Below are 49,490 nucleotides of genomic sequence, written 5' to 3' on the forward strand. Positions count from 1 at the left end.
GCCACCTAGCCGCCTACCCCACCTTCAGACGGGTGAAGTTATCCTTCCGCATCTTCGTGCAGTCCCCCTCAACCACCAATCTGTTGGAAGTGGGCGATACGCTGGAAGGAAAGGAATAAATCCCTCTGAGTTTGCTAGAAGTGGGCGATACGCTGGGAGGAGAGGGATAAATGCCTCTGAGTTTGCTGGAAGTAGGCGATACGCTGGAAGGAGAGGGATAAATCCCTCTGAATAAGCTAGAAGTGGGCGATACGCTGGGAGGAGAGGGATAAATCCCTCTGAATTAGCTAGAAGTGGGTGATACGCTGGGAGGAGAGGGATAAATCCCTCTGAATTAGCTGGAAGTAGGCGATACGCTAGAAGGAGAGGGATAAATCCCTCTGAATTTGTTGGAAGTGGGCGATACGCTGGGAGGAGAGGGATAAATCCCTCTGAATTAGCTGGAAGTAGGCGATACGCTAGAAGGAGAGGGATAAATCCCTCTGAATTTGTTGGAAGTGGGCGATACGCTGGGAGGAGAGGGATAAATCCCTCTGAATAAGCTGGAAGTAGGCGATACGCTGGAAGGAGAGGGATAAATCCCTCTGAGTTTGCTGGAAGTGGGCGATACGCTGGGAGGAGAGGGATAAATCCCTCTGAGTTTGCTAGAAGTGGGCGATACGCTGGAAGGAGAGGGATAAATCCCTTTGAGTTTGCTAGAAGTGGGCGGGAGGCGCACCTGAGGAGCAAAAGTGCACCTCATTCCGCCAAAAGTCGGCGGGAGGCGTAACTGAGGAGCAGAAGTGCACCTCAATCCGCCAAAAGTCGGCGGGAGGCGTAGATGAGGAGCAAAAGTGCACCTCAATCCGCCCAAAGTCGGCGGGAGGTGGAAATGAGGAGCAAAAGTGCACCTCAATCTCCCGGAAGTCGGCGGTAGGCGTAGATGAGGAGCAAAAGTGCACCTCAATCTCCCCGAAGTCGGCGGGAGGCGTAACTGAGGAGCAGAAGTGCACCTCAATCTCCCGGAAGTCGGCGGGAGGTGGAAATGAAGAGCAGAAGTGCACCTCATTCCACCGAAAGTCGGAGGTAGACGGGAAGGAGTGGGTGAGAAATTACATTTTTAAGGGGAACGCCCTCCATCCCTTCCGTCACTCGCCGCCACATCCCGGTCCCCGCCGCAGATCCCTTTAGGCTATATAAATGTACATGTAAGTTTATGAATTTCGTGACTCCAGAGAATGTTAGGCCGCCGGCTGCTGCCCTAATAATCTATATAACTCCATCGTTTCTGCTGGTATTTGCCCACCGGATGTTTCCACATATATCCACACCAAGTGTGCTTAACCCAAGCAGGCGGGGCATATGAGGCTGGCGGGGAAGGAAGCTGTGGCGAGTTGACTTTATCTGGTTGGCTGGACCGGGAGTGCGTATGCTATAATGGCAGGAATTCGCACAGAGTTATACTCCTACCGCTGCATCAGAGTTACTATAATGCCAGCATCAGAACACCTATAATCGCTGCATCAGAGTTACTATAATGCCAGCATCAGAACACCTATGGCCGCTGCATCAGAGTTACTATAATGTCAGCATCAGAGTTACTATAATTCCTGCATCACAATATCTTTAATCACTACAGCAGAATGTGTATGCCCCTCAGCAGAATGTCTGCATTGGCAGCAGCTTCGTTCTGGGCGGTGTTTGTGTTAGAGCGGCCGGACTGCGGCCTGGTATATTGAATGGTTGTGGAGGAGGTTGTCTATTGTTTCGTACCTGGTATCGCCGATTGCTGCTGTCCTATTTTCCTATTTTTTTGCTGACGGTGACGATTCTGATCTTTGCCTCATTTGTGTTCATTAACGATATCTCCCGGATGGAGACGAAGAAGGCCGACCGCATCTCAGCCAGCTATCTCAGGGATAGTGTGGACCGGACGATCAAAGAAGCCGAGTTGTCGGTGCTGGAAGCGGTGGAGCGAACCGATATCTACAAGCTCTATTTCAATAATCAGGGCGAGCCGGACCAGGGAACGGTCTATGCGGTTGCCCAGAGTCTGCGCAATATGATGAAGGAATCCTCGTATATTCAATCGGTCTATTTGTATGACCGTGTCCATGGAAGCGTTTTAACGGAGTCAGGCTTGAAGGAGCTTGAAGGATTCTTCGACGAGGACTGGATCAAGGCCATGACCTCTACTCCAGTAGTGCCGGAAGGGTGGCAGCCGGTCAGGGAGTATAATTCCGACCAGTTTCAGCGTACTCCCATCCGTGTGCTGACTACCAACAAAGCGATGCCGCTTCCCTTCGGCTCCGGGGGGATGCTGGTCATCAATATCAAAATGAGCGCCGTAGAGCAGCTGATCGACAGCATGGTCAACCAGCAGCTTTCTTTCATGACCATTCTGGACAGCAGCGGGAAGACGGTATATCAGGCGCATTCCGATACTGAAGGTGCCGCCCATGGCAAGCTGCTGAATACGCTGAATCTGGATCGAAACGGCTGGACGTTCGCAAGCGGAATCAAGGCGGGGAACCTGTTCAACTGGGTTTCTGTAGTCTCCTATCTCTGGGTAGCGATTGCCGTCGGGACCGTAGTATGTGCGATATTGTATCTGATCTATGTGACCCGGCGCAATTATAAGCCGATCCAGGTGATTATGAACCGGATTGAAGGCCATCAGATCCGCATGATGGACCAGTCCACCGACAGGCCTGACGAGATGATGCTGATTGACGGGGTGCTGGAGGATCTGATCAACCACATGACCGATTATGATAAAAAAAGCAGGGAGAACCTGCTTCTGCAGCGCAGCAAGCTGTTCACCGATCTGCTGCACAGCGAGCGGCTGGAGCAGGTGACCCAGCGGCTGGAGGAGCTGTCGCCGCTTACCGGCGCCGAGGCCTCCTCACGCTTCATGGTTGTATTAGCTGAGATTAACCGGTATGAGCAGGTTTTCGAGGACCGCTATACCCGCGGCGACCAGAATACGCTCAAGTTTGCCCTGATGAATGTGTTCCAGGAATTGGCGCGGAATGCGGAGCTGCAGGGCTGGGCAGAGTGGGTAGGAACCGAACGTGCCGCGATTCTCTTCCTGGCAACCGGCAGCGATGAGGAGATGGCGGCCAGAATCCGCATCTTCACGGAGGACTGCCGCTCCTGGGTGGAGCAGAATCTGCGGATCTCGCTCAGCTTCGGGATTGGCTCTGCAGCCGCCGGGCCGGCCAAGATCCGGGAGTCTTATGCGGCAGCCGAATATGTCATGCAGCATAAGCTGCTGATCTATGGGGATATCGCTCTGGCCGAGAGCGGCGAAGCGCGCCAGCCGCTGCTGGAGACGTATAAATATCTGCAGATGATCGCAGAGTTCGTGAAGCACTTCCGCATGTCGAGCGGACAGTGGCGGGAGCAGCTGGAGCGGATTTTTGAGGCGTTTGAGCAGGACTTCCTGAAGGACGAAGAGATCCGTTCCTTAATCCAGGCTATGCTGCAGATGCTGGGCCGGGAAGTAGCCGTGATGTCCGAGCAATTGCAGGACGAGCTGTCGGCGGAGAATGCGCAGGTTCGGCTGAAGCAGCTGGAAGAGGCCGAGGCGATTCATGAAGTGAAGGCTATTTTATTCGAATATGTCACCGATTTATTCCGCACCTATGTCTCGGTCAGCGAGACCAAAAGCTACCGGGCCATGGTCAATGAGATGAAGGATTATATCGAAGAGAATTTCGCCAATCCCGATCTGTCGCTGAAGCATCTGAGTGACCGGTTCCAGGTCTCCGGCAAATATGCCAGCTATCTGTTCAAGACAGAATTCAAAATGAAGTTCGTGGACTTCCTCACGGAGCTGAGGATGAAGGAAGCGGAGCAGCTGCTGGCGGAGACGGATTATTCCCTGCAGGATATCGCGCTTCAAGTAGGGTATGCGAATGCTATTTCGTTCGGCAGGGTATTCAAACGGATTGCCGGCATCACGCCGGGCGATTACCGCTCCTCGAAACGCCGCGAAGCCTCCAGAACCTGAGCCGCAGGCTGGGACACAAGCTTCAGCATGGTTACATCAGCTACACTCCTGTACACCCAGGCCGCATCCCTCGTCCGCTAACCTCCGAAAGGGTGCGAACAGCGATGCGGCCTGTATTTTTGCCGATGTGAAAGCGGTTTATCGTACGAAAATCGTTGGTCGGATAAACCGGATGTCCGAATTAAGGTGCTATTGCCCATCCGAAACAGGTTTATTGTCAGACCCGCCAAAGGTATGGAATACTGTGGTCATCCCGAAGCAACAAGCAAGCAGCCTTGAACACCACAGGCCGGTATTGCTTGAGGGACACCGCTAAGAATCGGGCACTATAGAAGCTCGGGGGTATCATGAAGTCACCATTATAGCCTGCTAAGGCGAGGGAGATGGAACAATGACAGTGAACGTAAACCAAAGAGTTCTGAAGAAGGCAATCGGCATCGGATTGACCGCAGTAATGGGGGCTACGCTGCTTGCAGGCTGCTCCTCTGATGGCAAGAGTAATTCAGCAGCCGGAGGTACAGAAGCACCCGGTAAAGCCGAACGCGTAACTCTAAAGGTGGAGATCTTCGACCGCGGTAAAAGTCCCAAGCAATACACCATTACCAATAACTTTATGTCCCAGATGATTCAGAAAAATTTCGGTGATCCCAATAACATTGACGTTGAGTTTGTACCGGTCCAGCGTTCAGAGGAAGTTACGAAGCTGAATGTACTGATGGCGAGTAACTCCGATGTGCCGGATATTGTCTTTACTTATGATTCCAGCGTTTTCTACCGTTATGCCCAGCAGGGCGGTCTGACGGATGTCGGTCCCCTTCTTGAAGAGCATGGTCAGACGTTGAAGAAATTCATTGGTGACGAGACGATGGCTTTCGGCCAGCTCGACGGCAAGCAGTTCGCCATACCGGGCAAACGGGCCATCACGGGCCGCTACGCCTCCTACATCCGCCAGGATTGGCTGGACAAGGTGGGTCTTCCGGTACCGAAGAATACCGATGAGCTGTACACTACTTTGAAAGCGTTTAAGGAGAAGGACCCGGGCGGGCTTGGCACCAAAACCATCCCGATGGGGATGTCACTTGGCTCTGCTCAGTTAGAGACCCTGATCTACTCCTTCATTAAGCCGATCAGCGGCGATCTGACCTACAGCCAGCGCTACGAGCTGCCGCTGCATGAGGGCTTCAAGGATGCGGCACAGTTCCTCAACAAGCTCTACAATGAAGGGCTGGTCAGCAAGGACTTCAGTCTGGATGAAGACAAAGCCCAGGTGTCCAAGGACATTCAGAACGGCAACGTCGGCTTCTTCTCCGAGGATGTGGATACCTTGTTCTATGCTGACGGTACGCTGGATAATCTCTACAAGAATGTACCGGGCAGCAAGCTGCTGCCTGCGGATATCCTCACCAATGCCAAGGTGGACAATAAGTATATCAAATCCCGCTATGCCTCGAACGGCATGTACATCATGATCCCTAAGAGCAGCAAACGTGCAGTGGAAGCGGTGAAATACCTTGACTGGATGGCGACAGGCAACAATCTGATTGACATCTACAACGGTGTTGAGGGCGAGAACTACGATATGGTGGACGGCATCCCGGTCGTTAAGGCTGATGTATCCCAGGAATTCCAGGACCGTCTGTTCACTTCCGGGGACACCGCGATTATCTCCAACGGCAAGAACCTCGGCGACCAGGCTATGAATGAGAAGGCATGGATCAGCGGATTCCCTGTGAACAACCAGGAACCGTTGAAGCAGTCGATCGACATTGCCAACACGGATACCGTGGGTCCTATCGTCTTCGGGAAGCCGATTGAAGCAGAATCGAAATACGGCACTACGCTCAGCGACAAGCTCAACGTTATTATCGTGAAGACCGCGATGGCGAAGCCGGATCAATTCGATGCTATATTCGAGCAGGAAATGAAGGACTATATGTCTCTGGGCGGAGACAAGCTGAAGGCGGAGCTGGAGCAGGCGCTTACAGAGATTTCAGCCAAATAAACTAAAAAAAAGTGAAAACCGGGGGGAGCTGGCATGCTGCTCTGCCCGGTTTTTTCTCCATAGGAGGAGAGTAACTTGAGCAAAGCGTCCTACATCAGACGGTACTGGCAACTATACGCGCTGCTTTCACTGCCCATTATGTATTTCCTGATTTTCCGCTACGGCCCGATGTATGGGGTACAGATTGCCTTCAAGGATTTCAACCTGTTCCAGGGAATCAACGGCAGTGAGTGGATCGGCTTCGACGCCTTCCGCGAGGTCTTTGGCATGAAAGAGTTCTATAGCAGTCTGCGCAATACGTTTTTGTTGAACTTTCTGGATTTGATAGTATCTTTCCCGGCCCCGATTATTCTGGCCATTATGCTGTATGAAGTGAAGTCGGTATGGTTCAAAAAAATATCACAGACCCTTCTCTACATTCCCCACTTTATTTCCTGGGTGATTATCGGAGGAATCGTCTATCAATTGTTCGGCAACCAATCCGGTATGGTGAACGGTTTGCTGGAGAGCATGGGGCTGAACCCCATTCCTTTTTTGACCGAAAAAAATCCATGGCTGATTACCTATCTGTTCACTGGTGTCTGGCAAAGTGCCGGCTGGGGAACCATCCTGTATCTGGCAGCGCTTACCGGTGTCAACCGCGAGCTGTTTGAAGCGGCCGAGGTGGATGGGGCGACCAGAATGAAGAAGATCCGCTACATTACGCTGCCCAGCATCAAACCTACCATTATTACCCTGCTGATTCTCAACCTGGGGAAAATGGTCAGCATCGGCTTCGATCGTCCTTACATCATCGGGAATACGGCAGTGCGTGAATATTCTGATGTGCTCAGTACCTTCGTCTACCGGATTGGTCTGGAATCGGGCCAGTATACGCTGGCGACTGTAGTTGGATTGTTCCAGGCAGTGGTTGGACTGGTATTCATCCTTGGCTCCAATTATATATCGAAAAAAGTGACCGGCGACGGCATTCTATGATCATGAAGAAAGGAGGCGGAGTCCTATGAGTGAACGTACCTCAAACCGGATATTCGATATCGTTAATGTGACCTTTATAGCCCTGTTCGTACTGTTTTGTCTGGCTCCGTTTGTACACGTGATTGCGGTGTCCCTCAGCTCTACGCGGGCCATTACCTCGGGGGAAGTAACGATTTTCCCGATTGAACTGAACTGGAAGGCTTATGTGCAAGTCTTTACTGACAGTGCAATGATCCGCTCGCTGATCTTCACTATTATCCTGACCGTGGCCACTACGGTATTATGTATGCTCTTCACCATCGCAGCCGCCTATCCGCTGACCAAAAGCAAGCTGAAGGGCCGCACCATGTTCATGTATCTGATCATCATCACCATGTTCTTCAGCGGCGGGATTATTCCCGAATACCTGCTGATCCGTGATTTGCATATGATTGATACGGTCTGGTCGCTGATTCTGCCCGGTCTGGTCAGCCCGTTCAACCTGATTATCCTGATCTCGTTCTTCCGCAGCATCCCGCCGAGTCTGGAGGAATCAGCCGAGATCGACGGCAGCTCGCATTTCCGCACCCTGATGAAAATCGTCCTGCCGTTATCCATGCCGGTTATGGCTACACTTGCGCTCTTCTACGCGGTTGGCCGCTGGAACGGATTCCAGGATTCCCTGATGTATATCAATAATCCCGATCTGTATCCGCTTCAGCTGAAGCTTTTCCAGATGGTTCAGAACAATATGATCTCTGAGCTGACACAGCTGGAGGGGGCTGTCCGCGCCAAGCTGCCGCCGGAGAGCCTCAAGGCTGCTACTGTCGTCTTCGCTACCGTTCCGATTCTCGTAGTCTACCCATGGCTGCAGAAATATTTCGTCAGTGGTGTTATGCTTGGTGCGGTCAAGGGCTAACCTGCAACACTGCGGTATAGGGAAAGGAGAGAAGGATATGGAGGATAAAGGCGAATTCTCATTCTCCACCTGCTGGAACATCAGACGTCACACTACAGGTGACGGGATGCTGAATGAGATCCGGGGGCTGGGCTTCCGGCGGGTGGAGCTGAATTATAATGTGACGGAGGAAATGCTGGCTGCGATCGAACCGATGCTGGAGCGCGGGGAAATCGGCGTATCCAGTGTGCATAATACCTTCCCCCACGTGGCGGACCCTGATTATGGCACGGATTCCGTGCTGCTGGGCTTCGCAGACAGGGAGAAGCGGAAGCGGGCAGTAGACCTGCTGGTCCGTTCGGCGGAATACGCCCATCGCTACGGCGGGGAAGCCGTGGTGGTGCATCCCGGCGAAGTACCTTTTCCGGGGGATATCTCCGGGGAGCTGGAGCAGCTCTACGGCGGGCAAGGCAAGGAATCGGCGGCTTATCGCAGGAAGTGGGCAGAGCTGATGGAACGGCGTGAAGCCTATAGCGCAGGTTATGTGCAGACCATTATTGAAAGTCTGGACGAAGTGTGTAACCGCGCGGTGTCCAAGGGGCTGAATGTCCGCTTCGGCATCGAGACCCGCTCCAAGCCGCAGCAGATTCCCACGCTCGCGGAAGCTAAGACGATAATCAATGCTTTAAAAGGAGCGCCAGTCGGCATCTGGTATGATACCGGCCACGCCATTATGATGGACCGTCTGGGACTGTACGACAGCATCGGGGAGATGGAAGGGCTGATGGATGACATCGTCGGTGTCCACATCCATGAGACGATCGGTCTCTCCGACCACTGGTGTCCCTATGTGAACAGCGGGAATCCCGATTTCTATGACGCCTATCTGCCGATGATTGAACGGGCCCAGGTCAAGGTCTACGAGCTGAAGGCAGCCTGCCGCCCGGAAGAGATTCATGAGAGCCACCGTCTGCTTACGGCTAAGCTGGCGGGCAGGGGATAGGCTGAACAATAAGCAAAAGAAGAAATCTGGGGATGGGCAGCGGCCGGAAGTCCTATATAGCAAGATTTTCTGCAAGGAGGAAGCACAATGTATAAGCAACTGGTGGATAGCAATGACAGAGCGGTAGAACAAGGGATTCCCCGGCAGGTGCTGGATCAGGAAAGTCTGTATTATGGTGGGACCATTGAACCGCATACGGGGATTGCCTGGGTGAATCATACCACCGGCACTCCAACGGACATGTGTTATTGGGGGGCCGCTCTGGTGAACCCGGATTCCAGATACTACCGGGATGAGGAGCTGCTGGACCGGCTGAAGCTGGCCACAGAGTTTGTGCTGCGCTTCCAGCATAAGGACGGGTCCATTTCTCCGGGCTGGACGAACTATCATTCTCCGCCGGATACGGCTTTTGTCGTGGTTGGCTACGCCCAATTGTATCAACTGCTGCTGAAGCAGGAGTGGCCGCCGCTTCAGCCGGTTCTCGCCAATATGCGCCTGTTCCTGGAGCGGACTCTTCCCGTCATGCTTACAGGCGGGATTCATACTCCGAATCACCGCTGGGTCATGTGCGCGGCCCTTGGGTTTCTTCATGAGCTGTTCGGCGGGGAAGAGGTCCTGCAGCGGGCGGAGCAGTGGCTCGCGGAAGGCATGGACATTACACCGGACGGGGAATGGACAGAGCGGAGCAACGGCATCTACAGCGCAGTCAGCGACATCATGCTTATACATGCCGCCCGGCTGCTGAATAAGCCGCAGCTTCTGGACCCGGTCCGGCGGAACCTGCACATGATGGTCTATCTGGTCCATCCTTCGGGCGAGGTTGTGACCGATTATTCCGGCCGGCAGGATCTGGGGAGCCTGCATGATCTGTCTCCCTACTATTTGCCTTATGCCATTCTTGCCCGGTCCGACAAGGATGCCGTACTGGCCGGCATGGCCGAATGGGCCGGGCGTTCACTTCAAAATCCGGGCGTTTGCTCGGTGAATGCCCTGGTGCGGATGTTGCTGGAGCCGGAGCTGCAGCAGCCGCCGGAGACAACGGCGGAGCTTCCGGTACAGTATGAGAGAATACTGAACGGTGAGTTCCTGCGGAACGGTTATCTGGAGCGGATGGAGTCCGCCGGGCATCAGGGGCGGATCTACCACAGCCGTCTGCATACCGATTTCGGGGCGCCTGTGGCCCGGCTCAGAGACGGGAAGACCAGCGTGACACTGATCACGGAGACGCCCTCCTTCTTCGCGATGCGTCACGGTGCCGTAAGGCTGCTGGCGGTGCAGCTAACCTCCAGCTTCAATCCCGGCTTCGTGCCGATGCAGGAGATGACCAGACTGCCGGACGGCTACCTGCTGAAGGGCGTGCAGAAGAAAGGCTACTACGGACCGGTTGAAGGAGCGCTGCTTCCGCCGGAAGCTGCTACAGAAGTAAGTCCCTGGTATCTCCTCCCGCATCAGAGCCGTCCCCTGACCCATGAACAGACGCTCTCCGTGGAGACGGAGATACACCGTACAGCGACAGGCTGGAGCCTCCGGCTGCATTGCGAGGAGCCTGCACAGGTTATGGCTCAGCTATCCTTCAACTTCGGCTGGGAGGGCAACCTCACTTCGGGAGGGCTGGAGACGGCGGGTGAGGATAACATTACTTCGGGAGAGTTGCGGAAGGTGGACGAGGGTAACTCACTATGGAGCGGAGGACAGTTCCGTTATAGTTATGGCGGTGACTGGATTGATTTTACAGGTGGGGAAATGGCTCATCTGGGCGCTACGGCCCGTGAGCCCAGGCCGCCTAAAAACTACAAGTCGGTCCTGGTGAATCTGGTGACCCCGTTCGACAAGACATTTACCCTTACCCTCTCTCCTGCTAAGGAATGAGATATTATCGTGTAGACGAAACGGTCAGCATCAAGATGCTGGCCTCTTTGGGTGTGTGTAGATAGTGCTACCTCCGATCGCGCTTTAATCTGCTGAACTGGTCGATCCCATCGATTCCACCGCAACCCGCCGAACCCACTGAACTCGCTGGATTCGCTGATCGCACTGAGCCCGTCGCTCCCAATGATTCCGTCGAACCCGCTGAACCCATCGAGCCCGTCGAACCCACTAATTCCGTCAATCCTGCCGAACCCAACCAGAACTCTCTGATCCCGCTGTACCCGTCGAAAGTGGGCGGCAGGAGCGAATTGGGAGCAAAAGTGCACCTCAATCCGCTGGAAGTGGGCAGCAGGCGGGAAGGAGGAGCAAAAGTGCACCTCAATCCGTTGGAAGTGGGCAACAGGCGGGAAGGAGGAGCAAAAGTGCACCTCAATCCTCTGGAAGTGGACAACAGGCGGGAAGGAGGAGCAAAACTGCACCTCAATCCGCTGGAAGTGGGCTGTATGAGAAAATGAAAGGTATAAATCCCACTGATCCGGCCGGAAGTGGGCTGGATGAGAAAATAAAAGGTATAAATCCCACTGTTCCAGCTGGAAGGGAGCTGGATGAGAAAATGAAAGGGATAAATCCCACTGATCCGGTCGAAAGTGGGCTGGATGAGAAAATGAAAGGGATAAATCCCACTGTTCCAGCTGGAAGTGGGCAGTAGGCGAGATTGAGGAGCAGAATCGCCGCCCGACTCCGGGCCTCAGGAATAGCAGGTGGAAAAATGTATCTTAATTTAGCGGGTTCTGACGATTATAGGGTAGCAAGTGGAAAAACAGCATCTACTGATGCGGTTTCCTGCCTTTTTGGGTGAATTGTGATTATTTAAGTGCTGTTATTCCACCTGCTGTTGTAGAAGCGACCATTCGTTCATCAGCAAGTGGACAAAATCCAACTGCTATCGTTCACAGTAACACCCTATCATCGTTAACAGTAGTAACATCCCGGCTTATCCAATCGGTAGATAGATTTAGCAGAAGAAAAATCACCGCCGTTCAACAAAACGGGTTCCGGGTTCTATGAAGAGCGAGATCGAGGGGGTGAGGGAAGTTATGGGAGAACAATAATAGTTAGTTTTAAAAGCAGGCGCCCACTTCTGCCCGCTCACCACAAGAGCCTCCCGGCTGCCGTTCATGGCAACTGTGAGGCTCGGTTGTTCATTCTGTTAGTCTCCGCCACCGCCACCGCCGCCATCCCCGCCACCGGAATCGCCGCCGCCATGGCCGCCACTGTCCCAGCCGCCGTGGCTGCCGCTGCCCCAACTGCTGCTGCCATGGTTATGATCCTGTGTATGATGCCCATGGTGATGGCTGGCGCCGCTGTGCCCGTCATTGTGACGAAGATGATTGTCGCGGCTGTCTACGGAGGAACTGTTCAGATCAACTCCCGGTAAGAAAAAACTATCCGCAGAATTATTCCTGTTCCCGTAGCTCCTGTTATTCCTGTTCCCGTAATTCTTATGGCGGGCATTTCGGTTGCTGTGATTAATGCCTAATATAGCGATATACACAACTACTCCAACAAATACAAAGCTACCAATCAAATGGAACCCCTCCTATTATAGAAAGTAGTAATGCGTTCTTACCTGAATCATACCATAATTTCTCAGTTATTGAAGGTCATCCAGGTTACAGAATAGTCCAGCCTTTGCTACCAGCGACGGAGTCACAGTCACAGCCAGACTAACCAGACAGCTTGAAATTACTTATCTGAAGCGCGGAAACTGCTCTGGATGCTGTTTGTATTGTCCGGGTGTGAGACCCGTATATTTCTTGAACACTTTGGTAAAATAGCTCTGGTCGTTGAAATGCAGACGCGAAGCAATATCCGACAGGGTAATGCCGGGAAGTCCGATCAGCCGCTTGGCCTCTTCGATCCGTTCCTGCTGGATATAGTCACTGATGGCGGTTCCGGTCTCTTTTTTGAACAATTGGGACAGATAGCTGGCATTAAGACCGGTGAATTCGGCCAACCTGCTGAGCGGAAGCTCTTCATATAAATGATTATATATAAAATTCTGGCACAGGGCGGAGATACGCGTGAGCTTGGAGCTGCGGCTGCCCAGTACCTGATCGGCGAAGTCACAGAGTGCGGCAACCATGGCGCGGTCCACTGCCGGAATATCACGGAGTTCCTCTATATGCTGAATGTGGAAGTCGCTGAGGGTATAGGCGATCTCCCAGAACAGCCCGCCTTCAATCGCTGCGCGGGTTGCCAGAGTTATGGAGGAGACGGCCAGGTTTTTTTTGCTGCGCAGCTGGCTCTGCTTGGAGAGCCGTCCGTAATTCTCTTCGGCAAAAGAAGCCTGGGTCCGCAGCAGCCCTGTCTTGTCCCCGTTCGCAATATGGCGGAACATCTCCCGCTCCAGCATCGGGTCATGGTGCAGCCAAGTTATCTCGCGGCGGTAGGAAAGATCCAGATCCGGGCTGTCGCCCGGAGAAGGAGCAGGCCCGGCAGGCGTACTTGCCGTCAGTAGCAGCTCCGTTATAGACAACTGCAGCCCCGTAACAAGGGTGTAGAGCAGCAGCGCCGCATGATACCAGCGCATCCGGTTTAATACAGGCAGGCTGCTGTAATACTGGAGCCAGTCTTCCTGCTGCCCGGGCGGAATGCTGTGGTCGCGCATCAGGCTGGCGGCATTGTCTCCGGTAATCGGGGCACTAAGCACCGGACCGATGACGATTGCACCGCAGCTTAGATCTGCTTCGGCTACCTGGAGAATAATGAAATTCTCCAGGTAGCCGGTGGTATACAGAACCGGCAGAGCGGGGGTGACGGGCGCCGCCCCAACACTAGCAGGGGCATCGGTGTCCGCTACCTTCGCCGTGCCCGTGGCTGTTTCAGCCACGATGTCCGCTTCCAGCCCTGTGCTTGTGCCCGCCGGGGTTCCTGTCGCCACGCCCGCTGCCATGCCCGTTGCCGTCCCCGAAACCGTACCCGTTGCCATCCCTGCGGTTGTACCCTCCGCACTCTGCGCCGCTATGCCCGTTGCCGTCCCCGCCACCGAACCCGTTGCCATCCCTGCGGTTGTACCCTCCGCACTCTGCGCCGCTATGTACGTCGCCGTCCCCGCCACCATGCCCGCTGTCATCCCTGCCGTTATGTCCGTCGCTGTTTCTGCCGCCATGCCCACCGCCGCCCCAACCCCAGACCTGCTCCTGCGGGCATGGTCCATAATCTCAGCCAGCAGGCTGCCCGTCTCCTGAACGGCAGGCCGGCCGGCGACCGCCGGAGGCAGGGCCAGTCCCGGGCTGTCGTCTTCATCCAGCCACATGACCGGAACCTGGTAGGCCTCATAGATCAGCTTGCAGATATAGGGTACCCTTTGATTTTCCTTCATTGGTTCCTTCGTTGGCACCTTCATTGGCACCTTCACTGGCTTCTCCATGACTGCCTCCTCAACATCTAACCAAAATACCAAAGTTCCAATTATAATACCATAAACAAACAAGCAAGTCGTTTAGAATGAAGGTAAGAAAACGCATTCTTAGGAGGACAACACTATGGCAACGGATATTCAGAAGCTCATGTCGCAAATGACACTTGAAGAGAAGGCAGGACTCTGCTCCGGGCTGGATTTCTGGAACACCAAAGGGATTGAGCGTCTGGGCATTCCCTCAGTGATGGTAACGGACGGACCCCACGGGCTCCGCAAGCAGCAGGGAAGCGCGGACCATCTCGGTCTGCATAACAGCGTACCAGCCACTTGTTTCCCGTCAGCAGCCGGGCTGGCCTCCTCCTGGGACCGCAAGCTGATCGCCCGGGTGGGGGAGGCGCTGGGAACGGAATGCCAGGTGGAGAATGTGGCGGTTCTGCTCGGGCCGGGCAATAATATCAAACGTTCTCCGCTGAACGGGCGGAACTTTGAATATTTCTCGGAGGACCCGTTCCTCGCCTCGGAGATGGCTGCGAGTCATGTGAAGGGAGTGCAGAGCCAGGGGGTCGGGACTTCCCTGAAGCATTTTGCCGCCAATAACCAGGAACACCGGCGCATGTCTGTGGATGCGGTTATTGATGAGCGGACACTGCGTGAGATTTATCTGGCTAGCTTCGAAGGCACAGTGAAGCAGAGCCAGCCTTGGAGCATCATGAGCTCCTATAACCGTGTGAACGGGGAGTATGCCTCCGAGAGCCATAAGCTGCTAACTAAGATACTCCGCGAGGAGTGGGGTTTTGAAGGGTTCGTGGTGTCCGACTGGGGCGCTGTCAATGAGCGGGTGAAGGCGCTGCAGGCCGGGCTGGAGCTGGAGATGCCGTCCAGCGGGGGCATCGGGGACACCAAGATTATAGACGCCGTGAACAGCGGGGAATTGTCTATGGAGACACTGGATCTGGCGGTAGAGCGGATGCTGGGCTTTATCTTCAAAAGCGTGGAGAGCCGCAGCGAGGAAGCAGTCTTCGATCAGGACAAGCATCATGCGCTGGCGCGGGAAGTGGCCCGCGAGAGTATGGTGCTGCTGAAGAATGAAGGCGGCGTTCTGCCGCTGGCGAAGAGCGGCAAGCTTGCCATCATCGGCGAATTCGCCAAGAAGCCCCGTTATCAGGGCGGCGGCAGCTCACATGTGAATCCGACAAGACTGGATGACGCCTTCGCCGAGATGCAGGCGATTGCCGGTGATTCGGCCAGCTTCCTCTATGCACAGGGCTACGAGCTGGCCAGCGATGAGGTGAATGCCGGACTGCTGCGTGAAGCCCGGGATACAGCCGCCCAAGCGGATGCTGCCGTGCTGTTCCTTGGCTTGCCTGACCGCTACGAATCGGAAGGCTATGACCGCAGCCATCTGTCGCTTCCTGCGAGTCATCTGGCGCTGATCGAAGCCGTGGCTGAAGTCCAGAGCGAGATTATTGTGGTGCTGAGCAACGGCTCGCCGGTAGAGATGCCTTGGCTGGATCAGGTGAAGGCCGTGCTCGAAGGGTATCTGGGCGGGCAGGCTTTTGGCGGCGCGGTTGCGGACCTGCTCTTCGGTGAAGTGAGTCCTAGCGGCAAGCTGGCAGAGACGTTCCCCCGGAAGCTGAGCGACAATCCGTCCTTCCTGAATTTCCCCGGAGAAGGCGATACTGTGGAGTACAAGGAAGGTTTATTTGTCGGCTACCGTTATTATGATACCAAAGAAATAGAGCCGCTGTTCCCGTTCGGCTTCGGACTCAGCTACACAGAGTTCGAGTACAGTAATTTGTCGCTGGATCAGACCCGCATCAAGGACACAGATACCGTACAGGTCTCGGTGACCGTTAAGAACACAGGCAGCAGAACAGGCAAAGAAACCGTGCAGCTCTATGTCAGCGATACCGAGAGCAGCGTGATTCGTCCGCTGCAGGAGCTGAAGGGCTTTGATAAGCTGGAGCTTCAGCCGGGGGAAGAGCGTAAGGTAACTTTTACACTGGATAAGCGCTCCTTCGCCTACTACAATGTGACACTGGCCGACTGGCATGTGGAGAGCGGAATGTTCAAGATCGCTGTAGGTTCATCCTCACGCGATATCCGCCTGTCCGCCGAGCTTGAGGTAGTGTCAACCACGAAGCTTACCTGTAAGTTCCATCGCAATACTACAGTGGGCGATCTGCTGGCGAATCCGCTGACCGCTGATAAAGCGAAGAACTACGGCAGTATCTTCGGTCTGGAGGATGCATTGGGTGATAATCCGGAAATGTTCCTGGCGATGATGCAATATATGCCGCTGCGCGCGATGATCGGCTTCGGCCAGGGCAAATACACCGAAGCTGATCTGGCAGAGGATTTGCGTGAATTGAACCGGCTTGCCGGACAGGAGTAGGGTGTATTAACGGAACGGAAGAAGATTCCGTCCCGGGAGTCACAATCCTCATAATAATAGGCAGCGGACCGCCCAGGTCCGCTGCTTTTATCCAAATATCAGAATGTATAGGTCTCACCAGGTTACCTTAATATCCTCCAATGTTAAGCCTTGGGATTGTCCAATTCGGAAGGGCAAATAATCCGTTATAATGTAAGCGCAATCATTGAAAAGGGGGATCATAAAGATGTCAGTACCTATGATCAAATGGTTCACAAGTACGGAGCAGGCAGCTTGGGTGGAGCAGAAGGCACCGGAACAAGCTGCGCCCGGAACTGCACCTAACCTGACAGTTACGGGGGAGAGCCATCAAGTGCTGGAAGGCTTCGGAGGGTGCTTCAACGAACTGGGCTATGAGGCCCTGTCTGCCTTGCCGGAGGAGGAGCGGGCCAAGCTGATGCATGACCTCTTTCACCCGGAGGGGGAACAGCGGTTCAGCATCTGCCGCTTGCCGATCGGGGCCAGTGACTACGCGCTGGAGTGGTACAGCCATAATGAGACGGACGGCGATTATGCAATGGAGCATTTCTCCATTGAGCGTGACCGGAAATATCTGATTCCATATATCAAGGAGGCGCTGGCGCTGAATCCTGAGCTGAAGCTGTTCGCCTCCCCTTGGAGCCCGCCGACCTGGATGAAGTTCCCGAAGGCTTATAATTACGGTACGCTGCGGTGGGAGCCGGAGAATCTTGCCGCCTATGCCCTGTACTTCGTGAAGTTCGTACAGGCTTACCGGGAAGAGGGAATTACGATCCATCAGGTGCATGTGCAGAACGAGGTGGTAGCGGACCAGAAATTCCCCTCCTGCGTATGGACCGGAGAGCAGCTTAGAGAATTTATCCGTGATTATCTGGGCCCGGCCTTTGAGGCCCATGGACTGGATACTGAAATCTGGCTCGGGACGATCAATGCACCGGAGCCCTGGGATGAATGGCTCAAGCACAAATCAAGTGACCATGATGCTTTTGCCGGTGTAGTACTCGGTGATCCTGAAGCCTACAAATACGTGAAGGGTGTCGGCTATCAATGGGCAGGCAAATATGCGATACAGCGGACGGTGGAGAGCTACCCGGAGCTGAGATACATGCAGACAGAGAACGAATGTGGAGACGGCAAGAACACCTGGTTTTATGCTAAGTACGTCTATAATCTGTACCATCAATATTTCTCGAACGGCGTGCATGCTTATATTTACTGGAACATGGTTCTTGCCCCGCAAGGACGCAGCACCTGGGGCTGGGAGCAGAATTCGATGCTGACCGTTGATCCAGATCTGCGGCAGGCCGAGGCCAACCCTGAATATTACGTGATGCAGCATTTCTCCCGCTTCGCTGCGCCGGGCTCTGTCCGTACCGGACTGGCTGGCCCATGGAGCGGACATGCTACCGCATTCCGGACACCGGCGGGCGGCTTGACGCTGGTTGTAGCCAACCCGTATAAGGAATCCCGTATGCTGCATCTCCATAACGGTACTGCACTGCACTCCTTCAGGCTTGAAGCAGAATCGTTCCATACCATTGTTGTAGAGGAACAGGCAGATTAAGCATGTACCTGTTAATAGATTGTAAGTAAAATGAACTAGCGCCCCCAACTGCCGGGCGTTAGTTTTTTGCTACTATTAAATCATTCTACTTCGGGATAAACTACGGCAAGTGAGAGCGGGAGGTTGATCTTAAGTCATGTTTGCCCCATGGATTAGAAGGTTCACCGGACCCTTCCGGCGGAGTATCCGCAATAGACTTATGCTGACGATGATTATGCTGGCTGTAGCGCCTATTGTCGCCATTACCGGGCTGGCCGCAGAGAATAACCGCCGCTCCATGGAGGAAGAGGTGATCAGTACCACCCTCTCCAACATGAAATGGACAGGCATCCATCTCGGCAGCCAGTTCGCCCAGCTGAACAATCTGATCTACACCGTGCTGATCAGCCCGCATCTGAGCGATTATCTGGCCAATGCCGAAGAACCGGGCCTCTCCAGCCAGTTCACCTACCAGCGGAATATCATTGATACACTGACCAATCTGTTCTATTCGGCAGGCAATCATGTGATTGGAGTCGAGCTGTATCTGAAGGAGTATAACAAGCTGTTCACCGTGGATGCTTCCTCCAGCGATATCGCATCGCCGCCTTCGGTTCCTGCAGCCTATAAGCCGCTGTTCGAGCAGAACCGGGACTTCACTATTACAACCGATGCCGGGGACACAAGCAGGTTCCAGCTGATCCGCAGCATCAACCGGTTCGAGAATCAGGAGAAGCTGGGCGGGATCTCGTTGCAGATCCGCTGGGGGATGCTGGACCAGACGCTGAATCTGCTGAGAAGGGGAAGCGATGACATGGTGTTCATAGCCGGAGCCGACGGGAAGATTCTATACCAGCCCTCAGGCATGACACCTTCGGCAGCTACCTTAAGCCGGATAGCCGGTATCGGGGAGGCTCAAGGCTATTTCCGCGGAGAGGATGAGTATGTATTCTACAGTACCATTGATCCGGTTGGCCTGAAGCTGGTGACCATCCTTCCTACCAGCTTCATTAATGAAAGTGCCATGAAGACTATGAAGTTCGGCTTGATCATAGGCGCCATTTCGGTGTCGGTTGCGATTCTCCTGGCGGTCCTGCTGGCCTGGCGGCTGGCGACACCGATTGTCAATCTGGCCCGTTCGATCCAGGGCTTCGGCATGATGAAGCAGCGGGAGCAGCGGGCGAATATCCGGGTGGATGAGATCGGCCTGCTTGAGATGAAGCTGGATCAGATGTCCCACCGTATCCGTGAACATATCAAGAATGAATATATGATCACCCTGGAGAAAAAGAGTGCGGAGCTGAAGGCGCTACAGGCACAGATCAACCCGCATTTCCTGCAGAATACGCTCCAGATGATCGGCAGCATGCTATTCAAGAACAGTCCCTCGGAGAGTTATGGTGTGCTCAGATCCCTGAGTGATATGTTCCGATATATTATCCGCGAGCCTGATGATCTGGCCCCGCTGCGGGCCGAGCTGAAGCATCTCAGCGATTATATGCAGATCCAGCAGCAGCGGTTCGCCGCCCGCCTCAGCTACAGTCTGGAGGTCGATGAGGCTGCGTTATCCAGTCTGATCCCCAAGCTGAGCCTGCAGCCGATTGTAGAGAATGCGTTCTTCCATGGTCTTGAGCCGAAGGAAGGGGCCTGGGAACTGAAGGTACAGGTCACCTGTAGAGACGGCGATACGGTGATCTGCATCAGTGATAACGGAATCGGGATTGAAGCTGTCCGGCTGGCGGAGCTGCAGCGAAGCCTCAGCAGAGAGGACGGAGCCTGGACCTCCGGGGAACGGATCGGGCTTGGGAATGTGGCCGGGCGCATCCGAATGCACTTTGGCAGCGGCTATGGGGTTGGAGTAACCAGCCGGCAAGGACAGGGGACTGCGGTATCTTTGACTATCCCGCAGGAGAGGAAGGAGATGGGCGCATGATTAAGGTGCTGCTGGTGGATGATGAAGGCTGGAACCGGGAGCTTGTGAGGACATTTGGCACTTGGGAGGCCTTCGGAATGGAGATCGTCGGTGAATCCGAAGGGGGGAATGAAGCTCTCCGTCTTGCCGGTGTCCTTGAGCCGGATATTGTAATTACGGATATGCGTATGCCCGGCACAGACGGTGTCATGCTGATGAATGCGCTGCATAATGAGTACCCGGAGATGAAGGTCATCGTGATCAGCGGCTACGACGATTTCAAATATGCCCAGAGTGCCCTGCGGTATGGTGCGGTGGATTATCTGCTGAAGCCTATTGATCCCGCCGAGCTGAATGCTGTGCTGGACAAATGCCGCAAGGAATTGGAGGAGGCCGCCGCTGAGCATGAGCAGTACAGGCTGGATATTGATGTCTCCTGGTCCCTTGCCAGCCACAAACAGCTAATGAAGGCTCATTTCAATGAGCTTAATGTTGAAAGTGTCCATGCGGTGCTGGGCAATATTACGGAGGAGCTTAAGCTGGGCAGTGTCCAGAGTCCGGGAATGCTCCGTCAGGCTGCCAGTGAGATGCTGCTGCTGTTGAAGGAATTACAGCGCGGCAACGGACTTGAGGATGTCCATCTGAAGACAGAAATTCCTGGTGCGGTGCTGACCGCTCCGGAAAGTCTGGAGTGCTGGCTGAGGGAGCTGTACACGGAGAGTCTGGAGCAGCTCATCGGTCAGCGCAGATTCAAGAATAAGCTTAACCTTGAGGATGTCCGGCAGTATATCTGCGGTCATTATGCCGAGGCGGTAACGCTGGAGGGACTCTCCCGGGTATTCTTTGTCAGCAAAGAATATCTGAGCAAGGTATTTAAGCTGGAATATGGCATCAACGTTACGGATTATATTCTCAGGCTGCGGATGGACAAAGCGAAGCAGTGGCTGGAGAGCGGGAATATCCCGATCAAGACGGTGGCCGAGCTGGCCGGATATGAGGATGTCGGTTATTTTTACCGCGTGTTCAAGAAGCATTTCGGAGTAGCTCCAGGCGAAATGAGGAAGCAGGCCGAAGGTTTAAAAATGTCCAATCCCGAAGGGTAAAGCCGTCCAATTAAACGCTTTCATAAACAGGATACAATGAAAGCGTAAACAAAACAAAGACATTGGGAGGTCTTACAGCATGAAACAGATGAGCAAAGGGATATTGGTTACCTTTCTCGCAGCTACGCTTCTTGCAGGCTGCGGCGGCAACAACAGCGGAACTGCGGGCAATGCAGCCGGGGACGATACGAACAGCGGAGGCGCAGAGGGTAGTGCCAAAAGCGTCACGCTGAAGATGTTCATCGCGCAGCCGCGCTTCAAGGAGCAATATGACAAGTACATTGCCGAATTCGTGAAGAAAGAGAAAGCCGACAAGAATATCGAGGTCACCGTACAGCTGGAAATGCCTACGGCAGACAATGCCTCCCAGATCCTTAAGACACGGCTGGCTTCTAATGATGCACCGGATATCTTTGCGCTTCATGCGGTTAATGAAATTCCTTCCTATTATAAAGCCGGGTATCTGGAGGATTTATCCAGCCAGCCGTTCGCAGCCAAGCTGCTGGACAGTGTGAAGCCTTCCGTAACCACTACAGACGGCAAGATTGTGGCGCTTCCGCTGGAGACTCTGTCCTGGGGGTATTTGTACAACAAGAAGATCTTCACTGAGCAAGGATTGACTCCACCGGCAACACTGACTGAGATGAAGAGCGTCATTGAGAAGCTGAAGGCTAAGGAGATCACACCGTTTGTCCTCTCCTATAAGGAATCCTGGATTCCGCAGCTGGTGCTGCCGCTGGCCGTAGGCGCAATGATGAAGACCCAAGATCCCGAATTCGTGAACAAGATGAACAAGGACGAAGGCTCCTTCACCGAGATGAAGCCGGCCATCTTCGATATCTTCGATCTGATCAATGCGAACGGAACAGCCAAGGCTACCGAAGTAGGCGGTGACGATGGGGCAGCAGCCTTCGCCGCCGGCAAAGGGGCCATGTGGCTAATGGGTCCATGGTATGCGGAGACGATCCTCAAGTCGAATCCGGACTTAGACTTCGGTGTTGCTCCGCTGCCAATCAGTGATGATCCTGCTGCGACGCTGATCAATCTGAGCGCCTCTACCTCGCTCGCCGTTTCGCCGACCAGCAAGAACAAAGAAGTCGCGCTCGACTTCCTGAACTATGTGCTGGATGACCAGGCTTCGAACGGTCTGTTCCAGGCGATGAAGTTCAATCCGATCGCCACGGTGCACACCTATGAGAGCTATCCGTGGATCACAGAGGCCACTACCTATGTCAAAGCAGGCAAATCCGTACAGGACCCGGCTATTCCGCAATCCGTGAAGGATGAGGTGGGCAAGGGACTGCAGGCTTATTATGCCGGTCAAGTGTCGCAGGATGATGTCCTGAAGGCGCTCGACAAGGCCTGGAAATCCTACAACAAGGTCAACAAATAAGCAGCAGCCAAGCACTGGAACGGAAGGCGGGGCAGCCCGTCTTCCGCCACTCTGGTCGGTTATACACATAGGAGAGGAGCGGTTTCTGTGCCGGTCAAGAGCTACAAACATATAGCTTCACTGCTTGCCTTCGTCGCACCCGCACTGATTATCTATTCATTATTTCTGCTGATTCCTACTATCGGCGGCATGTATTACAGCTTCACCGACTGGAACGGACTCAACGCGAATTATTCATTTATCGGACTCGGCAATTTCATTGAAGCGCTGCGTGAAGATCCAGATTTCGTGCATGCGCTGCTGTTCACCCTGAAATATGTATTGTTCATGATTGTCCTGCAGAATGTGTTAGCGCTTATGCTGGCTGTGTTTATTGAGACGAAGACCCGCAGCAAGGGGTTCTTCCGGACGATCTTCTTCATGCCGAACATGATCAGCACCATCATCAGCGCATTCATGTGGACGTTCGTATTCTCCCAGGTGCTGCCGCAGCTTGCGGAGAAGACAGCCATGACTTTTCTGGACCAGCTATGGATTGGGAATCCCAAGGTCTCTTTCTATTCGATCATTATCGTATCGCTGTGGAATGGCGTAGGCTATATGATGATTATATATCTGGCTGCCCTGCAGGGGGTGCCGCAGAGTCTGAAGGAAGCCGCTGTGATTGACGGGGCCAGCCCCTTCCAGAGCTTCCGCAAAGTGACGCTGCCCATGATTACCCATGCCGTGACCATCTGCTTGTTCCTTACGCTGAACGGGGCATTCAAAGTGTTCGAGGTAGTCTATGGACTCACCGGCGGCGGTCCAGGACGCAGTACCCAGGTCATTACGATGAATATATATGAAGAAGCCTTCTCCAACAACTTCCGGTATGGGTATGCGAGTGCCAAATCCGTGATCCTGTTCGTCATTATCCTGCTGTTCACCTTCATCCAGATCGGTGTTATGAAAAGAAAAGAGGTGGAAGCATGAGGCTGAACAAAGGAAGTTCCTTCCTCATCACATTGTTCCTCTGCGCAGGTGCGGTCATTTCCTTTTTCCCGATTTATCTGGCCATCATTAATTCTGTGAAGACCCAGGGAGAGATGTTCACCTCCTTCATCGCCCTGCCGACCCGGCTGCATTTCGAGAATTACAGCCAGGCCTTTCATAAAGTCCATCTGCTGAACAGCACGCTGAATTCGGTGATTGTCTCGGTTCTCGGAATCAGCGGCATCATCTTCTGTGCTGCCCTGGCCGGCTACAAGCTGTCCCGCACCTCCGGCAGACTGAGCGCTATGATCTTCTCGCTGTTCATCGCTTCCATGCTCGTCCCGTTCCATTCGATTATGATTCCGCTTACCCGTATGGCCAAAGCACTGCATGTCAGCGGCAGCACTTACGGGCTGGCAGTCATCTATATCGGGCTTGGCGTGAATATGGCGGTGTTCCTCTATCACGGGTTTGTGAAATCCATCCCCCGTGAACTGGAGGAGGCGGCGCGCATTGACGGCTGCGGAGAGTTTCAGACCTTTTGGCGGATTATTTTTCCGCTACTCGTCCCGATTACCGTGACCATTGCAATTCTGGATTTCCTGTGGATCTGGAATGACTTCCTGCTGCCGCTGCTGATGCTGACGGATTCAACCAAGTACACCCTGATTCTGTCTACGAATACCCTGTTCGGAGAATATAACAAGGAATGGCCGCTGATCCTGGCGGCACTGGTATTGACAGCGCTCCCTGTAATTCTTATCTATGGTTTCTTTCAGAAGTTTATTATGCAGGGAATTGCGGAAGGTGCTATTAAAGGCTAAACAGAGAGGACAGGTGTATGATGAACCAGCTGCGTTACGGAGTTGCTTATTATGATGAATACATGCCTTATGAACGTCTGGCAGAGGATATCGCCATGATGCAGGAAGCGGGCATTAACACGGTACGGATTGCCGAATCCACCTGGAGTACCCACGAGCCGCAGAATGGCGTCTTTGACTTCACCTCTGTGGACCGGGTGCTGGATGCGATGGCAGCCGCCGGCATCGCAGTTATTGTTGGAACACCAACCTATGCGGTGCCAACCTGGCTGGTCAAGGAACATCCAGAGGTGCTGGCCGTAACTCCAAGGGGGCCCGGGAAGTATGGGGCCAGGCAGATCATGGATATTACGAGCCCGGCCTATCTGTTCCATGCGGAGCGGATCATCAGGAGGCTGATCGGCAGGGTATGCAAGCATCCGGCGGTTATCGGCTATCAGACGGACAACGAGACCAAGCATTATGATACGGCCGGAGATAATGTGCAGCATCTGTTCGTTAAGTATATGCGGGAGCGGTTCGGCACGCTGGAGGAGATCAACCGCCGCTTCGGTCTGGACTACTGGAGCAACCGGATCAACAGCTGGGAGGACTTTCCTGCGGTTACGGGCACCATTAACGGCAGCCTGGGTGCTGAATTTGCCCGCTTCCAGCGCGGGCTGGTGACGAATTTCCTCGCCTGGCAGGCTGCGCTGGTGAACGAGTATAAGCAAACGGGTCAATTCGTGACCCAGAACTTCGATTTTGACTGGCGCGGACACTCCTTCGGACTGCAGCCTGCTGTGGACCATTTCGCGGCGGCGGAGGCATTCGATATCGCCGGTGTGGACATCTACCATCCGTCACAGCATGAGCTGACAGGAACAGAGATTGCCTTCGGCGGCGACCTGACCCGTTCGCTGAAGCGCAGCAATTATCTTGTTCTGGAGACCCAGGCGCAGGCCTTCTCCCATTGGACGCCTTATCCTGGACAACTGAGGCTGCAAGCGTTCAGCCATCTGGCTTCCGGTGCGGACATGGTCGCCTACTGGCACTGGCATTCGATCCACAATTCCATGGAGACGTATTGGAAGGGCCTGCTCAGCCATGACTTCAAGCCCAATCCGGTGTATAACGAAGCGAAGACGATTGGCCGTGACTTCGCCCGCTTAAGCGATAAGCTCGCCGGCCTCCAGAAGCAGAACAAGGTGGCGGTCATGGTCAGCAACGAGGCGCTGACTGCCATGGAATGGTTCAAGCTTCCGGACGGCCAAGGCTATAATGATGTGGTCCGCTGGCTCTATGATGAGCTGTACCGGATGAATGTCGAATGCGACTTCATCCCGCCCGGCTGTACAGAGCTGTCCCGCTACAGCCTGATTATTGTACCGGCGCTGTATGCTGTGGAAGACGAGCCGCTGGAACGCCTGAATGCGTATGTGCATCAAGGCGGACATATGGTCTTTTCCTTCAAAAGCGGGTTCACGAACGGAGATGTCCAGGTGCGGACAGCCGTGCAGCCGGGCATCATCAGCGAAGCCTGCGGGGTTACCTACAGCCAGTTCATAACTCCGCATGAGGTAAGTTTGAAGAATGAAAGCGGGGAGTATAGCGGCGAAGACCGGGAGGTCACAAGCTGGATGGAGCTGCTTACACCTACGACAGCCGAGGTCCTGTACCGTTACGGGCACCGGCATTGGGGGCAGTATGCCGCAGTGACCCGGAACCGCTACGGGAACGGAACTGCGGTCTATATCGGCTGCATGACCAGCCGGGGTCTGCTCAGCAGTATTCTGAAATCCGCAGTAGCGGAAGCCGGATTATGGGGGCCGGACCAGGAGCTGTCCTGGCCGCTGATTGTCAGAAGCGGAACCAACCGCCAGGGGGACAAGGTCCGTTACTATTTCAATTACAGCGATGACCCGCATCAGGTGCAATACCCTTACGGGACAGCGGTTGAGCTGCTCTCCGGCCAGGAGGCTATGCCGGGGGCAACCTTCGATCTGGAACCCTGGGGAGTGCTGATTATGCTGGAGACAAGCTCCGGGAGTTGATCCGGCAACTGCTGCCGGAGAATAGCAAGGGTTGCTTTTCGCAGTGTTATTTGCTAACATACGACGTAAGTTCATAAGCTTTTATTGTTCTCTAGGGTTCCGCAGCGAAGGTGAACACCGCTGGCTGGTCCGAGGGAGAACGCACGGATAGAGTTCATATCCGTGTATACACGGAGGGACAAAAGCCCGGGAGGTATCGTCTGCAGAGACGATAACCTTCCGGGCTTATTATTTTGAATCACAGGAGGCAGGACGGAATGAAGAAGAGCACGAAGAGCTGGGTAATGATTGCAGGCGCAGCATGTTTTGAAGTGATATGGGTCATCGGGCTGAAGCACGCTGCTTCGCCTTGGGAATGGGCGGTAACGGCAGCAGCCATCCTGATCAGCTTCTATGCCCTCATCTGGGCCAGCGGCAGGCTGCCGGTGGGGACAGTCTATGCTGTGTTCGTGGGACTGGGGACAGCAGGCACCGTTCTGGCGGGCGGAATTCTATTCCATGAGCCGCTGCGGCCGCTGAAGCTGCTGCTGATCGGCCTGCTGCTGGCAGGGGTGGTCGGGCTGAAGCTGGTGACGCCGGCCGAGGAACCTAAACAAGCAAAGGAGCTGAACTGATATGGCATGGATCATGCTGGTTGCCGCAGGTTTATGCGAGATGTTCGGGGTAGCAATGATTGGCAAGCTGCACAAGAACCGGAATTGGCAGTCTGTCGCACTGCTTGTTCTGGGGTTCGGAGCAAGCTTCCTGCTGCTCTCCCTGGCGATGGAGAGCCTACCCATGGGGATAGCGTATGCGATCTGGACGGGGATCGGAGCGTCCGGGGCAGCGGTCATGGGAATGGTATTCTATGGTGAAGCGCGTGATCCTCGGCGGATTGCCTGCATCGTGCTGATCCTGGGGGCTGTCGCCGGGCTGAAGCTTATCGGCTGATTCTGCTCCAAACGTTACAGACTTAGACACTTGCCGGATGTTTCACAGGAGCTAATATGGTAAGTATAGTAAGTAATAACATTATCCTATAAGGAGACTTCCATTATTATGAGCAAACCTGTATCTGATACGATCATTTTACCGGATGGAGCTGTATTGCCGAGAGTGGGACAGGGAACCTGGCAGATCGGCGAGGAGCCTGCGAAGCGGGCAGAAGAGATTGCCGCATTGCGGCAAGGTGTGGAGCTGGGCATGAATCTGATTGATACGGCCGAGATGTACGGGGACGGCCGCTCCGAGGAGCTGGTCGGTGAAGCGCTGGAGGGCATCCGCGACAGCGTGTTCCTGGTCTCCAAGGTGTACCCGCATAATGCTGGCGGGACTAAGCTGGTCAGCAGCTGCGAAGCCAGCCTGAAGCGGCTGGGCACGGATCATCTGGATCTGTACCTGCTGCATTGGCGCGGCACCATCCCGCTGGAAGAGACGGTGGAAGGGATGGAGGCCTTGGTCGCTTCGGGCAAAATAGTCCGCTGGGGCGTATCCAATCTGGATACCCCGGATATGCAGGAGCTGCTCCGCATTCCGGGCGGCAATCACTGCGCAGTGAACCAGGTGCTCTATCATCTTGGCTCAAGAGGCATCGAGCATGAGCTGCTGCCCTGGATGAGAGGCCACAAAATTCCTGTCATGGCGTATTCCCCGCTGGCCCAGGCAGGAACGCTGAGAAAAGGGCTGACCGAGAATGAAGCGGTCCAGCAGATCGCCCGGAATCACGGGGTCACCCCCCTGCAGGTTCTGCTGGCCTGGAGCATCCGCGAAGGGGATGTACTAGCTATCCCCAAGGCCGGAAGCGTCAAGCATGTGATTGAGAACGCGGCTGCCGGCAAGCTGGTGCTTACAGACGACGAGCTATGGCAGCTGGACGATGCTTTTCCGCAGCCGTCGTGGAAGGTTCCGCTGGATATGATCTGATATGGATGTGACCCTGATATAGTGTAAGGCTGCGAGGCTGTCTCCACAGTGGAGACGGCTTTTTTGCAGTGCGTGCCCTTAGGGAATTCATGATATTTTATGAAAAATGGTGCATTCTATAAAGATTATTATAGGCCGCCAGGAGCATTGGAAATACCGGACTTTAGCCCCTTGGCAGGAACTCTTAAATGTTGTCAACAACGTTCATGACGAAACCGTGTTTTCAATTTGATGACAAAGAAAGCGCTTTGATTTACGATGTGTTCAAAGGGAATAACCTTTCAGGAAGAGTAGCGGAAAGGCTTCCATTCATTTCAATAAGGGGGCATCTTAAATGGCCACAACGGCAACTACGCAAACTTCATCCGGCGGTGCAAGGGTGAAGGTTCAACAATTTGGTCGTATGCTCAGCGGTATGGTTATGCCGAATATCGGCGCTTTTATCGCCTGGGGATTAATTACAGCATTATTCATTCCAACCGGCTGGTATCCTAATGAAAGCCTGGCAGCACTGGTAGGCCCAATCATTACTTACCTGCTTCCGCTGCTGATCGGTTACACCGGCGGACAGATGGTTCACGGCAAACGCGGCGCTGTCATCGGCGCTCTGGTGACCATGGGGGTTATCGTCGGCTCAACCATTCCAATGTTCCTCGGTGCCATGATTGTCGGTCCGCTGGCCGCCTGGGTTCTGAAGCAGTTCGACAAAGCGGTGGATGGCAAAATCAGAGCCGGTTTTGAAATGCTTGTCAATAACTTCTCCCTTGGTATTATCGGCGGGGCTTTGACCCTTGGAGCGCTTAAAGGGGTTGGACCTCTGGTTCAGGGATTGACCAATATTTTGTCAAATGGCGTTGAGTTTCTGGTTAACCATAACCTGCTGCCGCTCATCAACATCATCATTGAGCCGGCCAAAGTATTGTTCCTGAACAATGCGATCAACCACGGTGTACTGGGCCCGATTGCGCTTGAAGAATCACAAAGAATCGGCAAATCCATCCTGTTCATGCTTGAATCGAATCCGGGTCCCGGTCTGGGTATCCTGCTTGCTTACTGGCTGGCGGGTAAAGGCTCTGCGAAATCTTCCGCACCAGGCGCCATCATCATTCACTTCCTGGGCGGTATTCATGAGATCTACTTCCCTTACATCCTGATGAATCCGCGTCTGATTCTGGCTGTCATCGGCGGCGGGATGTCCGGGACATTCACCTTCCAGATGCTGGGTGCAGGACTTACAGCTTCTCCTTCTCCAGGAAGTATTCTTGCTTACTTCGCAATGACACCTAAGGGCGGATATCTTCCGATGATTGCCGGTGTAGTCGTTGCTACAATCGTGTCCTTCCTGATCGCGGCAGTACTCTTGAGATCCTCCAAGAAGAACGATGAAGAAGAGATTGATCTGGAAGAAGCAGCAGCTAAGATGAAAGACATGAAGTCTGCCGGTACAGCAGCTCAGACTGCCGCAACCGTAGCCGCAGCTTCCAATGTCCGCACCAAAGCCAATGTGAACAAAATCGTCTTCGCTTGTGATGCAGGGATGGGCTCAAGTGCCATGGGGGCTTCGGTCCTGAGAAAGAAACTGCAAAATGCTGGGGTGAACATCACTGTTACGAACTCTGCTGTCAGTGAAATTCCGGCGGATGCCGACATCGTGGTTACGCAGAAAACCCTTACAGACCGTGCGATTGCCAGCAATCCAAGGGCAGAGCATATCTCGATCGACAACTTCCTGAAGAGCCCGAAATACGATGAGCTTGTGGAACGTTTGAAGTAAGAAGCAGAAGTGTACAATTTAAGTATAGGATAAAAATGTTAAATAAGGAGACGCTGGCCCCCAAAGCCAGCGTTTGTCTCCATATAGGGCGAGGGTTTGCGGAAATGAGAAAAATTACCGCCAGACAGCGCCAGATTCTCTGGCTTCTGCTCGGAGTCAACGGAGAAATTACAGCCGTGAAAATCGCCGAGGCTACCGGTGTCAGCGTAAGAACGGTACACCGGGAGATGGAGGATATTGAGTCCGCGCTGAAGAATTTCGGTCTTGATCTGATCAGGAAATCAGGGAAAGGCATACAATTGAGCGGCCCGGAGGCCGGTCTTGCAGAGCTGCGCCTGTTTTTGCGGGAAGAGAAGCCGGCCGAGTATTCCGGGGAGGACCGCAAGGTGTATGAGCTATGCGCCCTGCTGGAGGCAGAGGAGCCGGTGAAGCTGTTTACCCTTGCCCATTCCCTTCAGGTGACGGTGGCTTCCGTCAGCTATGATCTGGATGAACTGGAGCACTGGGTCCGCAAGTTCGGCCTGGAGCTGGTCCGCAGAAGAGGCTATGGGGTTGAAATCACCGGCAGTGAGATCGACAAGCGCCGGGCGGTTGCCCGGCTGGCCGCCGAACATCTGGACCTCTCCGATCTGGTCGGTCATGGTTCCTTGGCCGAGAGTAACCCTGCCTTCCGGGTTCTGCTGACTACGGTAGGCAAGTCAAATCTCATGGAGATTGAGAATACGCTGTGGGATATGGAATGGAAGTGGACGGCCGAGCTGCCGGAGATTGTCTATATGGAGATGCTGCTGGGTCTTGCTGTAACGACCCGGCGGATTGAAATCGGACGGAGCATCGACAGCGGAGAAGAAGCGGGTTATTCCAGAGTGTCGGACCACCGCAATATTGCCGGGGCCGAGCGATTCGTGCAGCAGCTTGAAATGGTGCTTAAGATGAAGATTCCCCGGGTAGAGATCCTGTATATTGCAGGATTATTCGACCGGGTCCAGGATTCCTTCTCCTCCTCAGGCTATGCCTATGGCGATATTGAATTAATGGAGATTGTCTACAAGCTGACGGAGAGTGTGGTCAAGCGCACAGGGCTTCCCTTCCAGAGTGACCGCACTCTGCGCGAGGGGCTGCTGGAGCATATTGATCCGGCGCTGAAGCGGATTCGTGAAGGCACCCGCATCCGCAATCCGCTGCTTGGCCCCATCCGCAGGGATTATGAATATCTGTTCAACATCGTCCGTGCCTCCGTAGAGGATATGGAGCTGGAGCTTGAGATTCCGGATGAAGAAATCGGCTTTCTCGTCATGCATTTCGGAGCCTCCTCAGAGCGGCTCAACCAGCTAAGGCGCAATGTTAGGGCGATTCTGGTCTGCGCCAGCGGACTTAGCTCCTCCCGTCTGCTGGCTACCCGGCTGACTAAGGAAATGCCGCAGATTGAGATTCTCGGCAATATATCCTGGTATGAAGCTGCACGGCTGCCGGATGTGGATTACGATCTGATTATCTCGACCATTGATCTGCCGATTGATAAGGAGCGTTACATCAAGATCAGCCCCCTGCTCACAGCGGAAGAGATCGAGAAGCTGCTGAGCTATATCCAGAACATCACGCTGCGCGAACGGGAGAACAGAACATCCGGCGGGCCGGACCAGCCGGTGCGGAAGGAAGCGTCCCTTGAACAGCTTAGGAGCTACAAGGGCATTCTGGATGAGATCGTCAGTCTGCTGGAGCGGTTCCGGTTCCATCCAATCAACAACAAGGGGATGGATTTGTATGCGACATTAGTGGAAATGCTGGAGATGCTGAGTGGACACGGTGTGGTCGGGGATGCCGGAATTGTGCTGGAGCGGCTGCTCGAACGGGAGCGGATGACCAGTCAGGTGATCCCGGATACCGCGCTCGCTCTTTTCCATACCCGAAGCAGTCATATTCACCTGTCGTCGCTGACCCTGTACCGGCTGCATCAGCCCGTCATTCTGGAGGGAGATACAGAGGTCAGAGTCATTCTGCTCATGCTGGCTCCGCGCAGGCTGTCTAAGGAGAGTCTGGAGGTGCTCAGCGAGATCAGCGCCTTGCTGCTTAACTCCGAGCTGGTCCAATTGCTGGAGGAACGTACAGAGACAGAGATCCGGGGGTACCTGTCCTCGGAGCTGCTGCATTTTTTCCAAAATAAACTTTGAAAGTGAGAGAAATCATATGAGTATACTGTCAGAAAACAAAGTAATTATGCACGGTGCTGCAAAGGATAAATACAAAGCGATCGCTATGGCGGGCAAGCTGCTGGTCGATGCAGGACATGTAACGGAAGAATATGTGCCCAAGATGCTGGAGCGTGAGGAAGTGGTCTCTACTTATATGGGCGGCGGACTGGCCATTCCCCACGGTACCAAGGAAGCGCGGCCTTTTATTAAATCGACTGGCTTATCTATCATCCGTTTCCCGGACGGTGTGGACTTCGGCGGCGATGAGCCGGCATTCGTGGTCATTGGCATTGCCGCCGCAGGCGACGGTCATATGGAGGTTCTGACTAATGTGGCGATGATCTTCACTGAAGATGATGCGATTGATCGCGTCATGAACGCCCCGACTGCCGCTGATGTCATTGCGATTTTTGAAGGGGGCATGGAGTGATGAAGGCGGTCCATTTTGGCGCGGGCAATATCGGCAGAGGTTTCATTGGACTGCTGCTGTCGCAGGCAGGCTATGAAGTTACGTTCGTGGATGTGAATGAAGCATTTGTTGCGCAGCTTAAGGAGCGGGGCGAATATCCGGTAACACTGGCCAGCGATGGTCAGGAAACGGTGATGGTGAAAAATGTAACTGCGCTCAGCAGCGTAACTCATGGTGAGGAAGTTGCCGCAGCGATTGCGGAAGCTGATCTGGTTACTACAGCGGTCGGCGTATCCATACTGAAGCATATTGCCGGTACTGTGGCTGAAGGCATTAGCAGAAGGCTGTCTGTCTCTTCCGCTCCCCTGCATGTTATCGCCTGCGAGAATGCGATTGGCGGCAGTGCCCAGCTCAAAGAGCTGGTCTACGCGAAGCTGGATGAAGCGGCCCGCACGAATGCTGACGCTTCGGTTGCTTTTCCTAACGCGGCTGTGGACCGGATCGTTCCCTTGCAGCAGCATGAGGATATTCTGAAGGTCGTCGTTGAGCCGTTCTATGAATGGGTGGTGGATGCTTCGCAGATGATCCCGGGGTATACGCCGGTTGAAGGTGTGCATTACGTTGACAACCTGGAGCCTTATATTGAACGCAAGTTATTCACGGTCAACACGGGTCATTGCTCAGCGGCATACCTTGGCTTCCTGCAAGGCTACGAGACGATTCAGCAGGCCATGGCGGATGAAGTCTTGACGGCACAGGTTCGTGAGGTGCTGGAGGAGACCGGTGCAGTGCTGATCCAGAAGCACGGCTTCGATGAGGCTGAACACAGCAAGTATATCGACAAAATTCTGGAGCGCTTCCGCAACCCCGCGCTGACCGATGAAGTATCCCGTGTCGGCCGTTCGCCGCTGCGCAAGCTATCGCCGAGTGACCGTCTGGTGTCTCCGGCAACACAGGCCTATGACCGGGGGCTGAGCTATGCGGCCCTGGCCCGTTCTATGGCCGGAGCGCTGCTGTTCAAGGCGAGCGACGACCCGGAAGCGGCCCAGCTGCAAGCCGCCATTGCCGAGCTTGGAGCAGAAGCTGCGCTGACGAAATACACGGGACTAGCAGCGGAACATCCTATTCATCAGTCTGCGATGGAGCAGTATGGGAAGCTGAAATAAATGGCGAGATAAGACGCACTTAAGTTGTAAACTTGAAGCTTCATCGTCACTGCGGTGAACATTTGGACTTCCGGCCGCTGTTGTCACCAGATTTCTTGATTTAAACCGCTCTACGCGGGTGAAATCCGGTGACAAAGGCGGACGCTACCGCTCCTACAGTTCCAAATTTCCCCTCCGCTTCTTTTGCTTTTTGTTTATTTCTTTAGTGCTTCTTATGTATATATAGAATTACAGCCGCAGGGGAAGCCTATCCCTGCGGCTGTTTGCAGTTCACAACAAATACGATGCCCCCTACCAGCGGGGCATCGTATTCAATCAGCTGTTCTCCAGAATCGTCTGCAGTGTAGTGCGGTCCAGTCCTTCGACGAGCTTGATCAGCAGCTCTTTGGCCGCTGCATAATCATCGCTGTGAATGATGGAGGTCGCTGTATGGATGTATCGCGAGCAGATTCCGATGACTGCCGAAGGAATGCCGATTCCGCTGACATGGACCTGTCCTGCATCCGTTCCCCCCTGAGACACGAAATACTGGTATTTGATCTTATGGGTGTCCGCCGTATCCTGCACATATTCGATCAACCCGCGGTGGGTAATCATCGTAGGGTCGAAGATACGCAGCAGCGCGCCCTGACCCAGATGGCCGAAGGCCTGGCGGTCGCCGGTCATATCGGCAGCGGCACTGGCATCCAGACCGAAGAAGATATCCGGTGCAAGCAGATTGGCCGAGGTCCGTGCGCCGCGCAGACCGACTTCTTCCTGGACGGTGGCGCCGCAGAATACGGTATTCGGCAATGCTTTGCCGTGCAGTTCCTTCATTAATTCAATGGCGAGGCCCACGCCGTAGCGGTTGTCCCAGGCCTTGGCCATAATCTTCTTCGGATTGGCCAGCGGAGTGAACGGGCATACCGGCACGACCTGCTGGCCTGGAGCTACACCGAAGCTCTGGGCCTCTTCGCGGCTGTCGGCGCCGATATCAATGTACATTTTGCCGATATCACCGGCTTTGCCGCGCTCCTCGGGACTTACCAGGTGAATCGGCGTGCTGCCGACTACGCCGTTCAGCGTTCCCTTGGGTGTGATAATCTGCAGCCGCTGCGAGGCAACCGCCGAAGGCAGCCAGCCGCCCAGCGGCGTGAAGCGGATCATTCCGTTGTCCGTAATGCCGGTTACCATGAAGCCCACTTCGTCGAAATGTCCGGCAACCATAATCTTGGGACCGTTCGCTTCACCGCGCAATACGCCGAACAGGCTGCCCAGTCGGTCCTGTATGAATTCATCCGTGTAAGGCGTCATGGCCTCCTTGACATAGGCGCGCAGCTCGCGCTCGAAGCCGGGGGCTGAGGGGAATTCTGTCAATGTTTTGAACAACTCAAGTGTTTCTGTATTCATATACATATCGCTCCTTTATGTCATCTAGTATGAACATTGTTGCGCTGGTTGTCCATGTCAGAAAGGCAAATGAACACAGTGGCTAAGTGTACGAATACTATGCAGTAAGGGCTCTGCAGGCAGGAGCCGGGGAAAGGAAGCGAGGAGAATGTGGCTCTCAGGGAGCGTAGCCCACACAGGCAGCCAAGCAAGGTTCAGGAAGGTGCCGGTCCGCAGACAGACCCTGCCCGGGCGGTATCGCCGCCGGTACCGGCGGGAGAATGAGGCGGTGCTGATTCTGGTGCTGTTTATGCTGCTGATTGTTGTATTGTTTTATTTTTCCTGAGCAGAAGCAGACATAACGAAGCCGCCTAAAGTGAACAATAAGGAAAACTTAATCAAGCATGGCACGAAGGGACGGGAAACCGTTTGTCTGCTGCCCGTTCCCTTTCGTATCTTTGTCCAGGAGGTGTCTATTTTGCCGGCAAAAACAAAAAAATCAGGCGTCAAGCTGAACCTTGACGGTCTGACCCCGCAGGCTTATCAGGAATTGGCCAAGCCGTATGTCCCTTCCCGCCCTGTATTCAAGAATTGTATACGCGCCTTCCTCTCAGGGGGCTTAATCTGTGTGCTGGGACAAGGTATCCAGGAAGCGTTCATGGCAATTTTTGATATGAGCTCGAGGGAGGCGGCAAGTCCGACGGTGGCGATTCTGATTCTGCTCTCCGTCATCCTGACCAGCTTCGGGGTGTATGACAAGCTCTCCCAGTGGTGCGGCGCAGGTACAGCGGTGCCTGTCACTGGATTCGCCAACAGTATGTGTTCCGCTGCACTCGAACACCGGGCGGAAGGGCTGGTGCTGGGCGTCGGCGGCAACATGTTCAAGCTGGCCGGATCGGTTATCGTCTTTGGGGTTGTTGCCGCTTTTATCGTTGGCGTAGTGTATGCCGTTATGGGCTGGGGAGGTGCACATTAACTGATGAAGCAACTCGGCAGCCAGACCTGGGAATTTACGAACCGTCCGGTCATCCTCGGCACTTCGGCAGTGGTAGGACCGGAAGAGGGAGAAGGACCGCTTGCGTCAACCTTTGATTATATCTACGATTCGCTGGAGATGGGTGAGAAGACATGGGAGAAGGCAGAACGTGCCCTGTTTGAAAAAGCCTCCAAGCTTGCCCTGATGAACGCGAATCTGGATCAGGACAAGCTTGAATTCTTCGTCGGCGGTGATCTGCTGAATCAGATCATCAGCAGCTCCTTCGCCGCACGGAAGCTTGGCGTTCCTTATCTGGGAGTATTCGGTGCCTGCTCCACTTCTATGGAGAGTCTGGCGATCGCCTCGATGATTGTCGATTCCGGCGGCGGAAAGTATGTGCTGGCCGGTACATCCAGCCACAACTGTACCGTGGAGAAGCAGTTCCGCTACCCGACAGAGTATGGCTCACAGAAGCCGCCGACCGCCCAATACACCGTAACAGGCTCCGGCTGCGCGGTGGTGGGTGTCAATGACGGAACTGCCAAAGGGCCGCATGTAATCTATGCAACGCTTGGGCGTATCATGGATCTGGGGCTGAAGGACCCGTTCAATATGGGGACCGCGATGGCACCGGCGGCGGCGGACACGATTACTGCACATTTTCGCGATACGGGTCTGTCGCCCGGTTATTATGACCTGGTTGTCACAGGCGATCTGGCTTCCATCGGCTTGCCGATTGCCAAGGAGCTGCTGGCCAAGGAAGGTATTCCAATGGAGCAGACAGTCTTTAATGACTGCGGCCTGATGATGTACGACCTGGACAAGCAGAAATATGTCATTGCCGGGGGAAGCGGTGCGGGATGCTCAGCCACAGTAACCTACGGGCATATCATAGGCCGGATGAAAAAGGGGGAGCTGAAACGGGTATTAATCGTGGCGACCGGGGCGCTGCTCTCCCCGCTATCTTACCAGCAGGGCGAAAGTATTCCATGCGTGGCCCATGCGGTAGCCTTGGAGAGCGGAGGTGAAGGAGCATGATTTATTTATGGGCTTTTCTGGTCGGCGGTGCGATTTGCGTCATTGGCCAGCTGATGTTCGATGTGATTAAGCTGACTCCGGCTCATACTATGAGTACGCTGGTCGTGATGGGTGCCGTCGCCGACGCTTTCGGTATCTACGATCCGCTGGTGAAATTTGCCGGAGCGGGAGCAAGCGTCCCTATTACCAGCTTCGGGAATTCGCTGGTCCATGGCGCGCTGACCGAGCTGGAGCGAGACGGCTGGGTCGGTGTCGTCACCGGGATCTTCGATGTAACCAGCGCGGGGATCTCCTCCGCGATTGTTTTCTCGTTCCTGGCGGCGCTGGTGGTACGGCCGAAGGGATAAGGGATTTGTATTTGGACGGAGAGATAAGGGCCAGGTTAGGGATAGAAGATGGATAGTGAGTTCCGGGATCGCCAGGCGGCGGTCCTTTTTGCGTGGAGATGATGTATTTCCGCCGAAATTGCAGAAGTGCACCCCAATCAGCCGAAAGCGGGCAGTCGGCGAGAAGGAAGAGCAGAAGTGCACCCCAATCGGCGGAAAGCGGGCGGAAGGAGGAAAAGAGAGGGATAAATCCCTCTGAATCGGCCGAAAGCGGGCAGTCGGCGAGAAGGAAGAGCAGAAGTGCACCTCAATCGGCTGAAAGCGGGCAGCCATTGAGAAGGAAGAGCAGAAGTGCACCCCAATCGGCCGAAAGCGGGCAGTCGGCGAGAAGGAAGAGCAGAAGTGCACCTCAATCGGCCGAAAGCGTACAGCCAGTGCGAAGGAAGAGCAGAAGTGCACCCCAATCGGCCGAAAGCGGGCAGTCGGCGAGAAGGAAGAGCAGAAGTGCACCTCAATCGGCCGAAAGTGGGCAACCAGCGAGAAGGAAGAGCAGAAGTGCACCTCAATCGGCCGAAAGCGGGTAGTCGGCGAGAAGGAAGAGCAGAAGTGCACCTCATTCTGCCGAAAGTGGGCAACCAGCGAGAAGGAAGAGCAGAAGTGCACCTGAATCGGCCGAAAACGGGCAGCCAGCATGAAGGAAGAGCAGAAGTGCACCTCAATCGGCCGAAAGTGGGCAACCAGCGAGAAGGAAGAGCAGAAGTGCACTCCAATCGGCCGAAAGCGGGCAGCCAGCGAGAAGGAAGAGCAGAAGTGCACCCCAATCGGCCGTAAGCGGGCAGCCAGCGTGCAGACGAGGGAACTCACTTCACGCTTTTTTGGGATAAATCCCGTAAGCGGTTCTATAAATTCAGGGGACCTAACATGTACTTTGGGTGCTCCTATCATGTAAAATGTATATATTACTGCTTATTCTGATATAGGAGGGTTTACCATATATGCCCGTACGTCAAGAATCGACGCAAATAATGAACGCTGTTCGCACTAATCTGGAATCCTGTATTCTCGGTAAAAGCTTTGAAATAGAACTGCTGCTCACGGCCCTGCTTGCAGGCGGACATGTCCTGATTGAGGATGTTCCGGGCACAGGCAAAACCCAGCTCATCCGCGCGCTCTCCCGCTCGATGTCCGGTGAATACCGGCGGATTCAGTGTAATCCGGATATTCTTCCGAGTGATATTACCGGGGTATCTGTCTATCACCCGCGCGATGAGATGTTCCACTTCCGTCCGGGGCCGGTCATGACCAATATTCTGCTGGCCGATGAGATTAACCGGGCGACCACCAAGACCCAGTCAGCCCTCCTTGAAGTGATGGAGGAACGCAATGTCACGGTCGATGGAGAGACTTATCCTCTTCCTCATCCGTTCATGCTCTGTGCGACCCAGAATCCGATAGATTTCGAGGGGACGTATACGCTTCCTGAAGCTCAGCTCGACCGCTTCATGCTGCGGATCAGCCTGGGCTATCCCGATGCGGATACCGAGAAGAACCTGCTGCTGACCCATCAGCAGGGCCAGCCGGTGGACAGGCTGACTCCCGTAACCAGCATGGACACGATCGCTGCCATCCAGGAGGAGATACGTGATGTCTTCATCAGCGAGCCCGTGCTGAACTACCTGCTGGATGTGGTCCGGCAGACGCGGGTGCATCCGCTGGTCCTGCTGGGTGCAAGCCCCCGGGCATCCTTGTCGTTCATGATGGCCTGCAAGGCTTACGCTTTCCTCCAGGAACGGGATTATGTGCTGCCGGATGATGTGAAGACCCTCACCCCGTATGCCCTGGGGCACCGTATCCTGCTGCGGCCGGAATCGCGCCTGGACAATATCAGCATGGACTCCCTGCTGCAGAAGCTGCTTCAGAGCATTCATGTGCCTGTAACCATGAGGCAATAAGATGAGAGCCATTCTTACGAGGGCAGCCGCTGTGATTCAGCCGAGGAAGTTCATGGGCGTTCTTGCGATATGGGTCATCACACTCTGTTATGTGCTGTTTCAGGGCGGCAAAACCTCGTTCATGCTGTTTATCATGGTCTCTGTTCTCATTCTGTATCTGGTTATTGGAGGTCTTGAAGGCGTCCGGCGGGCCAAAGGCACCCGCAGCTTCTACTCGGAGCAGGACAAGCCTGATCTGCTCTACGCCGGCGGTTATCTGCGGGTGAAGCTGGAAGTGACGATTCCGGGATTTCTGCCTTTGCCCTACGTAGTGGTACGGGAAATTCTCAAGCGTCATAATGGAGAATCCTGGGTGTTCGAGGAGAGCCTCATTCCCAATATGGGCGGGCGGGGAGAGCTGCTGTTCCAGACACCGCTGCTGGAGCGGGGGCGTTATACTTTTGAGAATACGGATATCCTCAGTGAGGACATCTTCGGTCTGATGGAGCACAAAGGGACATTCAAGGCGGAGGGGCAATTCCGGGTGATGCCAAGAACGGTCATGGTGCCGCGCTGGCAGCTCTATGAACGCAAAGCGCGCCTGTCCGGGCCGCAGGTATCGCTGCTTCAGTCCAGGCGTGAGACCACGCAGATCAACGGTGTCCGTGATTATGTCTACGGAGACCGGCTGACACGGATTCACTGGAATGCGACGGCGAAGACCGGCGACTGGAAGTCCAAGGAATTCGAGCATGAATCCGTTCCCAGAACGATTCTGGTGCTGGATGGCAGCTCAAGCAGTTACTACAACCCGGCGCACTTCGAGCTGGCGGTATCCATAACGGCTTCGCTGCTCGGCTTCGGTATTCGGGAGAGAATCGGGATCGGGCTGTGCTGCCTGGATAAGAATACGAAGGTATTCAGTCCGGCAGAAGGCAGTGCGGAGCGGCAGAAGATGATTCAATATTTGATTGATATCAATGCGGAAGGAAGCGGTCCGCTGATTAACCGGCTGGAGAGTGCCCAGCGGATGTTCCCCAAAGGGGCGTACTTCGTGCTGATCAGCCCGCAGAGCGGCCGGGCGGCACTCGACACCCTGCGCTGGGCCGACAGCCGGGGGATGACCCCGTCCCACATTCATGTCCTTCATCCTTCCGGGAAGTACCGGGCCGGGGAGTGGCAGAATATTCTCCAGTCTCATGGAATTACCGGTCATAGCATCAGTACACTTCAGGAGCTTCCTGCGGTACTTGGAGGTGATTCTGTCCGATGAAGCAATGGTTCCGTGCAATAAGATCCTCCTGGCATCACGGGCTGACGCTGCTATGGCTGACCATCATCGCTTTGCAGTGGGTCTCCTACACGGTGCCCTTTTGGCTGGAGGAGACGACAGTCGCTGTTGCGTTAAGCCTTTTTGCAGTCACTGCTATTGAAATCATTCTGCCATTCAAAAAGATATACCGCCTTCCGTTAGAAGGTGCGGCAGTGCTTTATATTGTATACAACATCATTGTCCATTACGGGGTGTACACTCCTGATCCGCTGCTGCCTGCATTTCTGGACCGGCTGCCGGGTATAGCTATACAGATGAGCCCTTATATCTGGTTTGCCTTGGGAGCCTGGCTGCTGCTGCTGGTGTCCGCCTGGTGGGTGAACGGCAAGACGCGGATTCTGATGTTCATCGCGATGAATATTACGGCCTTCGCCGCACTGGATTCGTTCACTACAGCAGTATTATGGCAGGAGGTAGCCTGGACCGTATTTGCCGGGATGGGCTGGCTGGTCACACAGCATCTGAGGAATTTCCAGCTTCATTATCCCCGGGGCTGGACCTACATGCTTAAGTATCCGATGAAGGTAGCCTTGAATATAGCCATCATATTCTCATTGGTCATTCTTGCAGGGGTGAATATGCCCGAGGTCCGGCCAACCTTAACCGATCCTTATACAGCTTGGCAAAAGTGGAACGGAAAGTCTGTTTCCTCCGGGCCTTCCTCCGGCAACGGGGACAGTACAAGCAGTGGGTCTGGCGCGAACGGGACGACGTCTGGATACAGTCTGAATGATGACAACCTGGGCGGGGGCTTCAACTTCGATTACTCGCCGGTGATGACCGTGACCTCCGATCTGCGCACCTATATGCGCGGCGAGACCCGCAGCAAGTATTCGGGAAAAGGCTGGCCTGATGATGATTCATCCGGGCGGGGCGAGCAACGGGAGGTGCAGGTGGGCGAGCCGCTGGAACGCGCCGTAGCCCCCAAGACAGAGACCCGGACCTTGAAGCAGACGGTTAAGCTTTTGGGAGGGAACAGCTATCCGGTGGTCTTCGGCGGCTATTCGATCTCGGGAGTAGACTCCGTGGACGGGCAAGAACAGAGCAGCGGCTTGTCATGGCGGAGTGAAGACAGCGAGCTGCTATGGAATTCCGCAGGGAAAACGCGGGCCTACCCGCAGACCTATGTGGTAACTTCAGAGGTGCCGGTTATTCCTTTTCAGGAGCTGAGCATTCAGACCTTTGAACAGCTATACGGGAATAAGAATATCGACCCGCAGTACCTTCAGCTCCCGGCTAACTACCCGGAGCGGGTGAGCGCGCTGGCTAAGGAGATTACGGCCAGGGCAGACACGCCTTACGAGAAGACCATATTGCTGCAGCAATATCTCCAGCAGACTTTTCCTTACACGAATCAGCCGGATACCTCACGGGCCAAAAGCAAGGATATGGTCGAGAGCTTCCTGTTTGAGATCAGGGAAGGCTACTGTGATTATTATTCCACGGCCCTGGTTACCATGGCGAGGTCACTGGATATACCGGCCCGCTGGGTGAAGGGTTACGCGCCGGGGGAGCAGGCCGAAATTCCGGATAATGTGATGCTTCAGCAAGGCGGTACCCTAGTGAATAATAATTATACGATTACCAATGCGGATGCCCATTCCTGGGCTGAGATTTATTTCGGGGACTACGGATGGGTTCCGGTAGAGGCGACGCCCGGCTTCAATGTTCCTGTGCTGACGCAGAGTGAGCAGGACAATGCAGAGCAGACTGAAGCTCCGGAAGTGGAGCCGGAGGAGCTTGAGCCTGCGGCAACCGGCCAGGCTGACGGAGATACCGGATTCCACCCCGGTACCTGGGTAGTGACAGGGGCGGTGGCAGTGCTTCTGCTATGGGGCGTATTCCTGCTCTGGCAGCGGCGGCTCAGCCTGCGGTTCCTGATCACCCGGATGCGTATCGGCGGCCAGCCGACTCCGGCGCAAAAAGTTATCGCAGAAACACAGCGCTGGGTAAGGTATGTGCACCGGAAGGGTATGCTTAAGAAAGAGCATGAAACCCTGCGCGAATCCGTGGAACGGTGGAGCCGTGAACGCCCGGCGTCTGCGGAGAGCTTCGCAGCACTGCTGGGGATGTATGAACGGGCGAATTACAGCCCGGAGGTTATTGAAGACAAAGACTGGCACAGCGTGTATACTGAAGCTTTGCGGCTGCGAAAAAACATGAAGTCCGGCAGGGTAATGCCCCTGTAACACATTACCCTGCCGGACCCGGGGTTTCAGTAGCCGAAATAGAACCGGGCAACAAGTTTCCTGTATGAAAAAGAGGTGAATAAATTGTTTGAAAGGTTAGTTCCCAAACTCCGGGTAAATACCGTATTCGATATTTCGCTGGAAGAGCTGTACCGGCAAGGATACCGTGGGATTATCACGGATTTGGATAATACGCTGGTCGGCGCCAAGGCGCCCCTCGCTACCCCTGAGCTGCTGCTCTGGTTCGCGAAGGTGAAGGAGCTTGGCTTCAAGCTTGTCATCGTATCCAACAACAATATGGACCGGGTGTCGCGTTTTGCCACCCCGCTGAATATTGAATTTGTGCATCAGGCCCGCAAGCCGAGCAATTCCCCGTTCCTGAGAGCCATGAAGCTGATGGAGCTGGGGCCGGAGCAGACGATTGTTGTCGGCGACCAGATGCTTACAGATGTCTACGGCGGTAACCGGCTGGGACTGTACACGGTACTCGTGATGCCGATCTCCGTCAAGGATGAAGGGATTGGAACAAGAATCAACCGCAGAGTGGAGCAGATTGCCCTGACACGATTGCGGAAGCAAGGATTGTGGCAAGAGGAGGATAAATCTTAATGAGTGAATTGAACGACGAAACGAAACGGCCTGAGAAATGCAGCGGCTGCGGCATCAAGCTCCAGAGTGTGGACAAGGAGCGTCCCGGCTATATCCCGGAGGTCGCATTTGAACGGGAGCCGGTGATCTGCCAGCGCTGCTTCCGGATTAAGAACTACAATGAAGCTTCTTCCGTATCGGTCGACCAGGACGAATTCCTGAAGCTGCTCAGCGGAGTCGGCGAGAAGAACGCGCTGGTGATCCATATTGTTGATATCTTTGATTTTGAGGGCAGTCTGATATCGGGGCTGCAGCGTTTTGTCGGCAATAACGAGGTCATTCTGGCGGTTAACAAAAGCGATCTGCTGCCGAAGGTGACCAATTGGAACAGGCTGCGCAACTGGATGCAGCAACGCTGCAAGGAAGAGGGGCTGCGCACGGCAGAGATTGTCCTTGTCAGCGCGAAGCGCAACCAGGGCTTCGACCGTCTGCTGGAGGCCGTAACCGAGCTGCGCGGACAACGTGATGTCTATGTCGTCGGGGCGACCAATGTGGGCAAGTCCTCACTGATTAACCGTCTGATCTCCGATTACAGCGACCTGGAAGAGGAGCTGACGACCTCCCGTTATCCGGGCACGACCCTGGACATGGTCAAGATTCCGCTGGATGACGGCCATTATATCATTGATACTCCGGGTATTGTGTACCCTTGGCGGTACAGTGAGATGGTTGAGCGCAAGGATCTCGGTGCTGTAATGCCGGAGAATCCGCTCAAACCGGCGGTATACCAGCTGAATGAAGGCCAGTCGCTGTTCTTCGGCGGACTGGGACGATTCGACTTCATCCAGGGGGAACGCCAATCCTTCACCTGCTTCATCAGCAGTACGCTGAAGATTCACCGTACGAAGCTGGAGCGTGCAGATTCCTTGTATCAGGACCACCGGGGCGAGCTGTTGTCTCCGCCGGGAACGGCCGATATGGACAAGCTGCCGCAGTGGCAGCGGCACGAATTCCGGATAGCCAGGAACAGCGAGACAGACCTGTTCATCTCCGGGCTGGGCTGGATCAAGGTGAACGGCACTGCGGGTGCGGTAATCGCCATACATGTTCCGCGTGGCGTGAAGGTACTTACCCGTCCTTCGCTGATCTAAGGAGGGTGACGATATGACTGACATTGGCAGGAACGTACAGGATAACCTTCTTCCCGGGGAACTCCTGCTGGGCGTAATGGGTGATCCGATTGCCCAGTCCAAATCCCCGCTTATGCATGGGGCTGCACTTCAGGCACTGGGTCTCTCAGGCGCTTATGTGCCGCTGCATATCACTCCGGACAAGCTGGGAGAGGCCGTGCAGGCCATACGGACCCTTGGCTTCCGCGGGGTGAATGTAACGATCCCACACAAGGTTGCGGTAATGGAGTATCTGGACCGGCTGGATGCAAGCGCCGTGGATGTGGGAGCAGTTAATACCATTGTTAATGACAAGGGAATATTAACCGGATTCAATACGGACGGAATCGGATATGTCCGTTCGCTGAAGGCAGAGGCTGCGCCGGAGCTGTCCGGTACCCGCATCCTGGTGATTGGAGCCGGGGGTGCGGCCAGAGGCATTGTCTCGGCACTGCTGAAGGAGCAGCCGGCTTCCGTCCTGATTGTCAACCGCAATCAGGACAGGGCTCAGCAGCTGGCAGACAGCTTCGCGGGCAGAGGAGCTGTAGCCGGAACGGGAATGGATGCCGTGCCCTCCGTCATCGGCGGCATGGATATCGTGATCAATACGACATCGGTAGGCATGTATCCGCATATGGAGGATATGCCCATCGACCCGGCCTGGCTGCATGAAGGGATGATTGTAAGTGATCTGATCTACAATCCGCTGCATACCCGGCTGCTAACGGAGAGCCTGAAGCGGGGCTGCAGGATTCACGGCGGGCTGGGAATGTTCGTGTACCAAGGTGCCTATGCACTGGAGTACTGGACAGGAATGGAAGCCCCCGCTGATATTATGCGGCAGACCATTGTGGATTGCCTCGGCGTAACGCCGGGCAAATGATTTTGAAGCAAAACGGTAATAATATATGTTAATTAAGGAGTTTTCACATTTATGTTAACTGGCAAACAAAAACGCTATCTCCGCTCTTTGGCTCATCATCTGGATGCAGTATTTCAGGTTGGCAAAGGCGGCGTAAACGATCATCTGATCCGTCACATTGAAGAAGCTATTGAGAAACGCGAGCTGATGAAGATCAGCATACTGAATAACAACGCTGATGACCCTAAGGAAATTGGTGCCGCGCTTGCCGAGCAATCCGGTTCGGAGCTTGTTCAGGTAATCGGCAAGACTATCGTTCTGTACAAGGAATCACGCGATAACAAGACGATTGAGCTTCCAAGATAGGAGGTTGGCCTCTTGAAAGTAGGAATAATGGGAGGGACCTTCGATCCTCTGCATATCGGCCATATGATGGCGGCTGAGACGGCGCGGGAGAGCTACGGTCTGCAGGAGGTCTGGTTCATGCCTTCGCATATTCCGCCTCATAAGCATGAGGCCGGGGCAACCGGCGAGGAGAGGCTGGCCATGGTGGAGGAAGCAGTGAAGGACCATCCCTCCTTCGGCATTCTCGATTGGGAAGTAGTCAGAGGCGGGGTATCCTACACACTGGAGACGGTAATCAGTCTGCAGGAGGAATATCCGCAGCATGAATTCTTTTTCATAGTGGGCGCGGATATGGTTCAATATCTGCCTAAGTGGCAGGGGATCGAAGAGCTGGTGAAGCGGCTGACGTTCATCGGTGTCGGACGTCCGGGGACTCCGCTCGATCTTGAGCTGCTGCCCGCCTTCATTGCGGGCCGGGTACAGCTTGCGGATATGCCGCTGGTGGATATCTCCTCCACAATGCTCCGGGCCCGGGCCGCCGAAGGGAAATCCATCCGCTACATGGTGCCTGACGCTGTGTATGAATATGTTCAAAGGAGTGGATTGTATGGAGTACAGCCGTGAAGCGCTGATTGAAGAGGTATCCGGCCAGATGCCGGACAAACGCTGGAAGCATACCCTCGGTGTGATGGAAGCCTCTGTGAAGCTGGCGCAGCGCTATGGCGCTGATCCTGAGCGGGCCGAGACGGCGGCGATTCTGCACGATGTCGCCAAGTACTGGCCTGTAGAACAGATGCGTGAGATCATTGAGCAGAACGGGCTGAACACCGGGCTTTTGAAATACGATAAGCAGCTATGGCATGCCGAGGTGGGCGCTTTTGCCGCTGAGCATGATTATGGAATTACGGATACTGAGGTACTGGATGCCATCCGTTACCATACCTCGGGCCGGGAGAACATGAGCCTGCTGGAGCGGATCGTCTGTCTGGCCGATTATATCGAGCCTGGACGGGACTTCCCCGGTGTGGATGAGATACGCAGGCTGGCTAAAGTCAGTCTGGAGGAAGGGCTTATTGCAGGACTGGATTCCACCATCAGCCTGCTGCTGGAGAGACGCCGGATCGTGTTCCCGCTTACGGTGCTGGCGCGCAACGATTTAGTAAGAATATTGGAGGATAAACGATGAGTGTACAATCTAACAAGCTTCTGGAACTGGCTCTGAACGCCGTTCAAGATAAAAAAGCAATGAACGTGGTGGCCCTGGATCTGCGCAATGTGTCGCCGATCAGTGATTATTTCATCATCTGCCACGGTAATTCCGATACCCAGGTTCAGGCGATTGCCACTGAGGTACGCAAGGTAGTCCATGAAGCAGGCGGTATGATCAAGGGCATCGAGGGAATGGACGCGGCTCGCTGGGTTCTGATGGACCTTGGCGATGTCATTGTCCATGTCTTCCACCGCGATGAACGCGAATATTACAATATTGAGCGTCTGTGGTCCGATGCCAAGGTCGTGGAGACGGTATGAGTCTGATTGCTGGAACTACGGTTACGCTTGAAGTCATGCGGGAGGTATCCCCTTACGGATACTTTCTGAGCGCGGGCGACCAGGATATCATGCTTCACTACACGGAGCTTGTGGGCAGCAAGCCGAAGATCGGCGACAAGGTGGAGGTATTCATCTTCTTCGATACCGAGGATCGTCCTGCCGCTACAATGAAGAAGCCTTACCTGACGCTGGGCGAGATGGCGCTGCTTGAAGTGGCCGATATTCATCCGCGTCTGGGCTGCTTCCTGGAGATGGGACTGGGACGGCAGCTGCTGCTGCCGCTCGGCGAGCTTCCTGAACTGGTGGAGCTGCGCCCGCAGATTGGAGACAAGGTCTTCGCGATCATGGAGCATGACAAGCAGGGCCGTCTTCGGGCCAAGCTGGCCGGAGAGCAGGAGCTTGCGCCGCTGGCGCTGCCCGCACCGGAGTCCTGGCAGGGGCAGACGGTATCTGCCCGGGTGTATAAGCCGCTGCAGATGGGCACCTTCGTGCTTGTAGACGCCGGTGTGCTGGGCTTCGGCATTATCGGCATGGTTCACTCCTCCGAGCGCAGCCGCCTGCTGCGTCTGGGCGAAGTGATTGAAGCGCGTGTAGCGCATATCCGTGAGGACGGACGCGTCAACCTCAGCATGGGCCACCGCAAGGAAGTGGGCCGTGATGTGGATTCAGCGGCATTGCTTGATTTCCTGGCTTCCCGGCCGGGCGGCGGAATGCCTTATTCGGATGCTACACCGCCGGATATCATCAAGCAGCGCTTCGGGATCAGCAAGTCTGCGTTCAAGCGTGCGCTGGGCAAGCTGATGAAGGAAGGCCTGGTTGTCCAGAAGGAGAACTGGACCTATCTGGCCACACGTGAAGAGGAATCCTCCGAGCCGGAATCGGATGACAACCAATAGTATAGAGAAAGCGGTGTAGCAGTGTCTTCCTATGGCAAATTTGCTTATGTATACGATGAGCTTATGGCGGATATGCCGTACCCGGAGTGGCTGGCCTTTGCCGAGACGGCATGGAGTAAGTACGGCAAGCCGCGTACGGTAGCCGAACTCGGCTGCGGTACCGGCAGCCTGACTATTCCGCTGGCTGCGGCAGGCTATCACATGACGGGGATCGATCTCTCTTCGGACATGCTGGCAGTAGCCCAGCGCAAGCTGGAGCAGCAGCCGCAGGGACGGCGTTTTTTGCGGGAGGGGAGTGTACTCTGGGTCAGACAGAACATGAAGGAATGGGAATTGCCCGAGCTGGTGGATTCCGTCATCTCCTTCTGTGATTGCCTGAATTATGTGCTGGAAGAGCAGGACATTACGGAGGTATTCTCCAGTACGTATGCCGGACTGAAGCCGGGCGGCACCTTCTTATTCGATGTTCATCATCCGAATACGCTGATCCGTTATGAGGAAGAGCAGCCTTTTGTACTGGATGAGCCTAATGTATCCTATATCTGGACCTGTGAGCTGGATGAGCCGCGCCGTGAGATTGAGCATCATCTATCCATCTTCGCCCGTGAAGAGGGCAGCCGGGATGTGTACCGCCGGTTCGAAGAGACCCATACCCAGCGTGCCTATGACCCGGAGTGGATGAAGCAGGAGCTGCTGAAGGCGGGCTTCAGCGGGGTGTCGGTCTATGCGGACTTCGAGTGGACCCCTGCAGATGATTCCTCGCAACGTTTGTTCTATGTAGCTGTGAAATGAAGCTACTTAAGAATTGATCTGGAAGCGTAGTCGTCACTACAGAGAACATTTGGACTTCCGGCCGCTGTTGTCTGCAGATTTCTTGATTTAATAAGAGGTCCTTACCCGAATTGGGTAAGGGCCTTATTCGTTCTTTTAACTGTGCACGATCAGCCTGAAATGTATGCGAAAACGGGTAGGCCAAATGAAATCGGAAAACCGAACACAATGGGACCGGGAGCGCCGGGTAGGCCAAATGTAATCGAAAAACAGGCATGACAAGACAGAGGCCTTGTCACCCCCAGGAATGAAAATAAGTGGGTGGCATCCGTCGCATCCATTCTAAAAGATGCTGTAGTCGTCA

At 54.6% G+C, this 49,490-nt stretch carries 42 protein-coding genes and 1 riboswitch; of the genes, 39 read left to right on the top strand and 3 right to left on the bottom strand.

What is annotated here, in order from left to right; all coding sequences use genetic code 11:
* Nucleotides 1-1,741: 1,741 nt before the first annotated feature.
* The 8 genes from HQN87_RS09475 to HQN87_RS09510 all read left to right on the top strand — a co-directional run bounded on the left by HQN87_RS09475 (nucleotide 1,742) and on the right by HQN87_RS09510 (nucleotide 11,432).
* Nucleotides 1,742-3,994 carry a helix-turn-helix domain-containing protein gene (locus HQN87_RS09475; RefSeq protein ID WP_173131176.1) on the top strand — a complete coding sequence of 751 codons (2,253 nt, stop codon included), beginning with the start codon at nucleotides 1,742-1,744 and terminating at the stop codon, nucleotides 3,992-3,994.
* A gap of 391 nt (nucleotides 3,995-4,385) precedes the next feature.
* Entirely contained in the window at nucleotides 4,386-5,996 is a 1,611-nt protein-coding gene (locus HQN87_RS09480; RefSeq protein ID WP_173131187.1) for an extracellular solute-binding protein, read from the top strand.
* Nucleotides 5,997-6,134: 138 nt separating this feature from the next.
* Complete coding sequence (locus HQN87_RS09485; protein WP_246553683.1) at nucleotides 6,135-6,974, top strand: ABC transporter permease; 840 nt, start codon at nucleotides 6,135-6,137, stop codon at nucleotides 6,972-6,974.
* A 25-nt stretch (nucleotides 6,975-6,999) separates the two neighbouring features.
* Nucleotides 7,000-7,872 (top strand): carbohydrate ABC transporter permease, encoded by an 873-nt coding sequence (locus HQN87_RS09490; protein WP_173131193.1) that lies wholly within the window; start codon nucleotides 7,000-7,002, stop codon nucleotides 7,870-7,872.
* A 37-nt stretch (nucleotides 7,873-7,909) separates the two neighbouring features.
* On the top strand, nucleotides 7,910-8,854 hold the full coding sequence (locus HQN87_RS09495) for a sugar phosphate isomerase/epimerase family protein (RefSeq protein WP_173131196.1): 945 nt from the start codon (nucleotides 7,910-7,912) through the stop codon (nucleotides 8,852-8,854).
* An 87-nt stretch (nucleotides 8,855-8,941) separates the two neighbouring features.
* A complete protein-coding gene (locus HQN87_RS09500; RefSeq protein WP_173131199.1) occupies nucleotides 8,942-10,723 on the top strand; it encodes a hypothetical protein in 1,782 nt (593 codons plus the stop codon).
* 308 nt (nucleotides 10,724-11,031) lie between these two features.
* Nucleotides 11,032-11,238, top strand: a complete 207-nt coding sequence (locus HQN87_RS09505) for a hypothetical protein (protein WP_173131202.1) — start codon at nucleotides 11,032-11,034, stop codon at nucleotides 11,236-11,238.
* On the top strand, nucleotides 11,235-11,432 hold the full coding sequence (locus HQN87_RS09510; RefSeq protein WP_173131205.1) for a hypothetical protein: 198 nt from the start codon (nucleotides 11,235-11,237) through the stop codon (nucleotides 11,430-11,432). The genes HQN87_RS09505 and HQN87_RS09510 overlap by 4 nt, the downstream gene beginning before the upstream one ends.
* A 501-nt stretch (nucleotides 11,433-11,933) precedes the next feature.
* Here the strand turns inward: HQN87_RS09510 and HQN87_RS32050 are convergent.
* Together HQN87_RS32050 and HQN87_RS09520 are read right to left on the bottom strand one after the other, a co-directional pair.
* Nucleotides 11,934-12,311, bottom strand: a complete 378-nt coding sequence (locus tag HQN87_RS32050; protein ID WP_216857212.1) for a hypothetical protein — start codon at nucleotides 12,309-12,311, stop codon at nucleotides 11,934-11,936.
* Nucleotides 12,312-12,473: 162 nt separating this feature from the next.
* A complete protein-coding gene (locus tag HQN87_RS09520) occupies nucleotides 12,474-14,156 on the bottom strand; it encodes a helix-turn-helix domain-containing protein (protein WP_173131211.1) in 1,683 nt (560 codons plus the stop codon).
* 115 nt (nucleotides 14,157-14,271) lie between these two features.
* On the opposite strand from HQN87_RS09520, the gene HQN87_RS09525 reads away from it, so the two are divergent.
* From HQN87_RS09525 to HQN87_RS09595, 15 genes are all read left to right on the top strand, one after another.
* On the top strand, nucleotides 14,272-16,542 hold the full coding sequence (locus HQN87_RS09525; RefSeq protein WP_173131214.1) for a glycoside hydrolase family 3 C-terminal domain-containing protein: 2,271 nt from the start codon (nucleotides 14,272-14,274) through the stop codon (nucleotides 16,540-16,542).
* A gap of 226 nt (nucleotides 16,543-16,768) precedes the next feature.
* On the top strand, nucleotides 16,769-18,124 hold the full coding sequence (locus HQN87_RS09530) for a glycoside hydrolase family 30 protein (RefSeq protein ID WP_173131216.1): 1,356 nt from the start codon (nucleotides 16,769-16,771) through the stop codon (nucleotides 18,122-18,124).
* 136 nt (nucleotides 18,125-18,260) lie between these two features.
* Entirely contained in the window at nucleotides 18,261-20,036 is a 1,776-nt protein-coding gene (locus HQN87_RS09535) for a sensor histidine kinase (protein WP_173131219.1), read from the top strand.
* A complete protein-coding gene (locus HQN87_RS09540; RefSeq protein WP_173131222.1) occupies nucleotides 20,033-21,118 on the top strand; it encodes a response regulator in 1,086 nt (361 codons plus the stop codon). Before HQN87_RS09535 ends, HQN87_RS09540 begins: the two co-directional genes overlap by 4 nt.
* Nucleotides 21,119-21,197: 79 nt before the next feature.
* Nucleotides 21,198-22,511: an ABC transporter substrate-binding protein gene (locus tag HQN87_RS09545; protein ID WP_173131237.1), complete on the top strand. Its 1,314-nt coding sequence runs from the start codon at nucleotides 21,198-21,200 to the stop codon at nucleotides 22,509-22,511.
* An 87-nt stretch (nucleotides 22,512-22,598) separates the two neighbouring features.
* Nucleotides 22,599-23,483, top strand: a complete 885-nt coding sequence (locus tag HQN87_RS09550) for a carbohydrate ABC transporter permease (RefSeq protein ID WP_173131240.1) — start codon at nucleotides 22,599-22,601, stop codon at nucleotides 23,481-23,483.
* Nucleotides 23,480-24,307: a carbohydrate ABC transporter permease gene (locus HQN87_RS09555; RefSeq protein ID WP_173131243.1), complete on the top strand. Its 828-nt coding sequence runs from the start codon at nucleotides 23,480-23,482 to the stop codon at nucleotides 24,305-24,307. Before HQN87_RS09550 ends, HQN87_RS09555 begins: the two co-directional genes overlap by 4 nt.
* A gap of 20 nt (nucleotides 24,308-24,327) precedes the next feature.
* Nucleotides 24,328-26,340 (top strand): beta-galactosidase, encoded by a 2,013-nt coding sequence (locus HQN87_RS09560; protein WP_173131435.1) that lies wholly within the window; start codon nucleotides 24,328-24,330, stop codon nucleotides 26,338-26,340.
* An 80-nt stretch (nucleotides 26,341-26,420) separates the two neighbouring features.
* A riboswitch (guanidine-I (ykkC/yxkD leader) is annotated at nucleotides 26,421-26,535 on the top strand.
* Nucleotides 26,536-26,597: 62 nt separating this feature from the next.
* Nucleotides 26,598-26,954: a DMT family transporter gene (locus tag HQN87_RS09565; protein ID WP_173131246.1), complete on the top strand. Its 357-nt coding sequence runs from the start codon at nucleotides 26,598-26,600 to the stop codon at nucleotides 26,952-26,954.
* A gap of 1 nt (nucleotide 26,955) precedes the next feature.
* Complete coding sequence (locus HQN87_RS09570) at nucleotides 26,956-27,270, top strand: DMT family transporter (protein ID WP_173131249.1); 315 nt, start codon at nucleotides 26,956-26,958, stop codon at nucleotides 27,268-27,270.
* A 108-nt stretch (nucleotides 27,271-27,378) separates the two neighbouring features.
* A complete protein-coding gene (locus tag HQN87_RS09575; RefSeq protein WP_173131252.1) occupies nucleotides 27,379-28,242 on the top strand; it encodes an aldo/keto reductase in 864 nt (287 codons plus the stop codon).
* Nucleotides 28,243-28,576: 334 nt separating this feature from the next.
* The gene (locus HQN87_RS09580; RefSeq protein ID WP_173131255.1) at nucleotides 28,577-30,016 is read left to right on the top strand and encodes a PTS mannitol transporter subunit IIBC; all 1,440 of its coding nucleotides are present in this window, start codon (nucleotides 28,577-28,579) and stop codon (nucleotides 30,014-30,016) included.
* A 104-nt stretch (nucleotides 30,017-30,120) separates the two neighbouring features.
* Nucleotides 30,121-32,187 carry a BglG family transcription antiterminator gene (locus HQN87_RS09585; RefSeq protein ID WP_173131258.1) on the top strand — a complete coding sequence of 689 codons (2,067 nt, stop codon included), beginning with the start codon at nucleotides 30,121-30,123 and terminating at the stop codon, nucleotides 32,185-32,187.
* Nucleotides 32,188-32,203: 16 nt separating this feature from the next.
* Complete coding sequence (locus HQN87_RS09590) at nucleotides 32,204-32,638, top strand: PTS mannitol transporter subunit IIA (RefSeq protein ID WP_173131261.1); 435 nt, start codon at nucleotides 32,204-32,206, stop codon at nucleotides 32,636-32,638.
* Nucleotides 32,638-33,783: a mannitol-1-phosphate 5-dehydrogenase gene (locus HQN87_RS09595; RefSeq protein WP_173131264.1), complete on the top strand. Its 1,146-nt coding sequence runs from the start codon at nucleotides 32,638-32,640 to the stop codon at nucleotides 33,781-33,783. The genes HQN87_RS09590 and HQN87_RS09595 overlap by 1 nt, the downstream gene beginning before the upstream one ends.
* Before the next feature lie 315 nt (nucleotides 33,784-34,098).
* On the opposite strand, the gene HQN87_RS09600 is transcribed toward HQN87_RS09595, so the two are convergent.
* The gene (locus HQN87_RS09600; protein WP_173131267.1) at nucleotides 34,099-35,172 is read right to left on the bottom strand and encodes a M42 family metallopeptidase; all 1,074 of its coding nucleotides are present in this window, start codon (nucleotides 35,170-35,172) and stop codon (nucleotides 34,099-34,101) included.
* A 148-nt stretch (nucleotides 35,173-35,320) separates the two neighbouring features.
* Between HQN87_RS09600 and HQN87_RS09605 the strand changes: the two genes are divergently transcribed.
* The 16 genes from HQN87_RS09605 to HQN87_RS09680 all read left to right on the top strand — a co-directional run bounded on the left by HQN87_RS09605 (nucleotide 35,321) and on the right by HQN87_RS09680 (nucleotide 49,147).
* Nucleotides 35,321-35,497 (top strand): hypothetical protein, encoded by a 177-nt coding sequence (locus tag HQN87_RS09605; protein WP_173131270.1) that lies wholly within the window; start codon nucleotides 35,321-35,323, stop codon nucleotides 35,495-35,497.
* Nucleotides 35,498-35,629: 132 nt separating this feature from the next.
* The gene (spoVAC, locus tag HQN87_RS09610) at nucleotides 35,630-36,127 is read left to right on the top strand and encodes a stage V sporulation protein AC (protein ID WP_173131273.1); all 498 of its coding nucleotides are present in this window, start codon (nucleotides 35,630-35,632) and stop codon (nucleotides 36,125-36,127) included.
* Between the two features lie 3 nt (nucleotides 36,128-36,130).
* Nucleotides 36,131-37,165: a stage V sporulation protein AD gene (spoVAD, locus tag HQN87_RS09615; protein ID WP_173131276.1), complete on the top strand. Its 1,035-nt coding sequence runs from the start codon at nucleotides 36,131-36,133 to the stop codon at nucleotides 37,163-37,165.
* On the top strand, nucleotides 37,162-37,512 hold the full coding sequence (gene spoVAE, locus HQN87_RS09620; RefSeq protein WP_173131279.1) for a stage V sporulation protein AE: 351 nt from the start codon (nucleotides 37,162-37,164) through the stop codon (nucleotides 37,510-37,512). Before spoVAD ends, spoVAE begins: the two co-directional genes overlap by 4 nt.
* A 974-nt stretch (nucleotides 37,513-38,486) precedes the next feature.
* On the top strand, nucleotides 38,487-39,443 hold the full coding sequence (locus HQN87_RS09625) for an AAA family ATPase (RefSeq protein WP_173131281.1): 957 nt from the start codon (nucleotides 38,487-38,489) through the stop codon (nucleotides 39,441-39,443).
* A 1-nt stretch (nucleotide 39,444) separates the two neighbouring features.
* Nucleotides 39,445-40,695, top strand: a complete 1,251-nt coding sequence (locus HQN87_RS09630) for a DUF58 domain-containing protein (protein WP_173131284.1) — start codon at nucleotides 39,445-39,447, stop codon at nucleotides 40,693-40,695.
* On the top strand, nucleotides 40,692-42,944 hold the full coding sequence (locus tag HQN87_RS09635) for a transglutaminase TgpA family protein (RefSeq protein WP_173131287.1): 2,253 nt from the start codon (nucleotides 40,692-40,694) through the stop codon (nucleotides 42,942-42,944). Before HQN87_RS09630 ends, HQN87_RS09635 begins: the two co-directional genes overlap by 4 nt.
* Nucleotides 42,945-43,028: 84 nt before the next feature.
* Entirely contained in the window at nucleotides 43,029-43,553 is a 525-nt protein-coding gene (locus HQN87_RS09640) for a YqeG family HAD IIIA-type phosphatase (RefSeq protein ID WP_173131290.1), read from the top strand.
* On the top strand, nucleotides 43,553-44,683 hold the full coding sequence (gene yqeH / locus HQN87_RS09645) for a ribosome biogenesis GTPase YqeH (RefSeq protein ID WP_173131293.1): 1,131 nt from the start codon (nucleotides 43,553-43,555) through the stop codon (nucleotides 44,681-44,683). Before HQN87_RS09640 ends, yqeH begins: the two co-directional genes overlap by 1 nt.
* Nucleotides 44,684-44,696: 13 nt before the next feature.
* On the top strand, nucleotides 44,697-45,584 hold the full coding sequence (gene aroE / locus HQN87_RS09650) for a shikimate dehydrogenase (protein WP_173131296.1): 888 nt from the start codon (nucleotides 44,697-44,699) through the stop codon (nucleotides 45,582-45,584).
* Between the two features lie 51 nt (nucleotides 45,585-45,635).
* Nucleotides 45,636-45,929: a ribosome assembly RNA-binding protein YhbY gene (gene yhbY, locus HQN87_RS09655; protein ID WP_173131315.1), complete on the top strand. Its 294-nt coding sequence runs from the start codon at nucleotides 45,636-45,638 to the stop codon at nucleotides 45,927-45,929.
* Nucleotides 45,930-45,941: 12 nt separating this feature from the next.
* Nucleotides 45,942-46,532, top strand: coding sequence for a nicotinate-nucleotide adenylyltransferase (locus HQN87_RS09660; RefSeq protein WP_173131318.1), 591 nt, complete (start codon nucleotides 45,942-45,944; stop codon nucleotides 46,530-46,532).
* Entirely contained in the window at nucleotides 46,516-47,094 is a 579-nt protein-coding gene (yqeK, locus tag HQN87_RS09665; protein WP_173131439.1) for a bis(5'-nucleosyl)-tetraphosphatase (symmetrical) YqeK, read from the top strand. The genes HQN87_RS09660 and yqeK overlap by 17 nt, the downstream gene beginning before the upstream one ends.
* A complete protein-coding gene (gene rsfS / locus HQN87_RS09670) occupies nucleotides 47,091-47,438 on the top strand; it encodes a ribosome silencing factor (protein ID WP_173131331.1) in 348 nt (115 codons plus the stop codon). The genes yqeK and rsfS overlap by 4 nt, the downstream gene beginning before the upstream one ends.
* Nucleotides 47,435-48,355 carry a CvfB family protein gene (locus tag HQN87_RS09675; RefSeq protein ID WP_173131334.1) on the top strand — a complete coding sequence of 307 codons (921 nt, stop codon included), beginning with the start codon at nucleotides 47,435-47,437 and terminating at the stop codon, nucleotides 48,353-48,355. The genes rsfS and HQN87_RS09675 overlap by 4 nt, the downstream gene beginning before the upstream one ends.
* Nucleotides 48,356-48,376: 21 nt before the next feature.
* Complete coding sequence (locus tag HQN87_RS09680; RefSeq protein ID WP_173131337.1) at nucleotides 48,377-49,147, top strand: class I SAM-dependent DNA methyltransferase; 771 nt, start codon at nucleotides 48,377-48,379, stop codon at nucleotides 49,145-49,147.
* Nucleotides 49,148-49,490: the final 343 nt, after the last annotated feature.

The sequence above is a fragment of the Paenibacillus tritici genome, assembly GCF_013204885.1.
Lineage (GTDB): Bacteria > Bacillota > Bacilli > Paenibacillales > Paenibacillaceae > Paenibacillus_AQ > Paenibacillus_AQ tritici.

Bases quoted from the DNA above. Each gene is read 5' to 3' on its own strand.
- HQN87_RS09480 (WP_173131187.1), top strand. From the start codon at position 4,386: ATGACAGTGAACGTAAACCAAAGAGTTCTGAAGAAGGCAATCGGCATC.
- HQN87_RS09485 (WP_246553683.1), top strand. From the start codon at position 6,135: ATGTATTTCCTGATTTTCCGCTACGGCCCGATGTATGGGGTACAGATT.
- HQN87_RS09490 (WP_173131193.1), top strand. From the start codon at position 7,000: ATGAGTGAACGTACCTCAAACCGGATATTCGATATCGTTAATGTGACC.
- HQN87_RS09495 (WP_173131196.1), top strand. From the start codon at position 7,910: ATGGAGGATAAAGGCGAATTCTCATTCTCCACCTGCTGGAACATCAGA.
- HQN87_RS09500 (WP_173131199.1), top strand. From the start codon at position 8,942: ATGTATAAGCAACTGGTGGATAGCAATGACAGAGCGGTAGAACAAGGG.
- HQN87_RS09510 (WP_173131205.1), top strand. From the start codon at position 11,235: ATGAAAGGTATAAATCCCACTGATCCGGCCGGAAGTGGGCTGGATGAG.
- HQN87_RS09520 (WP_173131211.1), bottom strand. From the start codon at position 14,156: ATGGAGAAGCCAGTGAAGGTGCCAATGAAGGTGCCAACGAAGGAACCA.
- HQN87_RS09525 (WP_173131214.1), top strand. From the start codon at position 14,272: ATGGCAACGGATATTCAGAAGCTCATGTCGCAAATGACACTTGAAGAG.
- HQN87_RS09530 (WP_173131216.1), top strand. From the start codon at position 16,769: ATGTCAGTACCTATGATCAAATGGTTCACAAGTACGGAGCAGGCAGCT.
- HQN87_RS09535 (WP_173131219.1), top strand. From the start codon at position 18,261: ATGTTTGCCCCATGGATTAGAAGGTTCACCGGACCCTTCCGGCGGAGT.
- HQN87_RS09540 (WP_173131222.1), top strand. From the start codon at position 20,033: ATGATTAAGGTGCTGCTGGTGGATGATGAAGGCTGGAACCGGGAGCTT.
- HQN87_RS09545 (WP_173131237.1), top strand. From the start codon at position 21,198: ATGAAACAGATGAGCAAAGGGATATTGGTTACCTTTCTCGCAGCTACG.
- HQN87_RS09555 (WP_173131243.1), top strand. From the start codon at position 23,480: ATGAGGCTGAACAAAGGAAGTTCCTTCCTCATCACATTGTTCCTCTGC.
- HQN87_RS09560 (WP_173131435.1), top strand. From the start codon at position 24,328: ATGAACCAGCTGCGTTACGGAGTTGCTTATTATGATGAATACATGCCT.
- HQN87_RS09565 (WP_173131246.1), top strand. From the start codon at position 26,598: ATGAAGAAGAGCACGAAGAGCTGGGTAATGATTGCAGGCGCAGCATGT.
- HQN87_RS09570 (WP_173131249.1), top strand. From the start codon at position 26,956: ATGGCATGGATCATGCTGGTTGCCGCAGGTTTATGCGAGATGTTCGGG.
- HQN87_RS09575 (WP_173131252.1), top strand. From the start codon at position 27,379: ATGAGCAAACCTGTATCTGATACGATCATTTTACCGGATGGAGCTGTA.
- HQN87_RS09580 (WP_173131255.1), top strand. From the start codon at position 28,577: ATGGCCACAACGGCAACTACGCAAACTTCATCCGGCGGTGCAAGGGTG.
- HQN87_RS09585 (WP_173131258.1), top strand. From the start codon at position 30,121: ATGAGAAAAATTACCGCCAGACAGCGCCAGATTCTCTGGCTTCTGCTC.
- HQN87_RS09590 (WP_173131261.1), top strand. From the start codon at position 32,204: ATGAGTATACTGTCAGAAAACAAAGTAATTATGCACGGTGCTGCAAAG.
- HQN87_RS09595 (WP_173131264.1), top strand. From the start codon at position 32,638: ATGAAGGCGGTCCATTTTGGCGCGGGCAATATCGGCAGAGGTTTCATT.
- HQN87_RS09600 (WP_173131267.1), bottom strand. From the start codon at position 35,172: ATGAATACAGAAACACTTGAGTTGTTCAAAACATTGACAGAATTCCCC.
- HQN87_RS09605 (WP_173131270.1), top strand. From the start codon at position 35,321: ATGTGGCTCTCAGGGAGCGTAGCCCACACAGGCAGCCAAGCAAGGTTC.
- spoVAD (WP_173131276.1), top strand. From the start codon at position 36,131: ATGAAGCAACTCGGCAGCCAGACCTGGGAATTTACGAACCGTCCGGTC.
- spoVAE (WP_173131279.1), top strand. From the start codon at position 37,162: ATGATTTATTTATGGGCTTTTCTGGTCGGCGGTGCGATTTGCGTCATT.
- HQN87_RS09625 (WP_173131281.1), top strand. From the start codon at position 38,487: ATGCCCGTACGTCAAGAATCGACGCAAATAATGAACGCTGTTCGCACT.
- HQN87_RS09630 (WP_173131284.1), top strand. From the start codon at position 39,445: ATGAGAGCCATTCTTACGAGGGCAGCCGCTGTGATTCAGCCGAGGAAG.
- HQN87_RS09635 (WP_173131287.1), top strand. From the start codon at position 40,692: ATGAAGCAATGGTTCCGTGCAATAAGATCCTCCTGGCATCACGGGCTG.
- yqeH (WP_173131293.1), top strand. From the start codon at position 43,553: ATGAGTGAATTGAACGACGAAACGAAACGGCCTGAGAAATGCAGCGGC.
- aroE (WP_173131296.1), top strand. From the start codon at position 44,697: ATGACTGACATTGGCAGGAACGTACAGGATAACCTTCTTCCCGGGGAA.
- yhbY (WP_173131315.1), top strand. From the start codon at position 45,636: ATGTTAACTGGCAAACAAAAACGCTATCTCCGCTCTTTGGCTCATCAT.
- yqeK (WP_173131439.1), top strand. From the start codon at position 46,516: ATGGAGTACAGCCGTGAAGCGCTGATTGAAGAGGTATCCGGCCAGATG.
- rsfS (WP_173131331.1), top strand. From the start codon at position 47,091: ATGAGTGTACAATCTAACAAGCTTCTGGAACTGGCTCTGAACGCCGTT.
- HQN87_RS09675 (WP_173131334.1), top strand. From the start codon at position 47,435: ATGAGTCTGATTGCTGGAACTACGGTTACGCTTGAAGTCATGCGGGAG.